At 68.0% G+C, this 55,271-nt stretch carries 58 protein-coding genes and 1 pseudogene (2 of these 59 running past the window's edge); 22 read left to right on the top strand and 37 right to left on the bottom strand.

Going from position 1 to position 55,271, the window contains the following annotated elements:
• Positions 1 to 62 carry the final stretch of an SDR family NAD(P)-dependent oxidoreductase gene (locus ACLJRL_RS11695; RefSeq protein ID WP_410656107.1) on the top strand. The gene continues 826 nt to the left of window position 1, outside the view, so only the last 62 of its 888 coding nucleotides appear in the window; its start codon lies off the left edge, out of view; it ends in the stop codon at positions 60 to 62.
• Here ACLJRL_RS11695 and ACLJRL_RS11690 read toward each other — a convergent pair.
• From ACLJRL_RS11690 to ACLJRL_RS11680, 3 genes are all read right to left on the bottom strand, one after another.
• The gene (locus ACLJRL_RS11690) at positions 52 to 687 is read right to left on the bottom strand and encodes an MBL fold metallo-hydrolase (protein WP_410656106.1); all 636 of its coding nucleotides are present in this window, start codon (positions 685 to 687) and stop codon (positions 52 to 54) included. The two genes, ACLJRL_RS11695 and ACLJRL_RS11690, sit on opposite strands and share 11 nt — an antisense overlap.
• 11 nt (positions 688 to 698) lie before the next feature.
• Positions 699 to 2,057, bottom strand: a complete 1,359-nt coding sequence (locus tag ACLJRL_RS11685; protein WP_410656105.1) for a WD40 repeat domain-containing protein — start codon at positions 2,055 to 2,057, stop codon at positions 699 to 701.
• A 72-nt stretch (positions 2,058 to 2,129) separates the two neighbouring features.
• Positions 2,130 to 3,074 carry a DUF5937 family protein gene (locus ACLJRL_RS11680; RefSeq protein ID WP_410656104.1) on the bottom strand — a complete coding sequence of 315 codons (945 nt, stop codon included), beginning with the start codon at positions 3,072 to 3,074 and terminating at the stop codon, positions 2,130 to 2,132.
• A gap of 60 nt (positions 3,075 to 3,134) precedes the next feature.
• Between ACLJRL_RS11680 and ACLJRL_RS11675 the strand changes: the two genes are divergently transcribed.
• Positions 3,135 to 4,313: an MFS transporter gene (locus ACLJRL_RS11675; RefSeq protein WP_410656103.1), complete on the top strand. Its 1,179-nt coding sequence runs from the start codon at positions 3,135 to 3,137 to the stop codon at positions 4,311 to 4,313.
• A gap of 153 nt (positions 4,314 to 4,466) precedes the next feature.
• A complete protein-coding gene (locus ACLJRL_RS11670; RefSeq protein WP_410656102.1) occupies positions 4,467 to 5,969 on the top strand; it encodes an aldehyde dehydrogenase family protein in 1,503 nt (500 codons plus the stop codon).
• A 90-nt stretch (positions 5,970 to 6,059) separates the two neighbouring features.
• Here ACLJRL_RS11670 and ACLJRL_RS11665 read toward each other — a convergent pair whose 3' ends face one another.
• Positions 6,060 to 7,640 (bottom strand): GMC family oxidoreductase, encoded by a 1,581-nt coding sequence (locus ACLJRL_RS11665; protein WP_410656101.1) that lies wholly within the window; start codon positions 7,638 to 7,640, stop codon positions 6,060 to 6,062.
• Between the two features lie 102 nt (positions 7,641 to 7,742).
• Positions 7,743 to 8,531 carry a hypothetical protein gene (locus ACLJRL_RS11660; RefSeq protein WP_410656100.1) on the bottom strand — a complete coding sequence of 263 codons (789 nt, stop codon included), beginning with the start codon at positions 8,529 to 8,531 and terminating at the stop codon, positions 7,743 to 7,745.
• Between the two features lie 66 nt (positions 8,532 to 8,597).
• On the opposite strand from ACLJRL_RS11660, the gene purS reads away from it, so the two are divergent.
• Both purS and purQ read left to right on the top strand, forming a co-directional pair.
• Entirely contained in the window at positions 8,598 to 8,837 is a 240-nt protein-coding gene (purS, locus tag ACLJRL_RS11655; protein ID WP_410656099.1) for a phosphoribosylformylglycinamidine synthase subunit PurS, read from the top strand.
• The gene (gene purQ / locus ACLJRL_RS11650) at positions 8,834 to 9,511 is read left to right on the top strand and encodes a phosphoribosylformylglycinamidine synthase subunit PurQ (RefSeq protein ID WP_410656098.1); all 678 of its coding nucleotides are present in this window, start codon (positions 8,834 to 8,836) and stop codon (positions 9,509 to 9,511) included. Before purS ends, purQ begins: the two co-directional genes overlap by 4 nt.
• A gap of 62 nt (positions 9,512 to 9,573) precedes the next feature.
• Here purQ and ACLJRL_RS11645 read toward each other — a convergent pair whose 3' ends face one another.
• Both ACLJRL_RS11645 and ACLJRL_RS11640 read right to left on the bottom strand, forming a co-directional pair.
• The gene (locus tag ACLJRL_RS11645; protein ID WP_410656097.1) at positions 9,574 to 11,301 is read right to left on the bottom strand and encodes an ABC transporter ATP-binding protein; all 1,728 of its coding nucleotides are present in this window, start codon (positions 11,299 to 11,301) and stop codon (positions 9,574 to 9,576) included.
• Complete coding sequence (locus ACLJRL_RS11640) at positions 11,298 to 12,923, bottom strand: ABC transporter ATP-binding protein (protein ID WP_410656096.1); 1,626 nt, start codon at positions 12,921 to 12,923, stop codon at positions 11,298 to 11,300. The genes ACLJRL_RS11645 and ACLJRL_RS11640 overlap by 4 nt, the downstream gene beginning before the upstream one ends.
• Positions 12,924 to 13,042: 119 nt before the next feature.
• Here ACLJRL_RS11640 and purL point away from each other — a divergent pair, with 119 nt between their 5' ends.
• Positions 13,043 to 15,337, top strand: coding sequence for a phosphoribosylformylglycinamidine synthase subunit PurL (purL, locus tag ACLJRL_RS11635; RefSeq protein ID WP_410656095.1), 2,295 nt, complete (start codon positions 13,043 to 13,045; stop codon positions 15,335 to 15,337).
• Between the two features lie 79 nt (positions 15,338 to 15,416).
• Here purL and ACLJRL_RS11630 read toward each other — a convergent pair whose 3' ends face one another.
• The 5 genes from ACLJRL_RS11630 to ACLJRL_RS11610 all read right to left on the bottom strand — a co-directional run bounded on the left by ACLJRL_RS11630 (position 15,417) and on the right by ACLJRL_RS11610 (position 20,124).
• The gene (locus ACLJRL_RS11630; protein ID WP_410656094.1) at positions 15,417 to 16,526 is read right to left on the bottom strand and encodes a pentapeptide repeat-containing protein; all 1,110 of its coding nucleotides are present in this window, start codon (positions 16,524 to 16,526) and stop codon (positions 15,417 to 15,419) included.
• Positions 16,527 to 16,530: 4 nt separating this feature from the next.
• Complete coding sequence (locus tag ACLJRL_RS11625) at positions 16,531 to 17,385, bottom strand: Twin-arginine translocation protein TatA (protein ID WP_410656093.1); 855 nt, start codon at positions 17,383 to 17,385, stop codon at positions 16,531 to 16,533.
• 175 nt (positions 17,386 to 17,560) lie between these two features.
• Positions 17,561 to 18,406 (bottom strand): lysozyme, encoded by an 846-nt coding sequence (locus ACLJRL_RS11620; RefSeq protein ID WP_410656092.1) that lies wholly within the window; start codon positions 18,404 to 18,406, stop codon positions 17,561 to 17,563.
• A gap of 179 nt (positions 18,407 to 18,585) precedes the next feature.
• Positions 18,586 to 19,347, bottom strand: coding sequence for a lysozyme (locus tag ACLJRL_RS11615; RefSeq protein WP_410656091.1), 762 nt, complete (start codon positions 19,345 to 19,347; stop codon positions 18,586 to 18,588).
• A 147-nt stretch (positions 19,348 to 19,494) separates the two neighbouring features.
• Entirely contained in the window at positions 19,495 to 20,124 is a 630-nt protein-coding gene (locus ACLJRL_RS11610) for a type VII secretion system-associated protein (protein WP_410656177.1), read from the bottom strand.
• 53 nt (positions 20,125 to 20,177) lie between these two features.
• On the opposite strand from ACLJRL_RS11610, the gene ACLJRL_RS11605 reads away from it, so the two are divergent.
• The gene (locus tag ACLJRL_RS11605; RefSeq protein WP_410656090.1) at positions 20,178 to 20,558 is read left to right on the top strand and encodes a sterol carrier family protein; all 381 of its coding nucleotides are present in this window, start codon (positions 20,178 to 20,180) and stop codon (positions 20,556 to 20,558) included.
• An 84-nt stretch (positions 20,559 to 20,642) separates the two neighbouring features.
• Here ACLJRL_RS11605 and ACLJRL_RS11600 read toward each other — a convergent pair whose 3' ends face one another.
• Positions 20,643 to 21,440, bottom strand: coding sequence for an SAM-dependent methyltransferase (locus tag ACLJRL_RS11600; protein ID WP_410656089.1), 798 nt, complete (start codon positions 21,438 to 21,440; stop codon positions 20,643 to 20,645).
• A 203-nt stretch (positions 21,441 to 21,643) separates the two neighbouring features.
• Here ACLJRL_RS11600 and ACLJRL_RS11595 point away from each other — a divergent pair, with 203 nt between their 5' ends.
• From ACLJRL_RS11595 to arfB, 6 genes are all read left to right on the top strand, one after another.
• Positions 21,644 to 22,522 (top strand): helix-turn-helix domain-containing protein, encoded by an 879-nt coding sequence (locus tag ACLJRL_RS11595; protein ID WP_410656088.1) that lies wholly within the window; start codon positions 21,644 to 21,646, stop codon positions 22,520 to 22,522.
• Positions 22,523 to 22,805: 283 nt separating this feature from the next.
• Positions 22,806 to 23,045 carry a DUF397 domain-containing protein gene (locus ACLJRL_RS11590; RefSeq protein ID WP_037320466.1) on the top strand — a complete coding sequence of 80 codons (240 nt, stop codon included), beginning with the start codon at positions 22,806 to 22,808 and terminating at the stop codon, positions 23,043 to 23,045.
• The gene (locus tag ACLJRL_RS11585; RefSeq protein ID WP_410656087.1) at positions 23,029 to 23,430 is read left to right on the top strand and encodes a hypothetical protein; all 402 of its coding nucleotides are present in this window, start codon (positions 23,029 to 23,031) and stop codon (positions 23,428 to 23,430) included. Before ACLJRL_RS11590 ends, ACLJRL_RS11585 begins: the two co-directional genes overlap by 17 nt.
• A gap of 214 nt (positions 23,431 to 23,644) precedes the next feature.
• Positions 23,645 to 25,183, top strand: a complete 1,539-nt coding sequence (purF, locus tag ACLJRL_RS11580; protein ID WP_410656086.1) for an amidophosphoribosyltransferase — start codon at positions 23,645 to 23,647, stop codon at positions 25,181 to 25,183.
• A 29-nt stretch (positions 25,184 to 25,212) separates the two neighbouring features.
• Positions 25,213 to 26,283, top strand: coding sequence for a phosphoribosylformylglycinamidine cyclo-ligase (gene purM, locus ACLJRL_RS11575; protein WP_410656085.1), 1,071 nt, complete (start codon positions 25,213 to 25,215; stop codon positions 26,281 to 26,283).
• Between the two features lie 47 nt (positions 26,284 to 26,330).
• Positions 26,331 to 26,762, top strand: coding sequence for an alternative ribosome rescue aminoacyl-tRNA hydrolase ArfB (gene arfB / locus ACLJRL_RS11570; protein ID WP_410656084.1), 432 nt, complete (start codon positions 26,331 to 26,333; stop codon positions 26,760 to 26,762).
• On the opposite strand, the gene ACLJRL_RS11565 is transcribed toward arfB, so the two are convergent.
• The 6 genes and pseudogenes from ACLJRL_RS11565 to ACLJRL_RS11540 all read right to left on the bottom strand — a co-directional run bounded on the left by ACLJRL_RS11565 (position 26,751) and on the right by ACLJRL_RS11540 (position 31,786).
• Complete coding sequence (locus ACLJRL_RS11565) at positions 26,751 to 27,506, bottom strand: GNAT family N-acetyltransferase (RefSeq protein WP_410656083.1); 756 nt, start codon at positions 27,504 to 27,506, stop codon at positions 26,751 to 26,753. The two genes, arfB and ACLJRL_RS11565, sit on opposite strands and share 12 nt — an antisense overlap.
• A gap of 181 nt (positions 27,507 to 27,687) precedes the next feature.
• Positions 27,688 to 28,350: a VanZ family protein gene (locus ACLJRL_RS11560; protein WP_410656082.1), complete on the bottom strand. Its 663-nt coding sequence runs from the start codon at positions 28,348 to 28,350 to the stop codon at positions 27,688 to 27,690.
• A gap of 234 nt (positions 28,351 to 28,584) precedes the next feature.
• Complete coding sequence (locus ACLJRL_RS11555) at positions 28,585 to 29,484, bottom strand: Gfo/Idh/MocA family protein (RefSeq protein ID WP_410656081.1); 900 nt, start codon at positions 29,482 to 29,484, stop codon at positions 28,585 to 28,587.
• A 145-nt stretch (positions 29,485 to 29,629) separates the two neighbouring features.
• Positions 29,630 to 30,574 carry an alpha/beta fold hydrolase gene (locus tag ACLJRL_RS11550; RefSeq protein WP_410656080.1) on the bottom strand — a complete coding sequence of 315 codons (945 nt, stop codon included), beginning with the start codon at positions 30,572 to 30,574 and terminating at the stop codon, positions 29,630 to 29,632.
• 76 nt (positions 30,575 to 30,650) lie between these two features.
• Positions 30,651 to 31,512: pseudogene (locus ACLJRL_RS11545) on the bottom strand (3-hydroxybutyryl-CoA dehydrogenase).
• 88 nt (positions 31,513 to 31,600) lie between these two features.
• Entirely contained in the window at positions 31,601 to 31,786 is a 186-nt protein-coding gene (locus ACLJRL_RS11540) for a DUF3073 domain-containing protein (RefSeq protein ID WP_020632289.1), read from the bottom strand.
• A gap of 207 nt (positions 31,787 to 31,993) precedes the next feature.
• Between ACLJRL_RS11540 and ACLJRL_RS11535 the strand changes: the two genes are divergently transcribed.
• Positions 31,994 to 32,893: a hypothetical protein gene (locus tag ACLJRL_RS11535; RefSeq protein ID WP_410656079.1), complete on the top strand. Its 900-nt coding sequence runs from the start codon at positions 31,994 to 31,996 to the stop codon at positions 32,891 to 32,893.
• Here the strand turns inward: ACLJRL_RS11535 and ACLJRL_RS11530 are convergent.
• The 3 genes from ACLJRL_RS11530 to ACLJRL_RS11520 form a co-directional block, all read right to left on the bottom strand.
• Positions 32,890 to 33,837 carry an asparaginase gene (locus tag ACLJRL_RS11530; RefSeq protein ID WP_410656078.1) on the bottom strand — a complete coding sequence of 316 codons (948 nt, stop codon included), beginning with the start codon at positions 33,835 to 33,837 and terminating at the stop codon, positions 32,890 to 32,892. The genes ACLJRL_RS11535 and ACLJRL_RS11530 overlap by 4 nt on opposite strands.
• On the bottom strand, positions 33,834 to 34,397 hold the full coding sequence (locus ACLJRL_RS11525; RefSeq protein WP_410656077.1) for an aerial mycelium formation protein: 564 nt from the start codon (positions 34,395 to 34,397) through the stop codon (positions 33,834 to 33,836). Before ACLJRL_RS11525 ends, ACLJRL_RS11530 begins: the two co-directional genes overlap by 4 nt.
• Before the next feature lie 358 nt (positions 34,398 to 34,755).
• Positions 34,756 to 35,883 (bottom strand): YgfZ/GcvT domain-containing protein, encoded by a 1,128-nt coding sequence (locus tag ACLJRL_RS11520; RefSeq protein WP_410656076.1) that lies wholly within the window; start codon positions 35,881 to 35,883, stop codon positions 34,756 to 34,758.
• A gap of 30 nt (positions 35,884 to 35,913) precedes the next feature.
• Here ACLJRL_RS11520 and ACLJRL_RS11515 point away from each other — a divergent pair, with 30 nt between their 5' ends.
• Positions 35,914 to 36,768: an aminodeoxychorismate lyase gene (locus tag ACLJRL_RS11515; protein ID WP_410656075.1), complete on the top strand. Its 855-nt coding sequence runs from the start codon at positions 35,914 to 35,916 to the stop codon at positions 36,766 to 36,768.
• Here ACLJRL_RS11515 and ACLJRL_RS11510 read toward each other — a convergent pair.
• The 9 genes from ACLJRL_RS11510 to ACLJRL_RS11470 form a co-directional block, all read right to left on the bottom strand.
• Positions 36,761 to 37,174, bottom strand: coding sequence for a hypothetical protein (locus ACLJRL_RS11510; RefSeq protein WP_410656074.1), 414 nt, complete (start codon positions 37,172 to 37,174; stop codon positions 36,761 to 36,763). The genes ACLJRL_RS11515 and ACLJRL_RS11510 overlap by 8 nt on opposite strands.
• Positions 37,162 to 38,037 carry a biotin-dependent carboxyltransferase family protein gene (locus tag ACLJRL_RS11505; RefSeq protein WP_410656073.1) on the bottom strand — a complete coding sequence of 292 codons (876 nt, stop codon included), beginning with the start codon at positions 38,035 to 38,037 and terminating at the stop codon, positions 37,162 to 37,164. Before ACLJRL_RS11505 ends, ACLJRL_RS11510 begins: the two co-directional genes overlap by 13 nt.
• The gene (gene pxpB, locus ACLJRL_RS11500) at positions 38,034 to 38,645 is read right to left on the bottom strand and encodes a 5-oxoprolinase subunit PxpB (RefSeq protein ID WP_410656072.1); all 612 of its coding nucleotides are present in this window, start codon (positions 38,643 to 38,645) and stop codon (positions 38,034 to 38,036) included. Before pxpB ends, ACLJRL_RS11505 begins: the two co-directional genes overlap by 4 nt.
• A 14-nt stretch (positions 38,646 to 38,659) precedes the next feature.
• The gene (locus tag ACLJRL_RS11495) at positions 38,660 to 39,295 is read right to left on the bottom strand and encodes an FABP family protein (protein ID WP_410656071.1); all 636 of its coding nucleotides are present in this window, start codon (positions 39,293 to 39,295) and stop codon (positions 38,660 to 38,662) included.
• A 228-nt stretch (positions 39,296 to 39,523) separates the two neighbouring features.
• A complete protein-coding gene (locus ACLJRL_RS11490; RefSeq protein WP_410656070.1) occupies positions 39,524 to 39,835 on the bottom strand; it encodes a DUF1416 domain-containing protein in 312 nt (103 codons plus the stop codon).
• The gene (locus ACLJRL_RS11485; RefSeq protein WP_410656069.1) at positions 39,835 to 40,671 is read right to left on the bottom strand and encodes a sulfurtransferase; all 837 of its coding nucleotides are present in this window, start codon (positions 40,669 to 40,671) and stop codon (positions 39,835 to 39,837) included. The genes ACLJRL_RS11490 and ACLJRL_RS11485 overlap by 1 nt, the downstream gene beginning before the upstream one ends.
• Before the next feature lie 21 nt (positions 40,672 to 40,692).
• Positions 40,693 to 41,127, bottom strand: a complete 435-nt coding sequence (locus tag ACLJRL_RS11480; RefSeq protein WP_410656068.1) for a DUF4395 domain-containing protein — start codon at positions 41,125 to 41,127, stop codon at positions 40,693 to 40,695.
• A 245-nt stretch (positions 41,128 to 41,372) separates the two neighbouring features.
• Positions 41,373 to 41,798, bottom strand: a complete 426-nt coding sequence (locus ACLJRL_RS11475; RefSeq protein WP_410656067.1) for a TlpA family protein disulfide reductase — start codon at positions 41,796 to 41,798, stop codon at positions 41,373 to 41,375.
• A gap of 6 nt (positions 41,799 to 41,804) precedes the next feature.
• Entirely contained in the window at positions 41,805 to 42,698 is an 894-nt protein-coding gene (locus tag ACLJRL_RS11470) for a DUF2993 domain-containing protein (RefSeq protein WP_410656066.1), read from the bottom strand.
• A gap of 143 nt (positions 42,699 to 42,841) precedes the next feature.
• On the opposite strand from ACLJRL_RS11470, the gene ACLJRL_RS11465 reads away from it, so the two are divergent.
• The 6 genes from ACLJRL_RS11465 to pstB all read left to right on the top strand — a co-directional run bounded on the left by ACLJRL_RS11465 (position 42,842) and on the right by pstB (position 48,725).
• Positions 42,842 to 43,591, top strand: coding sequence for a winged-helix domain-containing protein (locus ACLJRL_RS11465; protein WP_410656065.1), 750 nt, complete (start codon positions 42,842 to 42,844; stop codon positions 43,589 to 43,591).
• A gap of 65 nt (positions 43,592 to 43,656) precedes the next feature.
• Entirely contained in the window at positions 43,657 to 44,532 is an 876-nt protein-coding gene (gene mshD / locus ACLJRL_RS11460; protein WP_410656064.1) for a mycothiol synthase, read from the top strand.
• A gap of 229 nt (positions 44,533 to 44,761) precedes the next feature.
• Positions 44,762 to 45,889 carry a phosphate ABC transporter substrate-binding protein PstS gene (pstS, locus tag ACLJRL_RS11455; RefSeq protein WP_410656063.1) on the top strand — a complete coding sequence of 376 codons (1,128 nt, stop codon included), beginning with the start codon at positions 44,762 to 44,764 and terminating at the stop codon, positions 45,887 to 45,889.
• A gap of 211 nt (positions 45,890 to 46,100) precedes the next feature.
• Positions 46,101 to 47,018 (top strand): phosphate ABC transporter permease subunit PstC, encoded by a 918-nt coding sequence (pstC, locus tag ACLJRL_RS11450; RefSeq protein ID WP_410656176.1) that lies wholly within the window; start codon positions 46,101 to 46,103, stop codon positions 47,016 to 47,018.
• A gap of 2 nt (positions 47,019 to 47,020) precedes the next feature.
• A complete protein-coding gene (gene pstA / locus ACLJRL_RS11445) occupies positions 47,021 to 47,938 on the top strand; it encodes a phosphate ABC transporter permease PstA (protein WP_410656062.1) in 918 nt (305 codons plus the stop codon).
• A gap of 10 nt (positions 47,939 to 47,948) precedes the next feature.
• Positions 47,949 to 48,725, top strand: a complete 777-nt coding sequence (gene pstB, locus ACLJRL_RS11440) for a phosphate ABC transporter ATP-binding protein PstB (protein WP_410656061.1) — start codon at positions 47,949 to 47,951, stop codon at positions 48,723 to 48,725.
• Positions 48,726 to 49,321: 596 nt separating this feature from the next.
• Here the strand turns inward: pstB and phoU are convergent.
• The 5 genes from phoU to ACLJRL_RS11415 all read right to left on the bottom strand — a co-directional run bounded on the left by phoU (position 49,322) and on the right by ACLJRL_RS11415 (position 54,580).
• Positions 49,322 to 49,984, bottom strand: coding sequence for a phosphate signaling complex protein PhoU (phoU, locus tag ACLJRL_RS11435; RefSeq protein WP_410656060.1), 663 nt, complete (start codon positions 49,982 to 49,984; stop codon positions 49,322 to 49,324).
• A 92-nt stretch (positions 49,985 to 50,076) separates the two neighbouring features.
• Positions 50,077 to 51,486: an LCP family protein gene (locus ACLJRL_RS11430; RefSeq protein ID WP_410656175.1), complete on the bottom strand. Its 1,410-nt coding sequence runs from the start codon at positions 51,484 to 51,486 to the stop codon at positions 50,077 to 50,079.
• Positions 51,487 to 52,255: 769 nt separating this feature from the next.
• Positions 52,256 to 53,011: a GGDEF domain-containing protein gene (locus ACLJRL_RS11425; protein ID WP_410656059.1), complete on the bottom strand. Its 756-nt coding sequence runs from the start codon at positions 53,009 to 53,011 to the stop codon at positions 52,256 to 52,258.
• Between the two features lie 65 nt (positions 53,012 to 53,076).
• The gene (gene idi, locus ACLJRL_RS11420) at positions 53,077 to 53,688 is read right to left on the bottom strand and encodes an isopentenyl-diphosphate Delta-isomerase (RefSeq protein WP_410656058.1); all 612 of its coding nucleotides are present in this window, start codon (positions 53,686 to 53,688) and stop codon (positions 53,077 to 53,079) included.
• A gap of 58 nt (positions 53,689 to 53,746) precedes the next feature.
• On the bottom strand, positions 53,747 to 54,580 hold the full coding sequence (locus ACLJRL_RS11415; RefSeq protein WP_410656057.1) for an alpha/beta fold hydrolase: 834 nt from the start codon (positions 54,578 to 54,580) through the stop codon (positions 53,747 to 53,749).
• Positions 54,581 to 54,700: 120 nt separating this feature from the next.
• Between ACLJRL_RS11415 and ACLJRL_RS11410 the strand changes: the two genes are divergently transcribed.
• Entirely contained in the window at positions 54,701 to 54,985 is a 285-nt protein-coding gene (locus ACLJRL_RS11410) for a hypothetical protein (protein ID WP_410656056.1), read from the top strand.
• A 50-nt stretch (positions 54,986 to 55,035) separates the two neighbouring features.
• Here the strand turns inward: ACLJRL_RS11410 and ACLJRL_RS11405 are convergent, their stop codons facing one another.
• Positions 55,036 to 55,271, bottom strand: partial view of a DUF4232 domain-containing protein gene (locus ACLJRL_RS11405; protein WP_410656055.1) — the 3' portion only. 310 nt of this gene lie beyond the right edge of the window; 236 of the gene's 546 nt are visible here — the last part of the coding sequence; its start codon lies beyond the right edge, outside the window; its stop codon occupies positions 55,036 to 55,038.

The raw sequence follows: 55,271 nt of genomic DNA, 5'->3' as shown, positions 1-55,271 counted from the left end.
AAGCCCGCGAGGAGGCGCTGTGGCACGACGCGTCCCGGCTTTGCGGGCTGCTCAAAGCTTGACGGGGTCGCCGACGTCGAGAACCTTGACCTCGGTGCCTTCCGGGGCGAGGTTGGCGAACAGGCCGTAGTGCATCTGCGGCCGCGCGAGCACGGCTTCGTGGATCGGCACGGCGAGACGCGGGGAGACCGCGCGCAGGTAATCGACGGCCTCGCCGGCCTTGAGCCACGGGGCGCCTGTCGGCAGCCCGAGGATGTCGATCTGCTGCTCGGGCACGAAGAACGAGTCGCCCGGGTGGTAGAAGGCGCCGTGGTCGACGATGTAGCCGACGTTCGGGACCGCCGGGATGTCCTCGTGGATCACCGCGTGCTCGCCGCCGACGACGTTGATTCCGCTGGACCCGATACCGAAGGCGTCACCGGGGCTCGCGATCTGGAACTCGGCGCCGAGCTTCCGGACGGCCTCGGCGGAACCCGGGTCGACGATCAGTTGCGCGCCGGGGTTCGCCTCCAGCAGCGCGGGCAACCTTTCGACGTCGAGATGGTCGAAATGCTGGTGGGTGATCAGGACGGCGTTCAGTTCACGCTCGCCCTCGAAACCCACCGAGAAGGCACCGGGGTCGATCAGGATCCGCGCGCCCTCGGTCTCCAGCAGTACGCAAGCGTGTCCAAAATGGACAATACGCATCGGTTTCTCCTTCACCCGTGGTCGGTTTCCACCCTAGGCTCGGGAACTGTGGGGTGCCAAGCCGCGGCGGGCCGGGTGGGCATGCCGATCGGCATGATCCGGAGCTCTCCGCCGCCGCGCCGGTGTTCCAGGCAGACGGCGAGCCAGCGGTCGTCCGGTGACCAAGCGAGTCCGCCGACGAGCGCTCCCGGCCAGTGGTGGATCACGATCTCGCCGTCGCTGCCCCGTCGGACACAGATCTCCTCGCCCCTTTCGAGCCGCGGATTCGAGCCGGGCTCTCCCGCGGTGACCAGGTAATCACCGCCGGGGCTCACCGCCACCACGCCGACCCTCGGTGCGACATCGGGGATGGTGCCGACGACGGAGGCGCTCGCCGCGTCGATCACGAACACGTCCGACGTCATCCCACCCGCGAACAGCCGGGACTCGTCGCCGGTGAAGGCCACCGACTCGATGGCGATCTCCTCGATGCCGGGCACCTGAACCGCATCACCGCCTCGGACCAGGAAGCCGACCCCGGGGCGGTTCCCGAACTCGATCCGATGGCGACCGGTCCGCGATCGCCCGTGGCCCAGCTCCAGGTGGACGTCGACGGCGTCGCCCGTGTGCACGTCGTACGCCTCTTGTCGGAGCTGTCGCGTGTCCAGTTCGGTGAACACGATGATGTGCTGTCCGGGGACCCAGGCCATCCGCCAGGTGATGCGGCCTGCTCGCACCTCGATACGGGAGTGTTCCGACCAGCCGGAGCAGTCGTACACCACCAGTTCACCGTCGTAGCCGAAGGCGGCCAGGAACCTGCCGTCGTCGGAGAACACCATGCTGTTCGTCTCGGATTCGAACGGTTCGAGCACGATCGGGCGGTGCACGTACGGGAGCCGTGGGAGGTCCTCGGCTCGCGGGTTGTCGGCGTCCATCGGGTAGTAGGCGTCGCCCCAGTCCATACCCGGCTCAAGGTGCCGGATCCAGGCGGGATCGGTGACCCGGACGACGTAATCGGCTTGGACGAGCAGATCTTCGTCGGCCCAGCAGCCGGCGTGCGCGTGGGGGAAGTCCTTGGGCCGAGCCCAGATCTCGTCCGGCGGAGGGTCGTTCTCGACAGCGGTCCTTTCGACGTGGTCGACGAACCAGCGTGCATTTTCGGCGACCCAAGGCCGTTCGAGGATTTGATCGACGGTGATGGCCATGCCGATGGGGGCGTCCCGGCGCCCCGATCGCCAAAGCAGGCCGAGGAAGAAACCGGGGTCCCGCTCGGGCGGTGACAGGTAGGTCCGAGAGGCGAAGTCGTAGTAGACAACGAAAACTCGAAGCTCCACTTCGCGCCGAGCGAGGTCGACGCCGAGGACTCGGACGCCGAAGAGATCGGTAGACATGGTGGCGGACCGTAACGGCGTTCACTTTGTTCTCGACCGTTCGAGCCATCCTGCCGCTACTATGCGCCGCTCCTACGCCCGCAAGAGCGCGTCGCCGAGTTCAGTGCGCAGGTAGCGCACTTCGCGGCCGCGACGGCGTGTGTCGAGCAGGCCGGCCGCGCGCATCGCGGTCAGGTGCTGCGACACCGTCGGTGCCGAGAAGTCCAGCCGTCGCGCCAATTCGGTGGTGCTCGCGGGTTCGTTCAACGTCGTGAGCAGCGCGGCCTTCGTCCGCCCGAGCACGCCCGCGAGCGCGCCGGACGGGCGTTCCGGGTCCGACCACAGTTCGGCGACGCCGCGGGCCGGGTAGAGCAGCGACGGCTGCCACGGTGCCATCGTGATCACCCCGACCGACGGCCACGCGAAGACACCCGGGATCAGCAACAGCCCGCGCCGGTCGAGGTGGACGCGGCTGCGGTCCTTCATCTCGATCACCAGGACGTCGTCGACGAGCCGCACGCGCGGGTGGATGTCCTCCAGCACCAGCGCGATACCGCCCGCGGCCAGCCGTCGCGAGCGCTCCTCGATATCGGCGACGAGGAACCGGCGCATCCGCGGCCAGTGCGGTTCGACCAGTTCGGTCCAGGCGATCTCCATCTGGCCGGCCAGCAGGTCTCTGGCCTCGGCGGGGTCTTCGGGGAGTCCGCTCAGGTCAGCGTCCACTTTGGATAGTTCGTGGGCGACCTGCTCCGGTGGCGTGCGGCGGATTTCGGCGAACTGGGTGGCCGCGGTGGTCTCCGGTCCGCTCGGCGGCGGACTGAGGAAGTCGGTGATGTAGTGCCGCGCGCTCATCACTTTGGCGAAGCCGTCGACGGGCAGCGAAGGCAGCTTCGCCGCGGCCTCGCGCAGCCACGGCAGGTGGCTCGGGTGCCCGCGCCGCCCGAGGAGGGTCTGCATCGCGCCCATGGTCTCGTCGAGCGGCGAGATGCCGAAGCGGACGCGGTTGGCACTCTCGGCGGTCAGGACCAGCTCGATCACAGGATTAGGCTAGTCCCTAATCAATGTCGTTGCCAGGCTGCGCCCGGCAGTGTTCGGGACATGACCTTGCTTCGCAATTCCGGGTATTGGCGCTGGTCGGTGGGGGCACAGCTGAACCGCTTGCCCGCCACGATGGCTCCGCTGGCCTTCACCGTCCTGACCACCGCGACGACCGGTTCGTACCGGCTCGGCGGCGTGATGATGGCCGTCTTCGTCGCCGCCGAGATGGTCGGCGCCGTGCCCATCGGACGGCTGCTCGACCGCGTCGGGCCCGCACGCGGCCTGGTCGTGATGCTGACCCTGGTCGCCGCCGGCCTGTTCGCGCTCGCCGCGGTCGCCTCCGCCGGCGTCCCGGACCTGGTGCTGCTGGCCCTCGCGGTCCCGCCGGGCCTGGTCGCGGGCGGGCTGAGCGGCGGGTTCCGGTCGCTGCTCGCGGGGACGGTGACCGAGGACGACCTGCCGAGGGCGATTTCGGTCGACGCGATGATCCTCGAAGGCGTCATCGTCGGCGGGCCGCTGCTGGTCGCGCTGCTGGCCACGTCCGGCCCTGCCGTTCCCGTGCTCGCGATGGCCGTCGTCGCCCTGCTCGCGGCGCTGCTCGTGCCGCGACGTGCGGTCACGCCGAGTCCACAAAGGACGATTGAACATCAGTCGATCCCGGTCGCCGCGTGCGTCCCGTGGCTGATGGGGCTGTTCACCGTCGGTCTGCTGCTTTCGACCATCGAGGTCGGGCTGCTTCCCCTGGTCCAGAGGCTCGGCGCCGACGATTCCGCGACGGCGATCGTCATCGTCGTGCTGTGCGCGGCCAGCATCATCGGAAGCGGGCTGTACGCGGCGCGAGGCAAGGTCGGCGACCCGCGGCTGTTCCTGGCCGGATTCGTGCTCGGCGGGATCGTGGTGTCGGTGGACCTCGGCTGGGCCGGGCTGCTCGGCGGGGTCGCGCTGATCGGCGTCTGCACCGGCCCGCTGATGGCCGTTTCGTCGGTCAACCTGCAGAAACTGCTGCCGGAACGACGTCGGTCGGAGGGGTTCTCGCTGGCCTTCACGGTGCAGGCGTCGGGGTTCGGGCTGGGCTCGCTGGCGATCGGGGTGCTGCCGGTGTGGCTGGCGCCGCTTCTCGGTGTGGGGGCCGCGGTGGTGGCGGGAGCTCTGCAGGTGAGGCAGGCGTCGAAAGCCGTGAAGGACTCCTTGAGGGACTCAGAGTCCCCCAAGGTTCCCCTCATCAATCCGCAGGGCTGACGATGAAGGAACTAGGACACTCAACGTCCCAATTCCTTCATCGTCGCCTGGTGGCTCCTGTGGAATGCTGGTGGCACGCCCCAGGCGAGCTATTGGCACGCCGTCAGTAACGCCGTAGCCTGGGCTTTGAGCCGAGACACACGGGAGAAGTCGATGACCGCAGTCCAGCCGAAGCCGACCGCGCACAGCGTGGGGGAGACCTTCGATTCGCTCAGCCCGGCGACCGACGAGGTCGTCGGCACGTACCCGGTGCACACCAGGGAGGACGTCCTCGCCGCTGTCGCCCGCGCGAGGGACGCCGCCGAATGGTGGGTGGGGCTCGGCTTCGACGGTCGCGCGGAACGGCTGCGCCGTTGGAAGGGCGTCGTCACGCGGCGGCTGCCCCAGCTTTGCCAGGTGGTCCGCGACGAGACCGGCAAGCCGATCGCCGACGCGCAGCTGGAGAGCGTCCTCGCCATCGAGCACATCGCGTGGGCGGGCAAGCACGCGCGCAAGGTGCTCGGCAAGCAGCGCCGCGCGGCCGGGCTGATGATGTCGAACCAGGCGGCGACGGTCGAGTACCAGCCGCTCGGCGTCGTCGGCGTGATCGGCCCCTGGAACTACCCGGTGTTCACCCCGCTCGGCTCCATCGCCTACGCCCTCGCCGCCGGCAACACCGTCGTCTTCAAGCCCAGCGAGTACACGCCGGGCGTCGGAAAGTGGCTGGTCGACGCCTTCAACGAGGTCGTCCCGGAGTGGCCGGTGCTGCAGCTGATCACCGGTTTCGGGGAGACGGGCGCGTCGTTGGTCGGCGCGGGCGTCAACAAGATCGCGTTCACCGGCTCGACCGGCACGGGCAAGAAGATCATGGCCGCGGCCGCCGACACGCTGACGCCGGTGATCATCGAGGCCGGCGGCAAGGACGCCGTCCTGGTCGATGAGGACGCCGACCTCGAGGCCGCCGCCGACGCGACCGTCTGGGGCGCGTTCTCCAACTCGGGCCAGACCTGCATCGGCATCGAGCGCGTGTACGTCCACGAGCGCGTGCACGACGAGTTCGTCGCGAAGGTCGTCGAGAAGGCGAAGGACGTGCGGGCCGGTTCGGACGCGGCCGCTCAATACGGCCCGGTGACGATGCCTTCGCAGCTTTCGGTGATCAAGCGCCACATCACGGACGCGATCGAGCGCGGCGGCAAGGCGCTGGTCGGCGGCGTCGACGCGGTCGGTGACCGCTACGTGCAGCCGACGGTGCTGGTCGAGGTGCCGGAGGACTCGTCCGCGGTCCAGGAGGAGACGTTCGGCCCGACAGTCACCATCGCCAAGGTCCGCGACATGGACGAGGCCGTCGAGAAGGCCAACGACACCAGGTACGGCCTCGGGTCGACGGTGTTCTCGAAGTCACGCGGCCTGGAACTGGCCGCACGCCTGCGCACCGGCATGACGTCGATCAACGCGCCGCTTTCCTTCGCCGGTATCGCTTCGCTGCCGTTCGGTGGCGTCGGCGACTCGGGCTTCGGCCGGATCCACGGCCCCGAGGGACTGCGCGAATTCGCCCGGTCGAAGGCCATCGCGCGGCAGCGGTTCACCGCGCCGCTCGTGCTGACCACGTTCTCCCGCAAGGAAAAGACCGACGCCCTGGTGGCGAAGCTGATCACCGTGCTGCACGGGAAGCGTTAGTCGACCCCGAACGCTATGAACGACTCGTTCCTTGCAAAATTTGCAAGGAACGAGTCGTTCATAGCGTTCCGGGGGGCGTGAAAGGGAAGGTCAAGCGCCTCGGATGAGGTCCGCCGCCTTCTCCGCCACCATGATCGTCGGCGCGTTCGTGTTCCCGCGCGGCACCACGGGCATGACCGACGCGTCCACCACGCGCAGCCCTTCCACCCCGCGCACCTTCAGCGTGTGGTCGACGACGGCGTTCTCGCCCGTTCCCATCGCGCAGGTACCCACCGGGTGATAGAGCGTCTGCGTCTTCTCGCGGACGTAGTCGGCCAGTTCGGTGTCGGTCAGGTCGTGGCGCTCCGGCAGGAAAGGCTTGTCGAGGAACCGCGCCAGCGGACCGGACTTCCCGATCTCCACCAAAGATCGCAGCCCGGCCAGCATCTTGTCCATGTCGCGGGAATCGGCGTAGTAGGCCGGGTCGATTTCGGGCTTCCACAAGGGATTTCCCGACTTCAGCCGCAGCCGGCCGCGGCTCGCGACGTCGACCAGCGTCGCCGCCGACGTGAAGCCGGGTACCGTCGGCTCGCGCATCCCGTTGTCGTAGAACAACGTCGGCGCGACGTGGATCTGCATGTCCGGCGGGGAAACGCCGTCCGCGGCCGGGAAGAACGCGCCCGTCTCGCCGATGTTCGAGGCCAGCGGACCACGTTTGGTGAGCTGGTAGCGCATCAGCCCGGCCGGTGTCGCCGCGTCGACCAGGTCGGTGGTGTCGCGGGTCGACCAAATGATCCCGCAGGCCGGGTGGTCGTGCAGGTTCTCGCCGACGCCCGGAAGCGCGGCCACGACGTCGATTCCGTGTTCTCGCAGGTGTTCCGACGGTCCGACGCCGGAAAGCATCAGCAGTTGCGGCGAGTTCACCGCGCCGCCGCTGAGCAGGACCTCGGTGGTGGCCCGCGCCGTCGTCTCGACGCCTTTGTCCAAATAGGACACACCGACCGCGCGGGTGCCTTCGAAGACGATGCGCGTCGCCTGCGCGTGCGTTCGCACGGTGAGGTTGGGGCGCGTCAAAGCGGGCCGCAGGTACGCGTCGGCCGTCGACCAGCGGCGGCCCTTCTTGCACGTCACCTGGTAGACGCCGGCGCCTTCCTGCGTCTCGCCGTTGAAGTCCTCGGTGCGTTTGAGGCCCCAGGCGACCGCGGAATCCACCCAGGCGTGGGAAAGCTCGTGGGTGAAGCGGCGGTCCTCGACGTGCAGCGGCCCCTCGGTGCCGTGCAGCGGCCCACCGAGCCGCTGATTGCCCTCGGCCCGCTTGAAGTACGGCAGGACGTCGTCGAAACCCCAGCCCTCGGCGCCGTGCTCGTCACGCCAGCCGTCGTAGTCCGCGCGGTTGCCGCGGATGTAGATCATCGCGTTGATCGAGGAGCACCCGCCGAGCGTCTTGCCTCGCGGCCAGTACGTGGTCTTGCCGGTGTGCTTCTGCTCGACCGTCTCGTAGTTCCAGTCGAACTTCGTCTTGAACAGCCCGGGGAAGGCGGCCGGGATGTGGATCTCGTCGGCGTCGTCCTCCCCGCCCGCTTCCAGCAGGAGGACCCGCGCGGACGGATCCTCGGTCAGCCGGTTGGCGAGCACGCACCCCGCGCTGCCCGCTCCGACGATGACGTAGTCGAAGGAGTCCTGATCGGCCACGGTGCCTCCTGGTGCTCACCCGGTGTTGGCGTCCTGCCAATGGGCTCATCTTGGCCCAGCGTCGCGCTCCGAGCATCCCCCAGTCGAAGGATTGCGGCGAGCTCAGTCGGAGTCGGGTGAAAAAGAAGTCACGCAGGGGCCGCCCTCGGCGCTGTCGTCGGTCTCGACCCGGCCAGGCGCCTGTGTCCCGTCGAGGTCGCCCGCGAGGTGCAAGATCGTCTGCTCGGCGGTGGTCAGCACGTCGGCCTTCTCGACGGTGTACCTCGCTTCGCCGTTGATGATCTGCTGCACGCCGTCGCGGGTCGAGTCGGGCACCTTCTCGCAGAGCACGGACAACGCGGCGGGGATGTCGCGGGCGTTGATCGCGTCGACGAACTTGTTCCCCGCCTCTTCGCCGGTCTTGACGTCGGGCCGGGGCGCGGGCTTCGTGTCGATGCCCGGCAGCGGCTCGGGCTCGCCGCCGATCTTGGCGTCGCGCACGCACCAGCCGCCCGCGCCGGGGATCATCGCGATCCCGACGGTGAGGCCCGCGGACGTGAACGCGGCCGAGTACTCCTTCTCCGCACGCTGATGCGCGGGTGTGCTCAGCTGTGCGCCGTCCGAGACGGCCATGGTCTGTTCGAAGCTGTAAGTCCGCTTCGAGCGGATCTGGCACCAAAGCTGGCTCACGCGATCGTCGGTGACGCCGTTCACAAAGGACTGGCTCAGCTGCTCCGGCGTCGCGCGGGAATCGGCGTCGAGCTTGCTCTTGAAGAACCCCGGCGTCACGAAACCGGTGAACGCGACCCCGCCCGCGACCAGGACGAAGACCAGCACGAGCGTGACCCAGAGCCACGTCTTCGACTTCTTCGGCGGCGCGTACTGCCCGTACTGCGGTTGCCCGTAGGTCATGCGGCAACCCTAGTGAAGTAGGCTCGGGCGGTACCCACGACCTGCGTGAATAAGGAGCAGCCTGCCGTGGCCCGAGTCGTTGTCGACGTCATGCCCAAGCCCGAAATCCTCGACCCGCAGGGGCAGGCCGCGCTCGGCGCCGCCGGTCGTCTCGGCTTCTCCGGGATCGTTGAGATCCGCCAGGGCAAGCACTTCGAGATCGAGGTCGACGATTCCGTCGACGACGCGACTCTCGAAAAGATCGCGGAAGGCTTCCTCGCCAACCCGGTCATCGAGCAGTGGACCATCACCCGGGTCGGAGCGTGAGCGCCCGGATCGGGGTCATCACCTTCCCCGGCACGCTCGATGACGGCGACGCGGCCCGCGCGGTCCGCTACGCTGACGCCGAAGCCGTCCCGCTGTGGCACGCCGACGAGGACCTCAAGGGTGTCGACGCGGTCGTCATCCCGGGCGGCTTCTCCTACGGCGACTACCTGCGCGCCGGCGTCATCGCCCGGTTCGCGCCGGTGATGTCCTCGGTGATCGCGGCGGCCCACCAGGGCATGCCGGTGCTGGGCATCTGCAACGGCTTCCAGATCCTGTGCGAGGCCGGGCTGCTGCCGGGCGCGATGATCCGCAACGCGGGCCTGCACTTCATCTGCCGTGACCAGTGGCTGCGTGTCGAGAACAACGACACCGCGTGGACCACCCGGTACGACAAGGACGCCGAGATCCTCATCCCGATGAAGAACATCGACGGATGCTTCGTCGCCGAGCAGGCCACCCTCGACGAGCTGGAGGGAGAGGGTCGCGTGGTGTTCCGCTACGTCGGCGGCAACCCGAACGGCTCGCGCAACGACATCGCCGGGATCCGCAGCGAGAACGGCCGCGTGGTCGGTCTCATGCCGCACCCGGAGCACGCCATCGACGCCCTCACCGGGCCTTCCGATGACGGCCTCGGCATGTTCTACAGCGCCGTCGACGCTCTCGTTTCTGCTTAAGCGCGTGCTATGAACGGCCCGTTACTTGCAAAATTTGCAAGTAACGGGCCGTTCATAGCACTTCAGGAAGCTGCGGCCACCAGCGCCGCGTAAGGCCCACCGGCCGCCAGCAGTTCCGCGTGCGACCCCAGCTCGGTGACCAGGCCGCCCTCGATGACGGCGACCCGGTCCGCCGCGGCCGCGGTGTGCAGCCGGTGCGCGATCGCGATCACCGTCCGGCCCTCGAGCACCGCGCTCAACGACCGCTCCAGGTCCCGTGCCGAACCCGTGTCCAGCAGCGACGTCGCTTCGTCCAGCACCAGCGTGTGCGGGTCCGCGAGCACCACCCGGGCCAGTGCCAGCTGCTGGGCCATCGCCGCCGGGACGGCCGGCGCACCGGCGCCGACGCGCGTGTCCAGCCCCTCCGGCAGGCCGGCGATCCACTCCGAAGCGCCCACCGAGGCCAGCGCGTCCAACAGCCGGGCGTCGGCCCAGTCACCCGCGGGCAGCGTCAGGTTGTCCCGCAGGGTCCCCGCGAACACGTGGTGCTCCTGGGTCAGCAGCAGCACCTCGCCACGCAGGACGTCGTCCGGCAGTGTCGATACCTCGGCCCCGCCGATCCGCACCGAACCCGACGTCGGCGCGGACATCCCGGCCAGCAGCCTGCCCAGGGTCGACTTGCCGGCACCGGACGGGCCGACGATCGCCAGCCGCTCGCCGCGCGGCACCCGCAGGTCGATTCCGTGCAGCACTTCGCGGCCTTCGGTGTACCCGAACCGCACGCCGCTGACCTCGATGTCCTGGCCGCGAGGAGGCTCCGAGACCACGGCCGCGGACGACGCCGGGCGCACGCCCAGCAGCCGTCGCAGCGAAGCCCCGGCGACCTGGATGTCCGCGAGCCAGAACAGCGCCTCGTTCAGCGGGCCGGCCATGACCTGCGAATACAGCAGCATCGCGGTGATCGTGCCGAGCCCTTCCCAGCCGTTCGAGTAGGCGAGCAGGCCCAGCCCGAGCATCACCGGCACGGGCAGCACGTAGCTGATCTCCAGCGACGGGATCCACCGCATCTGCAGCGCGCGGATCTTGCGCTCGCCGAGCATCGACTGGTCGAGGCCGTCCTGGCCGGTCCGGATACGCCGCCCGGTCAGGCTCAACGCCTCGGCCGTCCGCGCGCCTTCGGCGGTCTCGTGGGTGGTGGACTGCATCTCGGACCACTTGTCCAGCATCCGCCGCATCACGTCGGGGATCCGCCGCTGGTACCAGATGTTCACCGGCACCAGCAGCGGCAGCGCGATCAGCAGGCCCAGTGAGAGGAACGGCGACGTGATCACCATCGCCACCACCGTGAACACCACCGTGACGGCGGCGATCAGGATCTCCGGCGCGCCGAACCGCACCGCGTGGTCGATCCGGCTGACGTCGGTGGTCGCCCGGCTGAGCAGATCACCGGTGCCCGCCGCTTCGACCGTGCCCAGCGGCAGGTTCAGCGCGTTGCCGACGAACTCCTCACGGTTCTGCGCCAGGATCCGCTCGCCGAACACCCGGGCCCGCAGCCGCGCCAGGCCCTTGAGCCAGGCCTGCGTGGCCAGGACGACCACGAAGGCGATCGCGAGCACGGTGATCGCGGTGGTCGTGGTTCCCCCGACGACCTCGTCCACCAGCGCGCCCAGCAGTTGCGGCCCGGCCAGCCCGATCGCGGTCGCGACGCAGAACAGGCCGAGCATCACGGAGAACTCGCGCTTGTTGTCCCGCGCGGTCTCCTTGATCCATCTCCGTACGTCCCTGGTATCCGCCAAGGGCAACTTTTTCATGCCGGCACTTTCAAGCTCACGACCTCGTCGGCCACGTGAGTCCACAGTGGACTCTGGCTGAACACGACGGTGGTCTTGCCGCGCCGCAGTTTCGCGACGCGTTCGGTTATGCGTGCTTCGGTGTGCGCGTCGACGGCCGAAGTCGGCTCGTCGAGCAGCAGGACGTCGGCGCCGGTGGCCAGGGCGCGGGCCAGGTTCAGCCGCTGCCGCTGTCCGCCGGAAACCTCACGTCCGCGTTCGCCGATCACTTCGTCGACGCCGTCGGGCAGCGCGTCCACGATGTCATCGGCGTCCGCCGCGTACAGGGCCTCGGTGATGCTGACATCGCTCGGTTCCGCGGGGCTGACCTGTTCGCTCAGCACTCCGGAGAACCAGATGTCCTGGTTGTGCGCGAACACGATCCGCCGTCGCAGCTCGCCGAGGGCGACCCGGTTCACCGGGACACCGCCCGCCAGGGCAGGTTCATCCGGATCGGTGAACCGCGCCATCCGCGAAGCCACCGCATCGGCGTCGGGGCCGACGTCGATGACGGTCAGTTTCCCGGCTTCGGCCTTGATCCCGGACGTCTCGTCGTACAGCTCCAGAGCGCCTTCCGGTAGCGGCACCGGGTTCTCCGGCTCGGCGAGCGTGCGTTCGGTGGACAGCAGTTTGCACACCTTCCTCGCCGAGACCAGCGCGGCGCTCAGCACGCCCGCGAACTCGGTCGCCGTCGTCACCGGCACCACCAGGAACACCGAGACGCCGTAGAACGTGATCAGCTCGCCAACGCCGATGGTGCCGTTGATCGCCAGCTGCGCGCCCAGCCAGGTGATGACCACCGTGACCAGGCCCGGCAGCGCGATCTCCGCCGCCGAAAGCCACGCCTCGCTGCGCCCGACCTGCACGCCGGCCATCCGGACCCGCTGGCTGGAGCGGCGGAACCGGTCGAGGAACTGCTTCTCGCCGCCGACACCGCGAAGGATCCGCAGGCCGGAGACGATGTCCGCGGCGAGCGAGTTGACCTCGGTCTTCTCCTCGCGCTGTTTCGTCTGGCGCTTCTCCAGCGGTTTCAGCATCGGGCCGATCCCCAGCACCGCCAGCGGCACACCGACCAGCGCGACCACGCCGAGCAGCGGCGACGTCGTCAGCAACGCCGTCGCGCACACGATGAACGCGATCAGCGAGCCGAAGGCCCGGCCGAGTACCTCGAAGGAATCACCGATCGGGTTGATGTCGCTGGTGGTGATGGCCACGACGTCACCCGTGGTGGTCGTGTCCCGCAGGTTCGCGCCCAGCTTCGCCGCGTGTTCCGTGGCGAGTCTCTGCGTCACCCCGGCGCCGTGGATCCAGCACCCGTACGACGCGAAGTGATGGACGGTGCCCGCGAGCGTCTGCGCGATCCCCAGCCCGGCCGCGGCCAGGCCCCACAGCCATACGGAGTCGCCGTCGCCGCGCCCGATCGCGTCGATGCCCTGGCCGATCGCGACCGGCAGGAGCGCGATCGGCAGCGACCACAGCGCACCGCTGATCGCCGAGACGGCCAGGAGACCCGGGCGCGCCAAGATCATCGCGAGCAGGTAGCGCCAGGCCGTCGGCTTCGCGGGCAGCCGCAGTCGCGGAAAGGGATATGTGGCGGAAAGCACGATTATCGACGGTAAGCGGATCACCACCGTCGGCGCGACCGATTTATGGCCGGGCGACCGCGAGGTGAACAACCCTCTCCCTTATTCTGGCGGCCGTGGCGAACCCTGATGTGGACACCGTGACCAGCACCGTTGACATCCCAGTCGACACCACCGCACTTGCCGAAGCGACCCCTGGGCAGACCCAGCCGTACGTCGAACTCGGCCTCGCCGAAGACGAGTACGCCCGGATCCGGGAGATCCTCGGCCGTCGTCCCACCGACGCCGAACTGGCGATGTACTCGGTGATGTGGAGCGAGCATTGCTCGTACAAGTCCTCGAAGAAGCACCTGCGCTACTTCGGTGAGACCGCCACTCCCGAGATGAAGGAGAAGATGCTCGCCGGCATCGGCGAGAACGCCGGCGTCGTCGACATCGGCGAGGGCTGGGCCGTCACCTTCAAGGTCGAGAGCCACAACCACCCGTCCTATGTGGAGCCGTACCAGGGCGCCGCGACCGGCGTCGGCGGCATCGTGCGCGACATCATGGCGATGGGCGCGCGCCCGCTGGCCGTGGCCGACGCGCTGCGGTTCGGCCCGGCCGACGCCCCCGACACCCGCCGCGTGCTGCCCGGTGTGGTCGCCGGCGTCGGCGGCTACGGCAACTGCCTCGGCCTGCCGAATATCGGCGGCGAGCTGGTGTTCGACCCCAGCTACTCCGGTAACCCGCTGGTCAACGCCCTGTGCGTCGGCGCGATGCGCGTCGAGGACCTGCACCTGGCGTTCGCCTCCGGCAAGGGCAACAAGATCATCCTGTTCGGCGCGCGGACCGGCCTCGACGGCATCGGCGGCGTCTCCGTGCTGGCGAGCGACACGTTCTCCGGGGACGAATCTTCGGGGGGCCGCAAGAAGCTCCCCAGCGTCCAGGTCGGCGACCCGTTCACCGAGAAGGTGCTCATCGAGTGCTGCCTCGAACTGTTCGCGCAGAAGCTCGTCGTCGGCATCCAGGACCTCGGCGGCGCCGGACTGTCCTGCGCGACGTCGGAACTCGCGGCGGCCGGTGACGGCGGCATGCAGATCTACCTCGACCGGGTTCCGTTGCGCGCCAAGGGAATGACTCCGGCGGAGGTGCTCTCCAGCGAGTCGCAGGAGCGGATGTGCGCGGTCGTCTCGCCCGATAACGTCGAGGCCTTCATGAAGGTCTGCGAGAAGTGGGACGTCATCGCCACCGACATCGGCGAGGTCACCGACGGCGAGCACCTGGTGATCACCTGGAACGACGAGATCGTCGTCGACGTCCCGGCGCACACCGTGGCGCACCAGGGACCGGTGTACGACCGGCCGATCCAGCGACCGTCCACTCAGGATGCTCTGCAGGCCGACACCTCCGCCTCGCTCCCGCGACCGTCCACTTCGGACGAACTCCGTGCCGACGTCCTCAAGCTGATCGCTTCGCCGAACCAGGCGTCGAAGGAATGGGTGACCTCCCAGTACGACCGTTACGTGCGCGGCAACACCGTGCTCTCGCAGCCGTCGGACTCCGGCGTCATCCGGATCGACGAGTCGTCCGGCCTCGGTGTCGCCGTGTCGACCGACTGCAATAGCAAGTTCGTCTTCCTCGACCCGTACGAGGGCGCGAAGCTCGCGCTGGCCGAGGCGTACCGCAACGTCGCCACCAGTGGCGCGAAGCCGGTCGCCGTGTCGGACTGCCTGAACTTCGGCGCCCCGACCGACCCGGGTGTGATGTGGCAGTTCGAGCAGGCCGTGCACGGTCTCGCGGACGGCTGTGTCGAACTCGGCATCCCGGTCACCGGCGGCAACGTCAGCTTCTTCAACCAGACCGGTGACACGGCCATCCTGCCGACCCCGGTGGTCGGCGTGCTCGGCGTGATCGACGACGTCACCCGCCGCATCCCGACCGGCGTCGGCGCGGAGGCCGGGGAAACCCTGCTGCTGCTGGGCGAGACCCACGACGAGCTGGACGGCTCCGCGTGGGCGCGCGAACTGCACGGCCACCTCGGCGGCCGTCCGCCGAAGGTCGACCTCGCCCGCGAGAAGCTGCTCGCCGACGTCCTCATCGCCGGTTCGCGCGACGGCATGATCTCCGCCGCGCACGACCTCTCCGACGGCGGCCTCATCCAGACGCTCGTCGAGACCGTCCTCATCGGACAGTGCGGCGCCCGGGTCTTCCTCGACGCGGACCAGGACCCGTTCGTGCAGCTGTTCTCGGAGTCCTCGGGCCGGGTGCTGGTCGCCGTGCCGCGCACCGAAGAACTCCGGTTCACCGAGATGCTCACCGCGCGCGGCCTGCCCTGGCGCAAGACCGGTGTGGTGGACCCGGAGTCGGGCACGCTCGAACTCCAGGACATCACCGAGTTCACCCTCGACGAGCTTCGGGAGCCTTGGGAGCGCACGCTTCCCGCGCTGTTCGACTGATCCTCACGTGCAATGAACGGGCCTTTCCTTGCAAATTTTGCAAGGAAAGGCCCGTTCATTGCGTGCGAGAAGGTGTCCTTCAGGTCCGTGAGACCTTGAGCCGAGCCCGGCCGTCGGGCATGGTCTCGGCGACCCAGCCTGCCGGGAGTTCGTTCTCCTTGGCCGGTTCGACCGTCGTGTTGTACAGGTCCACCCTGTCTGGCAACTTTCGGAAACGCAGGTCGCTGGAGCCCTCGAACCGGGCGCGCCGCAGGTCCAGTGAATCCTCGAACTCGGTTTCGGCGAAGTCCGCGTCCTTCGCGAAGAAGCTGTCCTTGAAGGATGTCTCGCCCGCGAAAACGGTGCCGTGGAGGTCGGCGTCCTCGGCGAACCGCACCCCGCTGAACCACGCGCGCCGCTCGAATTTGGCGCCGGTGCAACGGAAGTAGCCGATCAGCTTCTTCTCGATCGTGCCCGCTCCGGTCAGGTAGACCGGTCCGAGGAACACACAGCCGGACAGATTCGTGCTGCTGTACAAACCGGCGTAGCGCAGCAGGAGTTTGCCGATCTTCCGGTCCGAAAGGTCGAAATACTCCAGTACCGCCCCGGTCAGGTCGAGGTCGTACCCGGTCGTGTCCTCGGAATCCGCGGCGGGCAACAGCTCCCCGATGAGCCGCTGCGCGGTCTGCCGCACCTGGAGTTCCCGATCCTGCTCCGCCGACCCCTCTTGGGGATGGGTGTTCCCCTGCCGTTTCGCGGTGTCCTTATAACGTGGATGCGTGAACGGCCGCCGCAGGTACGAACACAAGATGTCCAGCACGGTCTGCGTGTAGGCCTCACGCCCGCGAGCCAGGCCGGCCAGTGCGTGCAGGGCCCCCACCCGCACCTGGTCGGCGTCGTGCCCGAGCAGCTCGATGGCCTTCGCGAACCGTTCGTCCGAGATCCGCTCCCGGTCGAAATCCGTTCGCTGGGATTCGAGTTCCTGCCGCTGGCGCTCGGTCTCCTGCCGTCGTTCCTCGACGCGCCGCCGCCGGTCGTTGAGCCACAGCGCGTACAGCGCGACGACGGCGCCGGCGGCGAGGCCGCCGGTCTTCAACGCGTCGCTGCGGCTGGTCGCCGGATCACTCAGCAACCAGCCGCCGACGGCGATCAACAGCACGACCGCCGTCACGAACGTCCACAGCAGCGGCGACCGGATCAACCGCTTCACCGGATCAGAAGACGAAGAAGTTGCGGACGCAGAAGGACTTGTCCGGGTTGTCGTCGGAAGAGATCCCCGAGCCGCTGACCTTCTTGCCCTTGACCGTGCCCTCGATGTCGCCGGTGACGAAGCCGTCGCCGATGCCGGAGGTCGTGGTGATCTTCAGGTCCGCCGGCGCCGGGGCCATGATGTCGATCGAGTCGCCCATGGTCGCCTTCATGTCCTCGCAGACCAGCGACAACGCGCCCGCCTTGTCACCGGCGCTCACCTTGGCCATGAAGTCCTTGAGGGACTGGACGCCCTTCGGGTTGCCTTCGGAACCGGAGCCACCGCTTTCGGTGCTCCTCGGGCTGCTCCTGGATGTGCTCGACTTCGGGCTGCTCTTGGGCGCGGAGCTCGGGGCCTTGCTGGACGACGACGACGCCGGCGGCGGCGCGGCCGTGCTCCCGTCGTCCTTGCCGAGCAGGAAGCCCGGCGCGACGAAACCGGTGACACCGAAGGCGATCAGCACGACGACGCCGATCACGATCCCGATGATCAGGCCGGTCTTGCTCTTCGACGGCGGCGCGGGCGGGCCCCCGTATCCCTGCTGGTAGCCGGGGTTGTTCGGGTCCCAGCCCTGCTGCTGGGCGTTCGGGTCCCAGGCGCCCTGCTGCGGTTGCTGCGGATACTGCTGGGTCTGGTCCCACCCCTGCTGCGGCTGCTGCTGGTACTGCTGGGTCTGGTCCCAGCCCTGCTGTTGTCCGTACTGCTGCGGCTGTCCGTACTGCTGGGTCTGGTCCCATCCACCCTGCTGCGGGTTTCCGCCGGGCTGCTGTCCCTGGGGATCCTGGCCGTAGGGCTGGCCTGGCTGGGGTGGGTAGGTCATCGGTTTCGCCTTCCGTACTGGGGCCTGAGGCTCCGATCAGACGGCCGCCGGTCAGCGGTGGTTCCGGATCCGCCCGTACCAGGAGTTTCAGGGGGCATTCTGCTCGGAAGGTACCTCGCGCGCGAAAGCGGCTCCCGGCCGAGGCCGGGAGCCGCTTTCTCACGAAATGCGCAGCTCAGCCGTTGGCCAGTGCCTGCAAACGGTCATAAGCACCGTTGAAGGTGTTCTGGTCGAGCGGGCTCGAGGTGTACTGCCACACGGTGTAGAAGCCCCAGCCGTTCGGGAGCGCGCCCACCGACGACGAGTAGCGCGCGATCCACAGCGGGACCGTGCCACCGAAGTTCTGCGACGTTCCGACGCAGGTGTTCCACCAGCTCGTCGAGGTGTAGATGACGGGCCAGCGGCCGGTGCGTGCCTGGTAGCGGTCGTGGAACGCCCGGATCCACGCGCCCATGGACGCCTGGCTCAAGCCGTAACACGTGGCGCCGTAGGGGTTGTACTCCATGTCGAGCGCGCCCGGCAGCGTCTTGCCGTCCTTCGACCAGCCTCCACCGTTGTTGACCATGAAGTCGGCCTGCGCCGCGCCGCCCGAGACGTTCGGCAGGGCGAAGTGATAGGCGCCGCGGATGAAGCCCTGGCTGTAGGAACCGTTGTACTGCTGGGCGAAGTACGGGTTCTTGTAGCTCGTGCCTTCGGTGGTCTTCGTCCACACGAAGCGTTTGCCCTGTCCCCACCAATGGGCCCAGTCGACGTTTCCCTGGTAGCTGGCGACATCCATCCCCGCCACGGTGGCGAGCACGCCGGCCTCAGGCTGCGGCTTCGACGCCTTGTCCCTGGACTCGGGGGTGGAGGTCTCCCCTTCCACCCGCTGGATCTGCGATCCGATCGTGTGGTTGTTCTGCTGGAGATCCTGGTCGATCGACATGATCTCCGGGGACGGCGCTGCCGACGCCTGGACCGTGCTGCTGAGCAGGAGCAGCGCGGAACCGACGGCGATGGCGACTCTTCGGGAAGTGCGCATACGACAATCCCTTCACGGATAACCCTCGCTTAGGACGACTAACTGCAGGTAGCCGTCCGGCCACGATTGTTGACGACCGTGTCGGGTTTGTCACTAACTTCCGTGAAATTGATACTTCGCGTGGGTGATTTTCATCTGCAAGTCGACGATGCTCTGTGATCTTGTAACACCCACAAGTGTCATCCCAAGGACAGCGCGTGCACCCGATCCTGCGTCCCGTTGAACCAGTTCTGATCACCGGGCAGAGAGCCCTTGTTGGAGAACTGCCAGATCGTCTGGGTCTTCCAGCTGGCGGGCAGCTCACCGATTTCCGTGTGGTAGCGCGCGATCCACAGCGGGTTCTGCCAGAACACGGAACTGTTGCCGGTGCAGCGCTTCCACCAGCTCGTCGACGTGTAGATCGCCGGATGCCGCCCGGTCCGCCACAGATAGGTCTCGGCGAAGGACGCCATCCACGCCACCATCTGCGCGGGTGTCTTGCCGTAACAGGTTTCGCCGTACGGGTTGTACTCGACGTCCAGCGCACCGGGCAGCGTTTTGCCGTCCTTGGACCAGCCGCCGCCGTGGTCGACGAAGTAGTGCGCCTGCGCGGCGCCGTCGGAGATGTCGGGCCGCGCGAAGTGGTACGACCCGCGGATCATGCCGACACCGTAGGAACCGTTGTACTGCTGGGGGAACCGGGGATTGACGAAACCGGTGCCCTCGGTGGCCTTCACGTAGACGAAGCGCGCACCGGTTCTGGCGGCGGCGGGCCAGTCGACGTCGCCCTGATGTCCGCTGACGTCGTGGCCGAGGGTCTGGGCTTCGCCCCCGTAAAGCGGGCCCACCGACACGTCGACGCCTTCGTGCAACGCGATCTGTGAGCCGGCGTAATGCTCCTCGGCCCCGTCGTATCTGGGCCCGGCTTCCTGTGCGACGGCGGGGGTCTGCGCGATCAGCATGACCCCCGCCGCGAGGACGGCCCCCCAGCCTTTCCAACACGCTCTGCGACTCTTCACGTCGCCACGATCCCCCGCGAAAAGAGAATCAGCGACTTGGAGATCACTCGAAAGAGTTGGTTTTGGCCGAAAAAAATTGGGCCGAGTGGGTTACCGCTGCTCCTCTAGAAGGGCTTTTTCGAGGTGCTCCGAAGGGACGATCGCGGTGAGCCGATCGTGCGGATTGATCGTCACCGGGTGGCCGGCGAGCAGCGGGACCATGTCCCGGCCCAGCACCGCGCGGGCATGCGGCCATTCGCTCGGAACCAGCGCTTTCGCCGTGTACGCCGGCACGAGCACCTGGCCGTCGGTGTTGTGGAAACCGATGACCGTGCGCTGCACGGGGGACAGGGCGTAGACGAACAGCGTCGAGTCGAGGAACACCCGAGGCAGGTCGGCGACCGGACGATGATTGGTCCGGACAAGCTGGAGCAACTGCTCGAGTTCGTTGCGCGGATCCGGGAAGCCGAGGGCCTTGGGCGAGGGGCGGTAGCGGTCGTTCGGGTGGAAGTCCTCGACGATGTCGCCCGCGCCGTTCACCGGGTACGCGCCGACGACCGCCCAGGACGGCACCGGGCCATTGGGGTCGAAGGCCTCGTCGATGACGTACAGCCAGCTGTTCGGGTTGGCCTTGGCGTTGGCCCGCATCTCTTCGGTGATCTTCGGCTTGTGCGGTTTTCCGCGCTTGCCCGCAGGGCTCGACGCCAACCGATCCGCCTCGTCCCGCTGCGCCATCGCCATCCCCACGTTCCGGGTGCCTGAAGGTTTGTTCGCGCTCACTCTACTGTTCTCCCATGGCCTCTTCGCGTTCGGTCGACCCCGCTGAGTTACGTGCCGCGATCACGGCGATTTCCCCCTGGTTGAGCGGATCCGGAGCGGAACCGGCCCGTCCGGAGCTGGCCGCGGCGGTCCGGCTGAGCCTGCGGACACTGGCCTCGGACGCGCCAGGGAAGAGTGTCGAAGTGCGGGTGCCGCCGTTCGCGGCGGTGCAGTGCGTCGAAGGATTGCGGCACACGCGCGGGACGCCGCCGAACATCGTCGAAACGGATCCGCGCACGTGGCTTGAACTGGCGACCGGACGGCTGGCCTGGGCCGATGCCGTCGAGTCGGGGCGGGTCACCGCCTCCGGGACACGGGCCGACCTGGACCACTGGCTGCCACTGGTCCGCCTCTGATCTCGGTCCCGGATGTCATGAAAGGGTCTTTCAGGACCGTTTTTGTCTTGAAAGACCCTTTCATGACACGCGAGTGACCAGGGATTAGGCCTTGCGGCCGACGCCGCCCGAGATCGTCCGCTGCGCGGTGTTCAGCGCCTTGATCCGCGGGCCGTCCGGCCACCAGTCGGCGCACAGGGTGACGCCGGGGTCGACCATCTCGAGGTCGTGGAACAGCTCCTCGACCTCGGCCTTGGTGCGGAAGGTGCCCGAACCCATCGGGCTGTGGAGGAAGAAGTCCTCCATCTTGCGGGCGGTGTCGGACAGCTCGTCCTGCGGGTCGGAGAAGTGCGAGATCGCCACGTACGAACCCGAGGGCAGCGCGTCGATGTACTTCTTCATGATCTGGGCCGGCGCTTCCTTCGGCCCGTTGAAGTGGTGCAGGGTCCCGAGCTGCAGGAACGCGAGCGGCTGCGTGAAGTCGATGTGCTTGCGGATGTCCTCGTTGGCGAGGATCCGCTCCGGCTCGAAGATGTCGGCCGAGACGAAGTGGGTGTTCTCGTTCTCTTCGAGCAGGGCGCGCCCGTGGGCGAGCACCACCGGGTCGTTGTCGACGTAGACGACCTTGATCTCGGGGTTGATCCGCTGCACGACCTGGTGCGTGTTCTCCGCGGTCGGGAGACCGGAGCCGCAGTCGAGGAACTGGGTGATGCCCGTCTGGCTGGCGAGGAACCGGCACGCCCGGATGAGGAAGCCGCGGTTCTCGGTCGCCAGGTCCTGCGCCTCGGGAGCGGCCTGCTGGACCTTGCGCAGCACCTCCCGGTCGATCTCGTAGTTGTCCTTGCCGAGAAGGAAGGCGTCGTAAACCCGGGCGATGCTGGCCCGGTTCGGGTCGACACCCACGGGCACTCGTTCCGTCCGGGGCGGGGCGTCGGGCATCTTGAACCTCACAAAACTGTGTCGGAAGTCTCGGGCTCTACGTAGAGTAGAACGACGTACGCGACCGGTAAACCGAGCCATCCCTGTGATGTCGAGGCCCAAACGTGTACTTTGAGTAATCGGGCTTGTTCCCCTGGTGAGTAGCGGCGTACGGAAGGTCCCGGTCAATGAACGCGGTCAACCCGCCCGGTGGTGAGCAGAACCTGGGTCCCACCGCGCGTCGGATGATCCTCGGCTCACAGCTTCGCCGGATGCGTGAAGACGCCGGTATCACCCGCCAAGAGGCCGGTTACAGCATCCGCGGGTCCGAATCGAAGATCAGCCGTCTCGAGCTGGGCCGCGTCGGTTTCAAGGAACGCGACGTCGCCGACCTGCTGACGATGTACGGGATGACCGACGGCGACGCCCGGCAGCAGTTCCTCGACATGGTCAAGGAGTCGAACGAGCCGGGTTGGTGGCGCCGCTACGGCGACCTGATGCCGAGCTGGTTCAACGACCTGGTCGGCCTGGAAGAGGCCGCGGCCCGGATCCAGATCTGGGAGCCGCTGTACGTCACCGGCCTGCTGCAGACCGAGTCGTACGCGCGGTCCATCGCGAGCCACGGTCGTCCGGACATGGTCAACGAGCAGGTGGATCGCCGCGTCGCGCTGCGGATGCGGCGGCAGAAGATGCTCTCGCGGCCGGACGCGCCGCGCCTGTGGCTGGTCCTCGACGAGTCGGTGCTGCACCGGCCGATCGGCGGCCGTGAGGTCCTGCGCGACCAGATCGACTACCTCCTCGAGATGATCCAGCAGCCGAACATCTCGGTGCAGATCCTCCCGTTCGACCGGAGCGGTTACTCCGCGGACAGCGCGTTCTCGCTGCTCAGGTTCGCGGAAGAAGAACTGCCGAACATCGCGTACACCGAATACCTGACCGGCGCGCACTACATCGACAAGCGCGACGAGATCGAAAAATACAGCCGGGCGCTCGACATGCTCGCGGTCGACGCGGATACGCCGGACCGAAGCCGCCAGACGCTCATGAAGCGCCGCGCGGAACTCTGACCCGTCACCGTTGTGGGGTTCCCGGCCGTTTCTCGTGCCGGCCGGGGTTTCCTTGCGGGCGTCCAAAAAGTCGATGACGACCGGTAGTTGTTCACCCGATAGGGGCAGCCACCCTCACGCTTTGGTGGCCCACTGAGGGACTTAAGTCATCACGGCAAGCGAATTCTGCAGAAACTTCTGCACGTGCATTTACCGCTGCAGGCACACGTGCTAACTTCAGATCACAGGCAAATGCACATGCAGATGCATCACCTAAAGTCTTCTGTCGGGGAAGGTGGGGACCATGGCTGAACAGTTCGACAACGGCATTCCGGCCGATCGTCTTACCGGTGCGCATTGGCGCAAGGCGAGCTACAGCAACGCCATCGGCAACTGTGTCGAGGTCGCTCCGCTCGCTTCCGGAGAGATCGCGATGCGCAACTCGCGCTTCCCGACGGGACCCGCCCTCATTTACACCCAGGCCGAGATGGCCGCGTTCCTCGCGGGTGCCAAGGACGGCGAATTCGATGATGTTCTCGGGTGACACCATCACCGCGGAAATCACCGACATCGAAAGCGGCCTGCAGGAACTGATCCACCGCGGGTACCAGTTCGTGCACCCGTGCGACGCGAACGGCGAGGTCATGGCCGTGGTCGGCGTGCGAGTCCACGACAACGTGGTCGACGTGGTCCGGCTCAACGCCGAGGACGACGTCGTGGCGACCCGTATGCCCGGTACCGAGGAGGACATCCTCGAGCCGGAAGTGTGGCTGTGGCGATCCGCCGGCGACGCGGCGACGGTGCTGACGGCACTGCTCGCGCTCCCAGACGAGCGGACACCCGGCTCGCTGTACCTCCCGGAGACCAGCTCCAAGGGCTGCTGGGTCTCGGGTGGCGGCGGCACTTCCAAGTGGCTCGCCGCGAGCTGACTTTCGCCATCATCACCACCAAGCACAGTCGACCGCCTCTGTCGAGGGGGAGCGGTCGGCTGGTCGGGGGTCGTGAGTGCCGGGTCTTGACACCCGCCCGTCACTCACGGTCATCGTCCGAAGCGTGTCCAGTGCCACGTCGCTCAACGCGTTGATCGATAGCCCACCGTTTACACTGGTGGTGGCCTGCCCTCTTCTCCCTGGGAGCACCTCGGTGGTTTCCGACCCGTCCTTCACCGGACAGCCCGTGACCGACCAGCCCGATCCGGAACCCCGCGAGGAATGCGGTGTCTTCGGCGTATGGGCACCCGGAGAAGAGGTCGCGAAGCTGACCTACTACGGGCTCTACGCACTTCAGCACCGCGGCCAGGAAGCGGCCGGCATCTCGGTCTCCGACGGCTCGCAGATCGTCGTCTTCAAGGACCTCGGCCTGGTCAGCCAGGTGTTCGACGAGCAGGTCCTGCAGTCGCTGCAGGGACATATCGCCGTCGGCCACTGCCGCTACTCGACCACCGGCGCGACCATCTGGGAGAACGCTCAGCCGATCTTCCGCACCACCGCCACCGGCAGCGGTCTGTCGTTCGCGCACAACGGAAACCTCGTCAACACCTCCGAACTGCGCGACCGCACGGTCGCGGCCGGGCTCAAGCCGCACCTCGGCCTGACCGGTTCTTCGAGCGACTCCGACCTGGTGTGCGGGCTGCTCGCGGCCAACGCCGCCGACAAGGGCATCGAAGCCGCCGCCCTGGAACTGCTGCCCACCCTCAAGGGCGCGTTCTGCCTGGTCTTCGCCGACGAGTCCACCCTCTACGCCGCCCGCGACCCGCACGGCGTGCACCCGCTGGTGCTCGGCAGGCTCGAACGCGGCTGGGTGGTCGCGAGCGAGACGGCCGCGCTGGACATCTGCGGCGCGTCGTTCGTCCGTGAGGTCGAGCCCGGTGAGCTCATCGCGATCAACGCCGAGGGCCTGCGCTCCTCGCGGTTCGCCAACCCCGAGCCCAAGGGCTGCGTCTTCGAGTACGTCTACCTCGCGCGCCCGGACACCTCCATCGCCGGCCGCAGCGTGCACGCCACCCGCGTCGAGATCGGCCGCAAACTGGCCGGCGAGCACCCGGCCGAAGCCGACCTGGTCATGCCGGTGCCCGAATCCGGCACCCCGGCCGCGATCGGCTACGCCCAGGGCTCCGGCATTCCCTACGGCACCGGCCTGGTGAAGAACGCCTACGTCGGCCGCACCTTCATCCAGCCGTCGCAGACCATCCGCCAGCTGGGCATCCGGCTCAAGCTGAACCCGCTGCGCGACGTCATCCGCGGCAAACGGCTCGTCGTGGTGGACGACTCCATCGTCCGCGGCAACACCCAGCGCGCGCTCGTCCGCATGCTGCGGGAGGCCGGCGCGCTCGAGGTACACGTACGGATCGCTTCGCCGCCGGTCCGCTGGCCGTGTTTCTACGGCATCGACTTCGCCTCTCGCGCCGAACTGGTGGCCAACGGCGTCGACCTCGACGGCATCCGCCGCTCGATCGGGGCCGACACCCTGGGGTACATCTCCCTGGACGGGCTGGTCGCGGCGTCGGAGCAGCCCAAGTCGCGGCTGTGCACGGCCTGCTTCTCCGGCGAGTACCCGATCGCGCTCCCCGAGGACGCGCTGATCGGCAAGCACCTGCTGGAGAGCCTGGACTCGGTCAATGGCGCGGCGAAGCCCGTCACCCCTGCCGGGTACGGTGCTGAAGACGCCGTCCGGCGTCCTTAGTCTTGAACCCAGATGGGGAGTCCGCTTCCGTGAGCGAGTCCACGAGCGCCACGTACGCCGCCGCCGGAGTCAGTATCGACGCCGGTGACAAAGCCGTTGAGCTGCTCAAACCGCACGCCGCGAGGGCCAGCAGGCCCGAGGTGCTGGGCGGGGTCGGCGGTTTCGCCGGACTCTTCTCCCTGAAACTGGACAAGTGGAAAGAGCCGGTACTGGCCTCGTCCACCGACGGCGTCGGCACCAAGATCGCCATCGCGCAGGCACTCGACAAGCACGACACCGTCGGCATCGACCTGGTCGCGATGGTCGTCGACGACCTGGTCGTCACCGGTGCCGAGCCGCTGTTCATGCAGGACTACATCGCCATCGGCAAGGTCGTGCCGGAGAAGATCGCCGCGCTGGTCGGCGGCATCGCCGAAGGCTGCGTCCGCGCGGGCTGCGCGCTGCTCGGCGGCGAGACGGCCGAGCACCCCGGCCTGATGGGCGAGCACGACTACGACATCTCGGGCACCGGCATCGGCGTGGTCGAAGCGTCGAAGGTGCTCGGCCCGGAGCGGGTCCGCCCCGGCGACGTCGTGCTGGCGCTCGGCTCGTCCGGCCTGCACTCCAACGGCTACTCGCTCGCCCGGCACGTGCTGCTGGACATCGCGCGCATGCCGCTCGACGGGCACGTCGAAGAGTTCGGCCGTTCGCTCGGCGAGGAGATGCTCGAGCCGACCAAGATCTACGCGAAGGACTGCCTGGCGCTGGTCGCCGAGGCCGACGTCCGCACGTTCGCGCACATCACCGGTGGCGGTCTCGAAGCGAACCTCGCCCGCGTCATGCCGCGCGGCCTGGTCGCGAAGCTCGAACGCGGTACCTGGACCCCGGCGCCGGTGTTCGCGCTGATCGGGCACCGCGGCAAGGTCGAGCGCGCCGAACTGGAGAAGACGTTCAACATGGGCATCGGCATGGTCGCGATCGTCGGTCCCGACGACGTCGACCGCGCGCTCGCGATGCTGACCGCGCGGCACGTGCCGGCGTGGATCCTCGGCGACGTGCAGCCCGCGGAAGACCCGGACGGCCCGCGCGCCGTGCTCTCCGGTGACCACCCGCGCTTCTGAACTCCGCGCATTCACAAACAGTTTGGCGCGGATGGAACACTGGGTTCGTGGCTGATGACGTGGTGATCGGCACCCGGTTCGTGATCCCGGGTGCCGAATTGAGCGAACGGTTCTCCCGGTCGTCGGGTCCGGGTGGGCAGGGTGTGAACACCACGGACTCGCGGGTGGAACTGTCCTTCGACGTCGCCGGATCGCCTTCGATCCCGGACCATCTCCGGGCCAGGATGCTGGAGCGGCTCGTGTCGCGCATGGTCGACGGCGTCGTCACGATCGCCGCTTCCGAACATCGCTCGCAGCTGATGAACCGGGAAGCCGCCCGGGCGAGGCTGGTGATGCTGCTGACGGACGCGTCGGCGCCGCCGTCCGCCAAACGGCGTCCCACCAAACCCTCGAGGGGTTCGAAGGAACGCCGCCTGGCCTCGAAGAAGCGCCGCGGCGAGGTCAAACGAACTCGCCGCGGTGGTTACTCAGACGACTGACAGGTGCACGCACTCGGCCGCGGTCTTGAAGCCGACCCGGCCGTAGACGCGTTCGGCCTGCCCGGCGCCCGGTGTCAGGAACACCGAGTGCCCGCCACGGGCATGGGCCTCACGAGTCAGGTATTCCGTCATCGCCGCGGCGATCCCGCGGCTCCGGTACTCCTCGATCACGCCGATCCCGGCGACCTCGGTCGCACCGTCGAGGATCGGGGTCGCGACCCCGCCGCCGACCGGTTTCCCGTCGTCGAGCGCCAGCACCGAGATGGTCTCGCCGCTCAGCTGGTCGGGTGACGGGTCGAGGTGCTGGTCGGGATCGGTCTCCCCGAACGCCAGGTTCTGCACGCGGATCATCATCCGGAGCTCATCGACGGTTTTCGGGGTGACCAAGGTGATCCCGGCGAGTTTCGGCTGCTCGACGATCTGCTCCGGAGTGCAGATCATCAACGGAACCCGCCGTTCCAGCGTGTAGCCGCCCTCGACGAGCACGGCCTCGGCGGCCGGAACCGCCTCGGTCAGGAACTCCAGCCGCGGCGTGAGCCCGCGCTTGCGGAACGCTTCGGTGAGGGCGGCGACGTCATCCGAGGTGGGGACGACGCCGTCGTCGGGGATGGCGTAGTTGAGGAAGGGGCTGCTGGCCTCGAGGTAATAGGTGGCCAGGAACGGCCCGATCCGCTCGGTTTCGCGGAACTTCGCCGCGGTGGTGCGGATGTAGGACTGCAGAGAACGAATCGTCTCGGAAAGCACTGTTCGGGTTTGCCTTTCGGGCAAGAGGAAGAGACGCACGGGAGGACCCCGCGTGCGCTGTGGAGCTGGCGTAGGCGCCGGCTAGCTCGTGCCGACGCCGCTGAAGGCGTCAGGCATGAGGCATCCCTCTTTCCCGTTCATCAAAGCTTTCGTGACCACTATCGCAGGGCGGGCAAGTGCTTTACCGCCGTTGCGGGTGCACGACGCCCGAGTACCGCTCGTCCCACACCGACCTCGGCACCCGCAGCCGGACGGGCGCGCTGCACACCCGCCTGACCTGCGCCGGGATCGGCGCCGGGACCCGTTGCGGTGGCCGGACGTCGAGGCGATGCCACAGACGTCTGCTCAACGCCGCGCCGATCACGGCGCCCAGCGTGTTCAGCAGGATGTCGTCGGCGGAGGTCACCCGGCCCGCTTGGATCAGATACTGAGTGCCCTCCACCAGCACCGATACGGTCAGCGCGCCGAGCGCGATCCGGCCCAGCGAGCGCAGCCGCCGGGTACGCAAAGGGAGCAGGGCGCCGAGCGGGCTCAGGATGAGGACGTTGCCCAGTACCTGCCACAGGTTGGCGCTGTCGCTCAGGGCGAGCCGCAGGTCGGTGCCCGGTTCGAGGCTCAGCCTGCTGCCGTGTGCGCCGGTCACCGGCATCGTGACCAGGCAGAACACCAGGACGCAGGCCAGGACCAGCGTGATGTCGACGGCCGCCGTCGCCGACGCGGTGAAGCGGTCGGCTTGTCTTCGCCGCCGGTGTGCCGCGAGCAGCGGCCAGCCGAGTAAGGCATACGGAATCGCGGTGATCGTCAAAGGGATCATCGCGCCGAAAGCGCGGAGCAGCTCTCCCATTGGCCTTCCTTTCCGGAGCGCTCAAGATCACCTTCGCATTACAAGATCGACTCGGCATGACAGAGCGACCGCTCTAAAAGGTGATCTTTTCCGGTGGCGGAAAGGGCTTTCCCATGCTTGGGTTCAGCTGGCGTCTGTCCACAATGGAGCCTGTGGACAACCCTGTGGATGACCGCGAAAGGATCTGAAGAAGGCCTTATCGCACAAGGAAAAGCCTTGTGGGTGACCTGTGTACTACTTGCCGTGTCCGGCGAGTTCGCGCGCGCGTTCGATCAGCTTTTGCAGGTGCAGTCCGCGACGTACGTCACAGGGATGCGTTGTCGTTCCGCACGCGGCCATCGCGGCGAAATCGTCCAATAGCGCGGTGAACGATTCATTCGCGGAACCCGGTTTCCGGCCCAGAGTCCGGTAACCGTGCTCGCCGTAAACGGCCACTTCGACGACCGTCGGCTGGATCGGCAACCGCAAGGACAGCGTCGCCGTACTGGTCGCACCACCCGCGTGGGCGAACAGGACCTGCCACAGATCGTCATCGGTCCGGTTCGCGGCGAGCACCTCGGTGATCTCGCCGAGCGCGGCGTCCAGCAGATCGAAGGCGTGCGGCCCGATGTCGAAGAGCGCGCCGGAGTCGTGCCGCCACGCCGACGCCTGGTACTGCCCGCCGAGCAACGCGCCCGAAAGCCAGCGCGCGCCGCCGCCACGCCAGTCGCCCACCTCTTTGATCCCGTCGAGCCAGTCGCGGGTCAACGGCGAGAAACGCAAGGTCAGGACCACCAGAGCGGCCACGCCGGCCGCGTCGACGGCGTCCACGAGCCGCTGCGCGCCGTCGAGGTCCGCGGCGATCGGCTTCTCCAGGATCAGGTGCTTGCCCGCCTCGGCGGCCTTGACCGCCAGCTCGGCCTGGATGGCGGGCGGGACGGCGAACGCGACGGCGTCCACTTGGTCGAGCAGCTCCTCGAAGCTGCCGACGGCCTCGGCGCCGTGCGCCTCGGCCAGCTCCTTCGCGGCTTCGGGACGCCTGGCCCAGACGGCGCTCAACGTCGTCCCGGGATGGTCGGCGAGTCCCGGCGCGTGCACCGTTTTCGCCCACGGACCGGCACCGATCAGGCCTGCGCGAAGCTGTCCCTGTCCCACGACACCGAGTCTAGGTGTGGCGTCGATCGCTCTGGCGCTGGCCCATCCCGCAATTAGTCCTCTAGTTGCGGTAGTTGCACGTGCAAGGACCGCAACTAGAGGACTAATTGCGGAGGGTGGGGCGACCGACGCGACGCGTCAGTGGTCAGAGAGAGCGGGCCAAGCGGTCGTAGAGGGCGAGGAGTTCGCTCATCTTGGCCGCGGCCGGGACATGCGCGGCGTCCAGGTCGAAGACCCGGAACCGGTTGCGCGGGGTGCGCTTGTCCGCCTCCCGGATCATCCGGTCCTGCAGTCCGATCGGATTGATGTTGTCGCGCAGGTGCCGGATGTAGACACGCGGGATGCGGCCCCAGGTGCCCCGGTCACCCCGGGAATCGACGGCACCCTTCCCGGGTAGCTCGTCCGGCATCATCGAGTTCAGGAACAGGTGGAACTCGGCGTCGGTGCTGTCGCCCATGAAGGCCTCTTTCGCCTTCGCCAGCCGGACCGGGTCGGCGACGCGCCAGTTCGAGCGGTACGCCCCGATCACCCGCGGGTCCCCGGCCATGAACTCCAGCAGCACCGCCGCGTGCGTCGCCTTTCCCTCTTCGGTGGTCAGGTACTGGTCAGGAGTGGGGAGTTCGCTGCAGCAGAACGCGGTGTCGTAGATCAGCAGGTCGATCAGCCGCGGCACCTGGTTCGCGACCAGGCTGATCGCCGCGCCGCCGATGCTGGCGCCGACGAGGACGACCGGGCCGTGCGCGGCGGCCCGGCGGACTGTGTCCACGGTCGCGGCGATGTGGTCGGCCACGGTCACCCCGGCCAGCGGGGACTCCTCGGTGGCGAACGCTTCGAGGTTCTGCGGTGCCTGGTACGACAGCCGGAACTGGGCATCGGTCGTCCGCTGGCCCGGCAGGTCGACGCCGACGCAGCGATAGCCACGCAGGACGAGTTCGTTCGGGACGCCGGAGACGCCATTGGCGCCCGCCGCGAACACGAACGTCGGCACGCCACGGCGTTCACCCGCGGACGCCGAACCCGCGGTGGCGAGTCCGGTGAGGCCGGTCAGCCCGGCGACAGTGATTGCCTTGCGACGCGTGTGCTTGTTCATACCGTCCATGCAACCGGGCACGCCGGTTGCATGGACAGCCGAAGAAGTGGTCGCCCGCCGCTACGAAAGTTGCGGGTCAGGAGTAGCTGTAGAAACCGCGGCCGGTCTTCTTGCCGAGCAGGCCGGCGTCGACCATGCGCAGCAAAAGCGGCGGCGAGGAGTACAGCGGCTCCTTGAACTCCGCGTACATCGAGTCCGCGATCGCCTTGATGGTGTCCAGGCCGATCAGGTCCGAAAGCCGCAGCGGGCCCATCGGGTGCGCGGTGCCCAGCTCCATACCGCGGTCGATGTCCTCCGCCGAGGCGAAGCCCGACTCGATCATCCGGATCGCCGAAAGCAGGTACGGCACGAGCAGCGAGTTCACGATGAACCCGGCGCGGTCCTGCGACCGGATCACCGTCTTGTTCAGCGCCGACGTCGCGTGCTCCTCCGCACGGCGAGCGGTGTCGTCGCTGGTCAGCAGCGAAGGCACCAGTTCGACCAGCGGAAGCACCGGAACCGGGTTGAAGAAGTGGATGCCGACCACCTGCTGCGGACGGCCGGTGGCCATGCCGAGCTTCATGATCGGGATCGACGACGTGTTGGACGCGAACACCGCGTCCTCACGCTCGACGATCTTGTCCAGCGACCGGAACACCTCGACCTTGGCCTGCTCCTGCTCAAGGATGGCCTCGATGACGAGGTCGCGGTCGGCGAACTCGCCCATCTCGGTGGTGAAGCGGATCCGCCCGAGCGCCGCGTCGGCGTCTTCCTGCGAGAGCTTCCCGTTCTTGACGCCGCGTTGCAGCGACTTCATCGATCCGCGCCCGCCCGGAGTCCAGCGCCGGCTGGTTCACCTCGGTGATGATCACGTCCAGACCGGCACGTGCGTGCACCTCGGCGATACCCGAACCCATGAGCCCGGCTCCGATGACACCTACCCGCGTTACGTCCGACACGGCACCCTCCTCGTATTTTGGGCAGCACGCGACACGCGAGGGTGGACCACGGGGTTCAACCCGTGCCACCCTCGCGTGTCACGCCTGCTCAGCGGCGGTATTCGTCGTACCCGTCGTACGGGTCGTCGTCGTCCCGCTTGTCGTCCTCGTGCCCGTAATCCGAGGAACTACTGGACAGCTCGCGCTGCAAAGCATCGAAGTCGGTTTCGTGCGAGCTGTACTTGAGCTCGCGCGCCACCTTCGTCTGCTTGGCCTTAGCCCGGCCGCGCCCCATGGCTCGACCCCCTCGCACAGGGGCGGGGCGGCCGGGGGAATCGGCGGCCCCGCATCGTCTCGACAATTCTTTCCTGGTCACACCGTACCGTGTCCGGGGGGTTGGATGCGACGTGGCACGGTGTGCCGGTGGCGACAGTGTTCCCCCGACGCCGGTTACCGGCCGGTCGGTGGCGATAGTTGCAGGTCGGCGTGCCACGATGCTCTTGTGCCCCGTCCGTTCGCGGCTTATCTCCGCGTCTATGAGCCCTTGCTCGCGCTGGGCGATCCACCGGACGAACGCCTGCTGGAAGCCGTCGAAGCGGCCCGGCTCGATCGTTCGGCCGCAGGGACGCGCGAGCAGGCGTTGTGGCTCAAGTCACAACACGTCGGACGTCTGCTGCCCGCCGAGCTCGCCGACGGCCGCGCGGCTCCCAGCCTCGTCACCGACGTCCTCGTGCTGGACCCCGAAGATGTACCGGAGGGTGAGCACGGTGACGCCGGACCGGGGCCGCTGATCTGCCCGATGGAGATCCGCGCGCGCTCGGCCGCGGCGTTGGTGACTTTCCTCGCCGACGCGCATCCGGCACTGCAGAACGCGGTGCTCGACGCGGGCGGAGCCCCGATGGACGTCATCCGTTCGCGGGCGAAGTCCGCCATCGACGATCTGTCCGCTTCGGCCTCGCACACGCTTTCGACGACGTGGACGATCCCGCTTCCCTGGTTCGTGTTGTTCGACCCCGGGATGCGCCGGATCAAACTGGGCAAGGGCCGCGCCGACCCGGAGCGCGAGGTGTCGTGGCGGGTCTCGATCGCCGACGCGCGCCATCGCGCTCGCGACATCGGCGATCTGCTCGAAGCGACCTTCGGCGATTCAGGGCCTGGGCGGGTTCTTCGCGAAACGCGGCGTTGGCTCGACAGCTTCCACTCCGGCTCCGCCGTCGAACTCGACTACGGCGGTCTCGTCCAGCTCTTCGACGACGCGATCCTGCAAGCCGACACGACCGCGGAAGAGGTGCACGACATCCTCGACGCGCTCCGCACCGGCAACGTCGACGAGCTGGCCGAGCTGTTCGCCGACCTGCGGGATTTCTGGGGCGAGCTGGCCTCGCGGGAACGCGCGAACTAGCCGAAGAGACCGGCGGTCACGCGAAGCTCGCCGACCGGCTTCCCGCCGCCGAGGACTGCTCCTCTGGAGAGTTGTTCGGCGTCGATGCCCGCATCGATGCCGAGGTGGCGCAGGGTCGCGAGCAGCAGCGGGATCCGCGCCCGCGCCGCTCCGTCGTCGATCTTCAGCGCCAACGAGGTGCCGTCCGGTAGGGCGAACGCGTGCACGCCCTCGGCGCCGCCCTTCGAGAGCAGGCCGTCGACACCCTTCATCAGCACGGTGTCCTCACGGCCGGTGCCCGCGACCAGCCACGGATACGTGCGGACGGCGACGGCGACCCGGTGCTCCGGCCCGCCCATGGCGGTGGCCAGCCTGCCGAAGGACCGCGCGAGACCGGTGAGGGAGAACGCGAACAGCGGCGCGCCGCAGCCGTCGACGCCGACGGTCTCGATCGTCTCGCTGGTGAGGTCGGCGATGGTGCTCTGGATGATCTTCTGCAGCGGATGCGTCGCGGCCACGTAGTCCGAGGTGGGCCAGCCGAGCTGGGCGCAGGTGGTGAGCATCGCGGCGTGCTTGCCCGAACAGTTCATGGCGGCGCGGCGTTTTCCGGCCGCGGCCACGGCGAGCATGCTCGGCTCGTGCAGCGGGAACGCGGGCGGGCAGGCCAGCGCGTCCTCGGTCAGGCCGGCGCGGGAAAGCATCGAGAGGGCGCCTTCGACGTGGCCGGGTTCGCCGTTGTGCGATCCGCAGCCCAGGGCGAGCTCTTCGTCGCCGATGGTGAGGCCGGCGCGCAGCATCCCGACCGCTTGGAGCGGTTTGTTCGACGAGCGTGGGTAGACCGGCCGCCCGATGTCGCCCGCGGAGAACCGCACCGACCCGTCCGGGGCCGTGATCACCAGTGCGCCGCGGTGCACGCTTTCCACGAAACCGGACCGGACGACCTCGACCAGGACGGGATTCGTCACGTGGGGCCGCCGCGTTCGGTGTCCAGCAGATCGTCGACCGACGCCGTGCCCTTGCGGTAGCGCGTCGCGATCTCGGCGTTGATCGTGTCCATCACGCCCTGCACCTCGCGGCGGTACGACGAGACGGAGACCTCTTCGTCGGCGTAGTTGTTGAGGGCCTTGGCCAGCTTCTCGTCCGAGAGGGTGCTGACGTCGGAAAGGTCCGTGTCGCCGATGAGCGCCTCGGCGAACCGGCGGTGCTCACCCGCCCGCGACGGCTCCAGCCGCTGGTGCCTGCCCGAACCCGTGGCCGGGCCGATCGCGTTGTCCGCCAGGATCGCGGCCAGCTGATCGACGACGCTGTGCTCCCCGCCCGAACTGCGACGCCCCTGCTCGGCACGCACGATGTCGATCCGCGCGTGCAGCAGCCGCCGCAGGTACGACAGGTCGGTCTCCTCCTGCGCGGCCTCGTCACGGCGCTCGCGCAGCACGGAAAGGGGCAGCTCGCCGAGGTCGCTGAGATACCCAGGGCCGAGCACGCGGTCGATACGACGGCGACCACCGGGCCGGACTTCGATCACCCCGCTAGCTTATCGCGCGCCGGGGCAAAAGTTCCGCAGGGCGCGATACCACAGAGATCTTCGCCCCACCCGAACGGCCTTCCATGACCTGCCGCTCCTTCGGTCCAGTCCAGAGCACACCCCCCACCCGTCCCGGGGGCGGCCCCTGGTCCAGTCTACCGGGGTGGGTGGGGGAAAAGGGCTGGTCAGTGGAGTTGTCCACAGGGGACGGACATTGTGGATAACTCGGCTGCGGCGCGCGAAGCGGGCTGGGGCGGACCGGGGTGGACCGGGGTGGGGTGGGGTGTGTCAGGAAAGGGGCTTTCAGGACGAAAATTGTCCTGAAAGCCCCTTTCATGACACTCGAAGAACAGGAAAATCAGCCCCGAAGCCGCTGCGCCGCTTCCCGTCCGGGAGCGGGAGCCTCGACGGGAACGGAATCCGGATCGATCGAGGCCTGCACGACGCGGTCCTCGGCACCCGCCAGCAGCTCGGCGCCGGGCTGCGTCGAGCGCTTCACCAGCGCCAGCGCGATCGGGCCCAGCTCGTGGTGCTGCACCACGCTGCCCACGCGCCCCACCTTCCGCTCGCCCAGCATCACCGGGTCGCCGGTCTCCGGGGTGATCGCCGGCGAACCGTCCAGGTGAAGCAACACCATGTACCGCGGCGGCCGCCCGACGTTGTGGACCTTCGAGACGGTCTCCTGCCCGCGGTAACAGCCCTTCGCCACGTGCGCGGCGGAGTCGACCCAGTTCACCTCGTGCGGGATCGTGCGCTCATCGGTGTCGAGGCCCAGCCGCGGCCGCAGCGACTCGACCCGCAGCGCGTCGAACGCCCAGCTGCCCGCCGGTCGTGCGCCCGCGTCGGTGAGACGGCGCCACCAGACGGCCAGCTCCGCGCGAGGCACGGCGAGGTCGACACTGTTCCGTCCAGGCCACGGCATCCGCCGCGCGAAACCGCCGGGGATCTGCACCACGGAGTACGCGTCCGAGCTCAGTGAGACGCCGGCGGTGGCCAGCACACGGTCCGCGTCCGGGCCGAGCACGGTCAGCAGTGCCAGCTCGTCGCTCACGTCGCGGATGTCCACTTTGGACCAGAACTTCATCGCTTCGAAGTACTCGTGCAGCGTCTGTTTCCCGCCCGAAGGAAACGCGCTGGTGGCCATCGCGCCCCTGTCGCTGTCCAGCCACACCGTGCCGTCCGCGTGCGCGACGACCATATGGGTCTCCACCCGGCCGTGGGTGTCCAGGACGAGCGCTTCGGTGCCGGTGCCTTCGGCGAGCCCGGTCACATGCTGCGAGATCACCAAATGCAGCCAGGACAGCCGTTCTTCCCCGGTCACGGCCAGGATTTCGCGGTGCGAACGGTCGATCACGACCGCGCCGCGGGTCGCCGTCCGCTGCTCGGCGAACGGGTCGCCCCAGTGCCACGGGACACCCTCTTCAGGATGCCCGTCGGGTGCCGCGATCGGTCCGGGAAGGTCGAGCAAGGGGGAGCGGTAGGGCATAAAACCCATGGTAGTGAGTACCGTGTCGGTATGCGCGTGCTTGCCTTTCTCGACGGGACCCTGGCCGACCCCGAAGCCGCTCACCTGCGAGTCGACGATCTCGGACTGCTCCGCGGTGACGGCGTGTTCGAGACGATCCTCGTGGTCGACGGGCGACCTCGTGAGCTGCACCCTCACCTCGACAGGCTGGCCCGCTCGGCCGCCATGCTCGACCTGCCGGCGCTGGACCTGAAGGCCTGGGAACGAGCCGCGCGGGTCGTCATCGAGAACTGGTCCGGCAGCACCGAGATCGCCCTGAAACTGGTCTACACCAGGGGAATCGACGGCGACCCGGAAGCGAAGCCGTTCGGTTTCGCGCTCGGGGTGGAGATCGACGAGAAGGTCCTCCGCGCCCGTGTCGACGGTGTCGCGGCGGTCACCCTGGAACGCGGGATCGAGCCCGAACTCGCCGACCGCGCACCGTGGCTGCTGCTGGGCGCGAAGTCCATTTCCTACGGCGTCAACATGGCCGCGCTGCGGGAGGCCGCCCGCCGTGGAGCGAGCGATGTGATTTTCACCGCCGCCGACGGCGCGGTCTTCGAAGGACCGACTTCGACGGTCGTCCTGGCGAAGGACAAGACGCTCTACACGCCGCCGGCGAGCATCGGCATCCTGCCGGGGACGACGCAGGCGGCGCTGTTCCGCGGCGCCGAGAGCGCGGGCTGGTCGGTCAAGGTCGAGCCGCTTCGCGTGCCGGATCTCAGCGAGGGCGACGGCCTGTTCCTGGCCTCATCGGTACGGAAGCTGACCAGGGTGCACACCCTCGACGGCGCCGCGCTGAACGATTCCAGCGCGATCCACGCCGAGCTGATCGCCGCCTACGAACGCGAATATCTGGTCAGCTGAGCGAACTGATGATCAGCAGGTGCGGCAGGATCGCTTCTTCGCGATAGGCCGCGATCTTGTGGTGCCCGTCGAGGATCACCGCCGCGTCCCCTGTTTCCAGCACGATCGCCACCGGCCGGTGCCCGCTCTTGATCGCCGTCCGGTAGTAGCCGACCCGCGAGACGTCGGCGGGCGGCCAGTCGGCGCTCGGGGTCAGAAAGCGATCCTCGGCCAGCCGTTCCGGTCCGGAGACCTGGTACTTGCCGTCGGCGAAGAGATCGAGAAGCGGGCGGAGCGTGTCACCGAGAGGACGTCGCATCTGCCCGGTGGCGAGCGCGATCCGTAAGGACTGAGGTAGTTCCGGCTGGGCTGGTACCGAATTCGTGTCGATGACACCTGTGCCACCGTCGACCTTTACCTGTTCCACACCCTCGTGGACGAGTGGAAGCGGAGAAGGGTTCCGGGACGGGCCTGCGCGAGGGCCTGGAGTGACGCCTGTCTCACCACGGCCGCCACAGGATAACCACCGGTAGTTGGATGATCCGCCAAGAACACGACCGGCAGGCCGTTCGGCGGCACCTGTACGGCACCGGTCAGCAGGCCTTCGCTCGGCAGTTCCTGCTCGGCGTATTCACGCTCGCGCGCCAGCGGGGTCCCGTCGAGCCGGAGGCCGACGCGGTTCGACTCCGCCGTCACCGTCCAGGTCTTCGCGAGCCCGGATTCCAGACCGTCGAACCAGTGCGCCCGCGGACCTGGCTCGATCGGCACGACCAGTTCCGCCGGGGCCACCGAAGGCAGCACGACGTCGGCGCCGCCCGGGACTCCGGACGGTGTGCCGATCGGGAGGACGTCGCCCGCTCGCAACGGCGCGGGCCCGATCTCGGAGAGGACGTCCCGAGAGCGGCTGCCGAGTTCGGAGTCGGCCGCGATCCCGCCGGAAACGGCCAGGTAGCACCGCAATCCGGTGGCCGGCATGCCCATCGTCACGAGCTGACCCGCGGCCAGGTGGATCGGCGCGTGCGAGCCGACGCCGCGGCCGTCGACGCCGACAGCGACGGCCGGGCCGGTCACGGCGACCGTGCACGACGTCTTCGCGCGCAGCTTCAGCCCGCCGAACAGGCTCTCGATCCCCGCGGCGGCTTCGTCGTTGCCCACGAGCCGGTTGGCCAGCTTCAGCGCGGGGACGTCCAGCGCGCCGGACGGCGGGACACCGAGATGCGCGTACCCGGGCCTGCCGAGGTCCTGGATCAGTGCGAGCGGACCGGTCTCGACGACTTCGAAGGCCCTCATCCGGCACTCCGGAACCGGACCCGGTCGCCGGGCGCGAACAACGCCGGCGGATCGGCGCGCGGGTCGAACAGGACGGTCCGGGTATGGCCGATCAACCGCCAGCCGCCGGGCGAGACGCGCGGGTAGACGCCGGTGAATTCCCCTGCGATACCCACGGATCCTGGCGGGACGCGGGTGCGGGGCGTCGCCAGCCGCGGTTGGCGGAGCGGCTCGGGAAGTCCTGTCAGGTAACCGAAACCGGGCGCGAACCCGGTGAACGCGACGGTGTAGACGGCTTCGGTGTGCAGCCGCACGATGTCCTCAATGGACACTCCGGCGTCCTGCGCGACGAGTTCGAGGTCTTCACCGTCGTAAGTGACGTCCAGGGTGATCTCGCTGGGTTCGCCTTCGGGCGGGTGTTCGAGATCGGCGTCCGCCAGCAGGTCGCGGACGGCCGCGAGCGCGCCCGAACCCGGCGTCTCCACCACGAGCAGGCTGCGGGCGCCGGGGACGAGTTCGGTGATCCCGGCCGGGCGTGCCGCCGCGACCGTGGCGTGCGCCGCGATCGTCTGGGCGAGGGAATCGCAGTCGAGCAGGGCGGCGTGCTCGCCGTAGGCACGCCACCGCACGGGATACGTTCCGGTCAGCCCACCACGCGACGCAGCAGCGCCGACGTGTGCGGCTGCAGTTCCTGGCCCATCATGGCGCGTTCCTCGACGAAGCCGAGATCGCCGTTGTTGACGATGCCGTACAGCCGCTGCGAGGCCGTGACGTCCTTGGCCGTCGACGTGCGGACGACCGCGTCGGTGCCCAGCTCCCAGGCCGGGACCGCGGCCTTGCCGCGCGGCTTGCCGTAGAAGAGTTCGATGATGCCGGTGTTGTGGGCCAGCAGCAGTTCGATCGTGTCGTCCGCCTGCGGGCGCCAGAACCCGGATTCGCGCGCCGCCGGACGGATGACGTTGCCGTCTTCGTCGAGCAGCCAGGCGCGGGACTCGTGGGTGAGGAACGGGCGGCCGTCGTGCGCGATGGTCAGCTGCATGGCGAACCGGCGCGGGCCCTCGATGGTCGGGTAGTCGACCTCGCCTTCACCACGCCAGACGCCGACGAGCGGCAGCAGCGCGAGACAGGCGTCGTTGAGGTTCGGCCCTTCGCGGAGGTTCGCGGTGTCGGCCGGGATGGGCAGGTCAGGAAGGGTGCCGTATGGAGGGAGGTTGCGCTCGCGGGTGTCTTCCGCGCGCTTCTCCGCTGCCTGGATGGCCTCGTCGCCACTAGCCGTCATGGGTCAGCGCTGGTCCGCGTAAAGCCGGTAGACGACGTACACGGCGAACCACGTGATCGCGACGCCGGCGAGCACCAGCAAAGTCGTAAACAGGATCTCCACGCCACGCACTTTAGTCGCTGCTCGCCGAGACGGCCCTGTTGAGGGTGCGTGGCCGTGCCCACAAGTACGTGAAGGCCCCCTTCCCTCGGCTGAGTCGAGGGAAGGGGGCCTTCACGCGCGTTCTTGTCAGGCGACCGAGATGGCGAGGTTGTGGAGTCCGGGTCCCTGAGCGGTCACGGTGGCTTCGCCGTTCCCGCTCTTGTGGAGCGCGCGCACCGTCCAGTCGCCCGGAGCCGCGTAGAAGCGGAAGTCACCGTCGGCCGACGAGACGACCTCGCCGGTGAAGTCGCCGCCGCCGTCCAGCAACCGCACGAAGGCGCCGCCGATGGGCCCTTCGGTACCGGTCACCTTGCCGGCCAGCACGACCTGGCCGCGGGTGTCGTAATCGGCGGGCGTGGCCTCTTGGACCGGCGCGCCGCAGCTGTCGTCTGCCGCCATTACTTCGCTCCCAACTCGACCGGCACGCCGACGAGCGAGCCGTATTCCGTCCACGAACCGTCGTAGTTCTTCACCTGGTCGTAGCCGAGGAGTTCGTGCAGCGCGAACCACGCGATGGACGAACGCTCACCGATCCGGCAGTACGCGATCGTGGACTTCGACTCGTCGAGGCCCTCGTCGGAGTACAGCTCCTTGATCTCGTCCTCGGTCTTGAAGGTGCCGTCCTCGTTGGCGACCTTCGCCCACGGAACGTTCAGGGCGCCCGGGATGTGACCCGGCACCTGGGACTGCTCCTGCGGGAGGTGCGCCGGGGCGAGCAGCTTGCCGGAGAACTCGTCGGGCGAGCGCACGTCGACGAAGTTGCTGCCGCCGATGGCCTGGACGACCTCGTCGCGGAACGCGCGGATCGAGAGGTCCTGCTCATTGGCCTTGTAGCTGGTGGCTTCGCGCTTGACGTCCTCGGAGTTCAGCTCGCGGCCGTCGAGCTCCCACTTCTTACGGCCGCCGTCGAGCAGCTGTACGTTGTCGTGGCCGTAAAGCTTGAAGTACCAGTAGGCGTACGCCGCGAACCAGTTGTTGTTGCCGCCGTAGAGGACCACGCGGTCGTCGTTCGAGACGCCCTTCTCGGACAGGAGCTTCTCGAAGCCTTCCTTGTCGACGAAGTCGCGGCGAACCCCGTCCTGCAGGTCCTTGCGCCAGTCGAACTTCACCGCACCACGGATGTGGCCGTTGTCGTACGCGGTCGTGTCCTCGTCGACCTCGATGAAAACGACACCGGGGGTGTCCAGGTTCTCCTCGGCCCACTGGGTGGTGACCAGGACGTCTTCACGGCTCATGGAGCTGACTCTCTTTCTGGGTTAGGACGCGCGCGGGCTGGGGCTGAAACGCTTGATGAGCAGGAACATCTCGCAACCGAGACAGAAGTTGAACGCCGCGTTGAGGAAGGCCGCGAACAGCGCGAACGCCGTCGCCACGAGCCCGAGCACGGTCAGGCCGGCGGCGAAGCCGATGGTGCCGGCGACGGCGAACACGAAGCCGACGGCCTGGGCGAACCGCAGCGGCGCGGCGTCTTCGCGTTCGGTCGTCGGACCGAGGCGAGGAGCGACCAGGTAGCGGTAGACCAGCGAGTACGGCGCCGGTTTGAGGCCGACGAAGGCCCCGATCGCGAACACCACCGCCTGCGCCGCGAGCAGTGGCCACCACTGGGTGATGAGCACGATCGCGAGCACGATCGTCGTCAGGATGGCGGCGAAACGCGGACCTCGGGGGTCTACGGCCGGTCCTGCGGACATGGATCCTCCTGCAGATGCGAAGGGAAGAAAGGTGCGTGCCGGACGGGCACGCGCAGGCATGAAGGCGTGGTTCAGCGAACGCCGGGCCGAGCCGGACACAGGCTGCTGCGAACGCGGCACAGATCCACTGCGCGGCGCTGGGTCAGCAAGGTTCGGGGCAGCCTGTTCACGGGTGCGAGGGTACGCAGAGCTCCCTCAGGTTGGGAACCGTGTTCACACCTTGGGACGCGTCTCAAATTTCGGGATCAGACGTTCGTCAGGTGGGGCTTGAGCGCTTCGAGAAGCTCCTGACCTCGGGGAACGCCACCGACCCGGAGCAGCTCCCGGCCGTCCGCGGCCAAGGCCAGCGTCGTCGGAGTACGCAAGACGGACAGCGCCTGGGCGACTTCCGGAGTCTCGGTGACGTCGAGATCGACGTGGGTGAGCCCGTCGGTCTTCTCGGCGAGGGCGGACAGGATCGCGCGGGTATGGCGGCACGGCGCGCAGAACGTCGTGGAGATCTGGACCAGGGTGACGCCTTCGGGCGCGAGCGCGGCCGAGACGCGGGCGGGCAAGGTGGGCCGGGCCGCGCTGGACCTGGCGGCCCGGATGCGGCCGTTGCGCGCCTGAAGCAGCGCGCCGGCCACCCCGCCGAGGACCAAGACGCCCAGCAGCACCCACACCCCGGTCAAATCAGATCACCCCTGTGGCGTCATTCCGCTGAAGGCGACGTTCTTGCCTTCGCCCTTGATGGTCACGGTGCCGCTGTTCACCCGCACCGCCGTCGGCGTCACCGCGAACGGCAATGCGCCGGTGTCGATGCTCGCGTTGAAGTTCGGCAGCAGCGCGTTCTGCACTGCCTGGGGAACGACGGTGGTCTCCTTGTCATTCCCGAACTGCAGCCGCTTCGGCTCGATGCTGATCTTCTGGCCGCTCAGTTCGATCATCGCGAAGCAGAAGATCTCCACCTTCTGACCGGCGATCTGCACGTTGCCCGAAAGCCGGATCCCCGCGCTGGAGCTGTCGATCGTCTCGCCCTGGGCGTTGGTCGTCGGCGGGGCCGTCTCGCCCTGGCCGCTTTCGCCGTTGCGGACGTAGTCCTCGGTGACGGGCTCGATCTTCAGGTTCTCGATCTTGTCCAGCGGCGCCTGGCGCGCGATGTCCGCGGCCTTGATGGTCACCTCGCCCTTGAGCGTGCCGATGATGATCGACTTCGTGTTGCCGGAAGTCAGGTCCGAAAGCGGCGCCGTGACGTCACTCATGTCGGCGTTGAAGTCGACATCGCGCAGTTTCGGCGGAACGGCGACGCCCTGGGCGTTCACGGTGATGTGACCGTAGTCACCGGAAAGGGCCTGGGTCAGGAACGGGAAACCGTGCACCGTGACCGACGGATCGTTGGTCAGGCTCAGCTGTTCACGGGCCTTCTGGGAGATCGTGTGCTCGGCGAACGCCGCCGCCCCGAAATCGGCCCCGACCAGCAGCACCAGCAGCACAACGAGGGCGATGAGCCAACCCCGGCCACGCCGCTTCGGTCGCTTGGCGGACCGGCCGGGGGACGGTCGGTCGTCACGCGCCACGGGCCTGCTCACCATTGCGTCAAATCTCCTTCGCGTACCTCTTTGGCCAGGTGTGATCGATCCAGCACGGGGTAGGTGTCCGGCTGTTCACCCGCTATTCTCACTAAGCACCGGCTGTAGCCACGATCGAGGCGACTACAAGTGAGGGCGGTGCGGCGATGAGCCTGGACCTTTTGGTGTTGACGGCGGAGGCCGATGCGACCGCTGTGTTGCCCGCCCTGGAACTGCTGCCCCACACCGTACGCGTACGTGCTCCCGAGGTGACGGCACTGCTCGACGCCGGCCACCGCGACGTGATCGTGCTCGACGCGCGCAGCGATCTGGCCTCCGCGAAGAGCCTCTGCCGTCTGCTCAAGGGCACCGGTGAGGACGAGGGCAGCACTCCGATCATCGCCGTCGTCGGCGAAGGCGGCCTGGTCGCGGTCAGCGCGGAATGGCGCACCGACGACATCCTGCTCCCGACGGCCGGACCCGCCGAGGTCGATGCCCGGCTGCGGCTGGTCACCACCCGCGACGGCGGTTCCTCGCAGGTCGAGGCCGAGCTGCGGGTCGGTGAACTCGTCATCGACGAAGCGACGTACACCGCCAAGCTCCGCAAGCGCACCCTCGAACTCACCTACAAGGAGTTCGAGCTCCTCAAGTATCTCGCCCAGCACGCCGGCCGGGTGTTCACCCGCGCGCAGCTGCTGCAGGAGGTCTGGGGTTACGACTTCTTCGGTGGCACCCGCACGGTCGACGTCCACGTGCGGCGCCTGCGCGCCAAGCTGGGCCCCGAGCACGAGCAGATGATCGGGACCGTGCGCAACGTCGGCTACAAGTTCGAGCGGCCTGCCAAGGGGACTGCCAAGCACCACGTCATCGCCCCGGACGCGAGCGTCTACGAGCCGACCGAGCTTTCCGCGCACTGAGTCCCTTCCCTTCTGCCTGACAAGACGTCCAGGCGGGTACGGGGTTCCCCGGTAGGGTCGATTTCATGCTCGATCTGCTGTGGACCGGTGAACCGGAAACGGAAGAGATCCGCGCCTTTCTGCTCGCCGTGCGCGAGGCTGACGGCCGTCCCGAGGACACCGGTTTCGCCGGTGGGCAACACCTCCTGGGTCACGTCGACGGCGAACTGGTCGCGTACGCGCACCTGGACACCGGCGGCGATTCGCACGGCAACCAGGTCGCCGAACTGTTCGTCCATCCCGATCACCGGAGGTCCGGTCACGGCAGAGCGCTGGTCAAGGCGCTCGCCGAGCGCGTCGCCGGGAAGCAGTTGCGCGCCTGGGCGCACGGCGATCACCCCGCCGCCGTCCATCTCGCCGAGACCGAAGGCTTCGAGCGGGCGAGGGAACTGCTGATCCTGCATGCCGACGTCTCCGCCGCGGACTGGCCGGAACCCGAGCCGCGCGAAGGGGTCACGCTGCGCACGTTCGTCCCCGGTCAGGACGAAGAGGCGATGGTCCGCGTCAACGCGCGCGCCTTCGACTGGCATCCCGAACAGGGCGCGCTGACCGCCGACGAGGTCCGTGCGACCGAGGCCGACTCCTGGTTCGACCCCGAAGGCTTCTTCCTCGCGGAAAAGGACGGCGAGGTCATCGGCTTCCACTGGACGAAGATCCACGAAGCCGTCCCAGGCCGCTTCGGCGGTGAGCCCACCGGCGAGGTCTACGTCGTCGGCATCGACCCGGACGCCCAGGGCGGCGGACTCGGGAAGGCACTCACGCTCGCCGGCCTGCGGTATCTCCGCGACCGCGGACTGGGCCAGGTGATCTTGTACGTCGAGGGCGACAACGCCCCCGCGCTGGCGGTTTATTCGAAGCTCGGCTTCACCCGCTACGAGGTCGACGTCCAATACTCTCGGTAACCGCATTCCCACGTGCGGCACTTGACCGGTCACGGAGAGCAGACGCGCAGGTCACGGCTGGGACACGGACCCCGATCGGGCTAGTCGCGCTGCTCACATCGGGCGCCTTGTTCACTTTTCGTTCATCCTCTGAGGGCCGCCCGTCCACTGTCGGTGCCTAGTGTCCGGATCCGGCAGGAACGTTCCCGTTCCACCGATCCGGCGAAAGTCTCCCAGTGGAGGAAATGCAGTGAAGATCATGCGGACCGCGGGCGCGATCGGCATCGTGGCTAGCGCCGCCCTCGTGCTCAGTGCCTGTGGATCCGACCCGGCGGCGACCAAGCCTGCGAGCTCGGGCGGCGTCGCCGCACCCAGTGGCACGGCCGGCGTCGACTGCGGCGGCAAGAGCCCTCTTTCGGCCGAGGGTTCGTCCGCGCAGAAGACCGCGATCGACATCTTCGTGCAGGCCTACGCCGCCAAGTGCGCCGGCCAGAAGGTGAACTACAACCCCAGCGGTTCCGGTGCCGGCGTCAAGCAGTTCAACGGCAACCAGGTCGACTTCGCCGGTTCGGACTCGCCGCTCAAGTCCGGCGAGGAGGCCGACAAGGCCAAGGCTCGCTGCGCTTCGGACGCTTGGAACCTCCCGCTCGTCATCGGCCCGGTCGCCGTCGCCTACAAGGTTTCCGGTGTCGACAAGCTGACCCTGACCCCCGAGGTCACCGCCAAGATCTTCAACGGCGGCATCACCAAGTGGAACGACCCGGCCATCAAGGCCCTCAAGGGCAACGAGAGCGTCACCCTGCCCGACAAGGCCATCCAGGTCATCTCGCGCACCGACGAGTCGGGCACCACCGACAACTTCCAGAAGTACCTGAAGGTCGCGTCCAAGGGCGCCTGGACCCAGGGTGACGGCAAGAAGTTCAACGGCGGTGTCGGCAACGGCGCGGAGAAGTCCAACGGTGTCGCCAACGCGGTGAAGTCCACCGACGGTGCCATCACCTACGTCGAGTCCGCCTTCGCGAAGGACGGCCTCAACGCCGCCCTCATCGACAGCGGCTCCGGTGGTGTCGAGCTGACCGCGGCGAATGTCGCCAAGTCCCTCGACGCGGCGAAGTTCAAGAAGGAGGGCACGAACGACCTGGCCCTCGACCTGGACTCGATCTACTCCAGCAACGTCGCCGGTGCCTACCCGGTCATCCTCGCCACCTACGAGATCGTCTGCTCGAAGTACGCCGACGCCGAGGTCGCCAAGGCCGTCAAGGCCTTCCTGACCGTCGCCGCCACCGATGGCCAGAAGCCGCTGTCGGACAAGGGCTACGTGCCGATCCCGCAGAGCCTGCAGGACAAGGTCCTGACCGCCGTCAAGGCCATCGCCTGACCCTGTTGCCAACCCCCAGGTTGACTAGTAAAGACAGGCTGGACAGAAGTAGTCGATGAGCGATTCATCTTCGACCAGAACGCCCACCGGCGACCCCGGTGGGCGTTCTGCCGTCCGCGAGACCTTCCCGGAGGACCAGATTTCGGAGCAATCTGCCGCGTCACCGCCCGAGAAGTCCTCGGTGCAACTCGCGAGCCCCAAGTCCAGGAAGGTGCGGCCCGGTGACCGCATCTTCCAGCTCTTGACCACCGGAGCCGGCGTCTTCGTCGTCTCGCTGATCGGCCTCATCGGACTGTTCCTGCTGGTGCAGGCCATTCCGGCACTCCAGGCCGACAATGTGAACTTCCTGACCAGCCAGGTCTGGCAGACCGAGCCGGGCGACATGCGGTTCGGCATCATGGGCCTGCTGCTGGTCACGGTCTATTCCGCGGTGCTGGCGCTGGTCATCGCGATGCCGATCTCCCTCGGTATCGCCCTCTTCCTCACGAACTACGCGCCGAAACGGCTGGCGCGGCCGTTCGCCTACGTGATCGACCTGCTCGCCGCAGTCCCCTCGATCATCTACGGCCTGTGGGGCCTGATGGTCTTCGCGCCGACGATCGAGCCCTTCTCCCAGTGGATCAACGAAACCTTCTCGTGGATCCCGATCTTCGCGGCGGGCAACGTCTCGCCGGACATGCGCGGCACGATCTTCACCGCGGGCGTCGTGCTCGCCGTGATGATCCTGCCGATCATCACCTCCCTCTCGCGCGAGGTGTTCGAGCGGACCCCGATCCCGCATATCGAAGGCGCGCTGGCGCTGGGCGCAACGCGCTGGGAGGTCATCCGCACCACGGTGCTGCCGTTCGGCAAGGCGGGCTACATCGGCGCCTCGATGCTGGGTCTCGGCCGCGCGCTCGGCGAGACGATCGCCCTCGCGATCATCCTGACCGGCACCGTCGGCCGCGAGTTCACTTTCAGCCTCTTCGACGGCGGCGCCACGTTCGCCTCGAAGATCGCGGCCGACTACGCGGAACTCAACAACGAGATCTCGGCGGGCGCCTACATCGCGGCCGGCCTGGTGCTGTTCCTGCTGACGTTCATCGTCAACTTCGTCGCGCGATCCATCATCGCCAAGAAGGGGGACTGAGCATGTCCACCACGCTCGAGAAGACCCCCGCCATCACCCCGGCCTTCCAGCAGGTCAGCCTGGCCAGGAAGAGCAAGAACGGGCTCGCGACCGTCCTGATCTGGCTGTCGTTCCTGATCGCCGTCGTGCCGCTCGTGTGGCTGCTCGCGACGGTGGTCATCAACGGCGTCAAGCGGATCCCGTTCAGCAACTGGTGGACCGAGGACTTCGGGTCGGTGCTGTCCGACGAGGTCGGTGGCGGCGTGCTGCACGCGGTCATCGGTTCGGTCCTGCAGGGCCTGGTGTGCGCGATCATCGCGGTACCGATCGGCCTGCTGGTCGCGATCTACCTGGTCGAGTACGGCCGCGGCAAGCTCGCGAAGACCACGACGTTCATGGTGGACATCCTTTCCGGTGTCCCCTCGATCGTCGCGGCGTTGTTCATCTACGCGCTGTGGATCACCACCCTCGGCCTGCCGCGCAGCGGTTTCGCCGTGTCGCTGGCCCTGGTGCTGCTGATGATCCCGGTGGTCGTCCGCTCGTCGGAGGAGATGCTGCGGATCGTCCCGGACGACCTGCGCGAGGCCTCCTACGCGCTGGGCGTGCCCAAGTGGAAGACGATCATGAAGATCGTCCTGCCGACCGCGCTGTCCGGCATCGTCGGCGGCGTGATGATGGCGCTCGCCCGGGTCATGGGCGAGACCGCGCCGCTGCTGGTCCTGGTGGGTTACTCGGCCTACGTGAACTGGGACATCTTCGGTGGCGAGCAGGCCGCTCTGCCGCTCCTGATGAACAACGAACGGGTCAGCAACCCGTTCACCGAAGGGACCGTCGCGTTCGACCGGATCTGGGGAGCCGCGCTCACCCTGGTGCTGATCATCGCGATCGTGAACCTCCTCGCCATGCTCTTCGCCCGTCTTGTCGCCCCGAAGAAGAAGTGAGCTGTTCGAAATGGCCAAACGAATCGACGTCAAGGACGTGGACATCTACTACGGCAAGTTCCATGCCGTGGACGGCGCCACCCTCTCGGTGCCGCCGCGTAACGTCACCGCGTTCATCGGTCCTTCCGGTTGCGGCAAGTCGACGGTGCTTCGCACGCTGAACCGCATGCACGAGGTCATCCCCGGCGCCCGCGTCGAGGGCGAGGTGCTGCTCGACGGCGAGGACATCTACGGCGCCGGGGTCGACCCGGTGCAGGTCCGCCGCACCATCGGCATGGTGTTCCAGCGGCCCAACCCGTTCCCGACGATGTCCATCAAGGACAACGTCGTCGCCGGACTGCGGCTCGGCGGGGCGAAGGGCAAGAAGGAACTCGACGAGGTCGCCGAGCGCGCGCTGCGCGGCGCGAACCTGTGGAACGAGGTCAAGGACCGGCTGAACAAGCCCGGCGGCAGCCTCTCCGGTGGTCAGCAGCAGCGGCTCTGCATCGCGCGGGCCATCGCCGTGCGGCCGGACGTGCTCCTGATGGACGAGCCGTGCTCCGCGCTCGACCCGATCTCGACCCTCGCCATCGAGGACCTGATCGGTGAGCTCAAGAAGGAGTACACGATCGTCATCGTGACTCACAACATGCAGCAGGCCGCGCGGGTCTCGGACCAGACCGCGTTCTTCAACCTGGCGGGCGTCGGGCAGCCGGGTCGCCTGGTGGAGCTCAACGACACCGAGAAGATCTTCTCGAACCCGGACGAGAAGGCGACCGAGGACTACATCTCAGGCCGCTTCGGATAGTCGCGCGCTGACGGACGAGCGCTCGGTGGGGTCGTGGTCGTGAGTGATTTGGGTTGTTAGGGCCAAGAGTGTTTGAGGTACCTACGTCGGGTGGCGGTTCTGCCGGCCGGTGCGCAGGCGGCGGTTTCGCGTGATTGGAGAGACGACACGCGTGTTCAGAGGGACGACACCCCAGCCGCGGACGTGTCGTCCATCCAGTCACAGGTGTCGTCCGCTCAGTCACACATGTCGTCCGTCCGGTCACGTCCGGGGAGGCTGCGGTATCGCATGGCACGGGACTCGTGAGTGATTTGGGTTGTTAGAACGACCCAAATCACTCACAACCCCTCTCGCGTGTCCCGCATCGTCGAGCGGCCGAGGTTCGTGTGCCGGTACGGCATGAGGCGAGCGGCACCCGGCCCGGCAAGCGCCACACGCACCGCCCAGTGGGTCCACAAATCAAGGTCCACCAGAACCCGAATCGCCCTCACGACCAGCCCCCGACCCCAGCGCACGGAAGGGCCGCTTCGGATAGTCCCTACTGCGCGTGAAGGCCCCCTTCCCTCGGCTGAGCCGAGGGAAGGGGGCCTTCACGCGCTTAGGACTACTTGCGGAGTTTAGAGTTCGTCCGGGCCGTAGCCGGGCATTTTGCCGGTCACGACGAAGATCATCCGGCGGGCGACCGACACGGCGTGGTCGGCGAAGCGCTCGTAGAAGCGGCCCAGCAGGGTGACGTCGACGGCCGCGGCGACGCCGTGGTCCCAGTCACGGTCCATGATGACCGTGAACAGGTGCTTGTGGATCTCGTCGACCTCGTCGTCGTCGGCCTCGATGTTGCGGGCCGCCTGGACGTCCTTCGACTTGATGACCTCTTCGGCCTGCCGGGCCAGCTTCACCGCGACCTCGCCCATCTTGGCGAAGTACGGCCGCACGGCCTCGGGCAGCACCGGCTCGGGGTGCCGTCGCCGCGCGGCCTTGGCCACGTGCAGGGCCAGATCGCCCATCCGTTCCAGGCTTTCCGCCGCGTGGATCGCGGCGAGGACGGTCCGGAGGTCGGTGGCGACGGGTGCCTGCAGGGCGAGCAGCGCGTACGCCTGCTCTTCGCACTCAGCGCGCGCGTCGTCGACCTTCGCGTCGTCGCTGATCACCTGCTCGGCGAGTCCGAGATCGACCTCGAGCAGCGCCCGGGTCGCCCGCTCCATCGCGTCGGCGACCTGGAGCGACATGCCCGCTAGGTTCTCGGCGAGCTGTTCGAGTTCGACATGGTAAGCCTCACGCATGGCCCAACCCTACGGGGAACAAGGACCAAAAGCCGCATCCCAGGGTGAACCCGACGTGAACCCGGACTAACGAATGATCCTCGGCCCGATTTTCAGCCTGAGCTGCTGCTCTTCTTGCTGTTCGACGACTTGCTCGAGCTCGTCGGAGCGGACGCCGTGCTGTTCGCCGGCGCCTCCGCGGCCTTCTCGTCCGGCAGCGGGGTGTTGTTGATCAGCGCCTCGAAAACGGATTTCGACCTGCTCTGCAGCAGCACCTCGTTGCCGCGCCCGTTCGCCTCGCCGGTGGTGGGCACGGTGAGGAACTTGACCTTGCCCGAGTCCGTCCCGCGCATCGACTTCGCCAGCGTCATCATCTGGTTGAGGCCGAGGTTCTCGCCGAAGGTGGCCTTGGCGAACGCGTCGATGAAGCCGCTCAGCTTGCCGGTGTCGAGGACGACGTCCTTGGACATCACCGTCTTCAGCAGCGCGCCGAGGAAGGCCTGCTGCCGCTTGATCCGGCCGTAGTCCGAGGTCGGGTCGCCCTTGACGTGCCGCGCCCTGACGAAGTTCAGCGCCTGGTCGCCGGAGATCCGGACGTCGCCCGCCTGCGGGATGATCATGCCGAGGACGCCGTCGTCGACCGGCTTCTCGGTGTGCACGGTGACGCCTTGGACGGCGTCCACCATGGACTTGAACCCGTTGAAGTCGATGCCGACGAAGTGGTTCATCTTCATGCCGGTGATCTGCTGGATCACCTTCGTGACGCACTGCGGGCCGCCGACCGCGTAGGCGGTGTTCAGCTTCGCGATCTTCTGCGCGGGAGACGACTGGTCGGTGTACGACGACGTCGCAGGGTCCCAGCGCTTGCACTCCGGCCGGTTGACCTCGAGGTCGCGGGGGAAGGACACCATCACGACGCGCTGCCGGTCGGCGGGCACGTGCGCGATCATGATCGTGTCGGACCGGGCGCCCGGCGTGCCGTCCGCGTCACCGACGCCGTCTTCGGCGGCCGCGCCGTCCCGGGTGTCGGAACCGACCATCAGGAAGTTCTCGTCGCCGGTCTGGCCCGCCGCGTCCTGGATGTCGGCGGAGTCCTCGTCGAGGGCGGCGACGGTGTTGAACTTCGCGTCGAACCAGGTCTGCGCGCCCCATACGGTGCCGGTGGAGAGGAAGACGAGCGCGGCGACCACGGCGGCGGCGATCCGGCCGGCCTTGACGGCCTGCCTGGTCTTGCGTTCCTTCTTCTCCTGCAAGCGGGTCTGCGGTGACTGCTCGGCCTCGGTGGTGGCAGCGGCCTCGGCTTCGTTGTTCGTGACCACGCGCTGCAGAGCGGTGCGGGTCTGCTCCAGCAGCGCCGCCGGGCGGGCGGCCCGCCGTTCGCGGCGCTCGCGCTTCTTGGCCTCTTCGGCCGCCAGCTCGTCGTGCGCGGCGGAGAACCGGGCGAGGGTGTGGTCGATCTTGCGCTTGGTGATCGTCGCGTCGTCGATCGCTTCGAGCTCGTCGGTCATCGTCATCCGGTCCATCTCGGACCGGGGCGGGACGGCGGACGGCGCCTGCTGGGCGGGCCGCTGCGCGGGGCGGCGGGGACGACGCGGGAGCGCCGGTACCGCGGGCTGCTGCTGCGCGCCCGGGTTCACCACCGGCGGACGGCGCTGCGTGGGCGCCTCGGGGCTCGGAGCGGCCTGAGTGGTGCGGCGCGGCTGGCGCGCCCGAGGCGGCCGCTGCGGCAGAGGCGCCTGCGCGGACGGAGCAGGGTGGGCCGCGCGAGGCTCTTCGGCGGGTGCGGCCGGTGCCGGCGGGCGAGGACGGCGAGGTGCGGGCGGTTCCGAGCGGGCGGCGCGGGCCCCGGGTCTCGGAGGTTCCGGCGACGGCTCGGCCTGCCGGAGACGGCGGGGCGGCGGTGCCGGGGACTCGGCGTTCGGGTCGAAGACGGGGCGTTCGCCGGTGTGACGTGCGACGACGTCGGAGACGCTGATCCCGCCGTGGGTCTCCATCGACCGGCGGCGGCCACTGCGGCCTCGCTCGCCGTCGCCCCTGTTCGGCTGGCTGTGGCGACCGGTCCCCGGGTTGTGGTGCTCGTCGGGCACTCGGTCTCCTCTCGCGATTGTTCGAAGCTTTTTCGTTATCGTACGGACACCTGTGGTTCGTGACGACAACCATCCCGGACTTTTCTTCACCCAAGGTACCGAGAAGCGCCGAGCGGTCCATGCGATCGGGTGAGCGGTCCCGGTTAAAGGGGCGTTAAAAAGAGTGAACCCGCTACACAGAGTGTGTCGTTAACCGATCGGGTGCCTAAGCCTCCGCGGGCTCCGCGTAGTCAGTGCGGCCGGTGTTCTCGGTGCGATCATCGGAACCGGGAATTACCTGCGACGATTCCTTTTCGTCATAGGCCACTTTGTTCCGGCCGGCCCGTTTCGCGGCATACAGCAAAGTGTCGGCGCGCCGCAACTGCCGTTCCGGTTCCCCCGCCCGATCCGGCCCCTCGCCGCTTTCGTGCGCGAGCCCCACGCTGATCGTCACCGCCAGGCCGGGCCGGATCCGCTCCCACGGATGCCGGGAAACCCGGACGCGGGCGGTGTCGGCGATCCGCACCGCCCGGGCGGCGTCGACGTCCGGGATGACGAGCGCGAACTCCTCGCCGCCGTAGCGGGCACAGAACGCCTCGGGCGGGAGACCCTGTTGCAGCAGTTCAGCGACCTCGCGCAACACCCTGTCGCCGACCAGATGGCCGAAGGTGTCGTTGACCTCTTTGAACAGGTCGAGGTCGACCAGCGCGATCGCGATCCCCGGCGGGCGGCGGTGTTCGGTGGCCGGGCCGTGCAGCCACTGGTCGAGATAGCGGCGGTTGTAGCTGGACGTCAGCGTGTCCCGCAGGCTGCCGGCACGGGCGAGGTCGAAGGCGGACTTGAGGTGGTGGTAGGCGCGGCGCCAGTCGCCCTGGGTGGCGAGCACCAAGGCGATCGACTCGTGAAGACCGAGCAGATCGGTGCTCGGCGGGCCCGCCGGGAGCGCGGCCTCGTCGTCGGCAGCCACGCTCACCTCCGTCACGAATTGGTTTTCGTCGTAAAGGAGGGATCTCTTGAGGTATCGGTACGGGCCGAAGTGAATATCGCTCAAGTGGACGACGGTTCGGCGCCATTGTCACGCACCGAAGTGCCGCTCAGTAAGCCCGAAAACGGCTCTACGTCTTTGAGCTGCGAAAACTGATCCTTGGCCCAGTAACTCACGTCAGTCACATCGTCTTTCAGCAACTGCGCGTAATCGTGCCAGCTCAGCCAGCGCCACTCGCCGACCTCGTCCGGATGCGGTTCCGGGTCGTCGTCGACCCACGCGACGAACACCGGGCAGAACTCGTTCTCGACCACGCCCTCGAACGGCGGCGTCCGGTAGCGGTACGCCGGAAGGACGCAGCGGAGACCGTTCAAGCGGGGCAGTCCGAGTTCGAAGGCGGCCCGACGGCGGACGGCCTCCTCGATGGGTTCACCCGGTGCGGGGTGCCCGCAGACACTGTTGGTCCATACCCCCGGCCAGACCTTTTTGGCCGCGGCACGGCTGGTGATCAGCAGTGCCTGGTCGCTGCTGCGCAGCAGGTAACAGGAGAACGCCAGGTGCAGCCTGGTGTTCTCATGGTGGCCGGCCAGTTTGGGCGCGGTCTCGCCGGTCGGCACACCGTCCTCGGTGACATAGACGATGCGTTCCGTGTCCACTTCGGTCGTGTTGTTCACCGGACCCACTGAACTACACGGCTCGCTGTAACCGGTACCGCGTTCAGGGTTACCCCTGTTAGTGGGATGAAAGGTGCTCCACGAGCAAAGAAGTGACGGCCTCGGGAGCCTCCTCCACCACCCAGTGGGAGGCGTCCTCGATCATCTCGAAGCGATACGGGCCGGTGACCCGGTTCCCGGTGTCGAGCGCGGCAGTCGAACCGAAGGCGGCGTCCTCGGTGCTCCAGATGTAGAGCGTCGGCACCTCGATCGGGCCGATCTTCCCGCCCGGCCGGCCGGCGCGGTACCAGTTGAGCGCGGCGGTCAGCGCGCCCGGTTCGGACAGCCGCCGAACGTACTCATCGATCTTGCTGGGCGGCACTTTCCAGTCGAATATGCGGCGCAGCGCGTCGGCGTTGTCGTCGAGCATCCGCCGTTCGGTGACGCGGGTCTGCCGCCATTCGGTCATGTAGCCCGAACGGAGATGCTGGTCCTCGTCGGTCTTCATGGCTTCCGCCAGCGCCGCCGGATGCGGTGTCGAAACGACGGCGAGACTGCGGAGCCTGCCGGGGTGCGCGTCGGCCGTCCACCACGCCACCGCGCCGCCCCAGTCGTGCCCGACGAGGTCGAATTCGTTCCACCCCAGGCGATCCGCGATCGCGATGACGTCACCGACGAGGTTGTCGATACCGTATTCGGATGCCTGTTCCGGCCGGGCTCCGGGCGAGTAGCCACGCTGATCCGGTGCCACCGCGCGATAACCGAGCACGCCGAGCGTCGCGACCTGGTGCTCCCATTCCACCGCGGCTTCGGGAAACCCGTGCAGCAGAAGAACAGGGCGGCCGTCCTCGGGTCCGGCCGCGATGGCGTCGAAGGCCCCGGCTTCGGTGGTAATGCTCAGCTGCTCGATCACGACGCCGACTCTACGGGGCTCCCGTTTCGGTCGGCGGCAAGGGATTGACGGCGGGTGTCCGATTCCCTTCTAATGATCACCGCAACCGATAGCCGGTTGACTGGGGAACTGGGGTAATACATGTCGAAGAGTTGGAAGCGCCGGCTGTCCGCCGTCGCTGTTTCCGTCGCGCTCGCGGGCGGAATCGCCGTCACGGCGGCGAATGTCGCGGTGGCCGAAGACGCGCCGGTTTCGGTCGCCGGAGTCTGTGACGGAAATCCGGGCTGTCAGCTCGGGCCGTATTCGAGCCTGAGCAGTTGTCAGATCGAGCAGAGCAACATGGCCCGGTACTACACGATCACCATGCGGTGCTTCGAGGTCGACCACGGCCAGTGGAAGTTCGCCTACAAGACCAGGGGCACCTGAGTCCCGGATCGGAACGCTCCCGCCGGGTTTCCGGCGGGAGCGTTTTTCGATCAGGCCAGGGCCGGTTTCACCGCGGAGAACCGGAGAACGTTGCCGATCAGTTCGTCCTCCGGCCAGTCGACCACGCTGCTTTCGGAGAGCCCCGGCAGTTTCAGCGAAACCGCCGACGGGACGACCCCGCCTTCCCAGCCGTGTTCCACGGTCCAATGCAGTGCGATGACGGCGGGCTGCTCCGCGGTCAAGACCGTGTACGGCGTTTCGGTGCCTTCGTAGCGTGGTTCCGTGC

The sequence above is a fragment of the Amycolatopsis sp. lyj-112 genome, from assembly GCF_046549055.1.
In the GTDB taxonomy this organism is placed as follows: Bacteria; Actinomycetota; Actinomycetes; order Mycobacteriales; family Pseudonocardiaceae; genus Amycolatopsis.
Note: the sequence above shows the minus strand (reverse complement) of the source record. Positions and strands in the feature narration are given on the sequence as shown.

Bases quoted from the DNA above. Each gene is read 5' to 3' on its own strand.
- ACLJRL_RS11690 (WP_410656106.1), bottom strand. From the start codon at position 687: ATGCGTATTGTCCATTTTGGACACGCTTGCGTACTGCTGGAGACCGAG.
- ACLJRL_RS11685 (WP_410656105.1), bottom strand. From the start codon at position 2,057: ATGTCTACCGATCTCTTCGGCGTCCGAGTCCTCGGCGTCGACCTCGCT.
- ACLJRL_RS11675 (WP_410656103.1), top strand. From the start codon at position 3,135: ATGACCTTGCTTCGCAATTCCGGGTATTGGCGCTGGTCGGTGGGGGCA.
- ACLJRL_RS11670 (WP_410656102.1), top strand. From the start codon at position 4,467: ATGACCGCAGTCCAGCCGAAGCCGACCGCGCACAGCGTGGGGGAGACC.
- ACLJRL_RS11660 (WP_410656100.1), bottom strand. From the start codon at position 8,531: ATGACCTACGGGCAACCGCAGTACGGGCAGTACGCGCCGCCGAAGAAG.
- ACLJRL_RS11645 (WP_410656097.1), bottom strand. From the start codon at position 11,301: ATGAAAAAGTTGCCCTTGGCGGATACCAGGGACGTACGGAGATGGATC.
- ACLJRL_RS11625 (WP_410656093.1), bottom strand. From the start codon at position 17,385: ATGACCTACCCACCCCAGCCAGGCCAGCCCTACGGCCAGGATCCCCAG.
- ACLJRL_RS11620 (WP_410656092.1), bottom strand. From the start codon at position 18,406: ATGCGCACTTCCCGAAGAGTCGCCATCGCCGTCGGTTCCGCGCTGCTC.
- ACLJRL_RS11615 (WP_410656091.1), bottom strand. From the start codon at position 19,347: ATGCTGATCGCGCAGACCCCCGCCGTCGCACAGGAAGCCGGGCCCAGA.
- ACLJRL_RS11610 (WP_410656177.1), bottom strand. From the start codon at position 20,124: ATGGCGATGGCGCAGCGGGACGAGGCGGATCGGTTGGCGTCGAGCCCT.
- ACLJRL_RS11605 (WP_410656090.1), top strand. From the start codon at position 20,178: ATGGCCTCTTCGCGTTCGGTCGACCCCGCTGAGTTACGTGCCGCGATC.
- ACLJRL_RS11595 (WP_410656088.1), top strand. From the start codon at position 21,644: ATGAACGCGGTCAACCCGCCCGGTGGTGAGCAGAACCTGGGTCCCACC.
- ACLJRL_RS11590 (WP_037320466.1), top strand. From the start codon at position 22,806: ATGGCTGAACAGTTCGACAACGGCATTCCGGCCGATCGTCTTACCGGT.
- ACLJRL_RS11585 (WP_410656087.1), top strand. From the start codon at position 23,029: ATGATGTTCTCGGGTGACACCATCACCGCGGAAATCACCGACATCGAA.
- ACLJRL_RS11560 (WP_410656082.1), bottom strand. From the start codon at position 28,350: ATGGGAGAGCTGCTCCGCGCTTTCGGCGCGATGATCCCTTTGACGATC.
- ACLJRL_RS11550 (WP_410656080.1), bottom strand. From the start codon at position 30,574: ATGAACAAGCACACGCGTCGCAAGGCAATCACTGTCGCCGGGCTGACC.
- ACLJRL_RS11540 (WP_020632289.1), bottom strand. From the start codon at position 31,786: ATGGGGCGCGGCCGGGCTAAGGCCAAGCAGACGAAGGTGGCGCGCGAG.
- ACLJRL_RS11520 (WP_410656076.1), bottom strand. From the start codon at position 35,883: ATGCCCTACCGCTCCCCCTTGCTCGACCTTCCCGGACCGATCGCGGCA.
- ACLJRL_RS11515 (WP_410656075.1), top strand. From the start codon at position 35,914: ATGCGCGTGCTTGCCTTTCTCGACGGGACCCTGGCCGACCCCGAAGCC.
- ACLJRL_RS11505 (WP_410656073.1), bottom strand. From the start codon at position 38,037: ATGAGGGCCTTCGAAGTCGTCGAGACCGGTCCGCTCGCACTGATCCAG.
- ACLJRL_RS11495 (WP_410656071.1), bottom strand. From the start codon at position 39,295: ATGACGGCTAGTGGCGACGAGGCCATCCAGGCAGCGGAGAAGCGCGCG.
- ACLJRL_RS11490 (WP_410656070.1), bottom strand. From the start codon at position 39,835: ATGGCGGCAGACGACAGCTGCGGCGCGCCGGTCCAAGAGGCCACGCCC.
- ACLJRL_RS11485 (WP_410656069.1), bottom strand. From the start codon at position 40,671: ATGAGCCGTGAAGACGTCCTGGTCACCACCCAGTGGGCCGAGGAGAAC.
- ACLJRL_RS11480 (WP_410656068.1), bottom strand. From the start codon at position 41,127: ATGTCCGCAGGACCGGCCGTAGACCCCCGAGGTCCGCGTTTCGCCGCC.
- ACLJRL_RS11470 (WP_410656066.1), bottom strand. From the start codon at position 42,698: ATGGTGAGCAGGCCCGTGGCGCGTGACGACCGACCGTCCCCCGGCCGG.
- ACLJRL_RS11465 (WP_410656065.1), top strand. From the start codon at position 42,842: ATGAGCCTGGACCTTTTGGTGTTGACGGCGGAGGCCGATGCGACCGCT.
- mshD (WP_410656064.1), top strand. From the start codon at position 43,657: ATGCTCGATCTGCTGTGGACCGGTGAACCGGAAACGGAAGAGATCCGC.
- pstA (WP_410656062.1), top strand. From the start codon at position 47,021: ATGTCCACCACGCTCGAGAAGACCCCCGCCATCACCCCGGCCTTCCAG.
- pstB (WP_410656061.1), top strand. From the start codon at position 47,949: ATGGCCAAACGAATCGACGTCAAGGACGTGGACATCTACTACGGCAAG.
- phoU (WP_410656060.1), bottom strand. From the start codon at position 49,984: ATGCGTGAGGCTTACCATGTCGAACTCGAACAGCTCGCCGAGAACCTA.
- ACLJRL_RS11430 (WP_410656175.1), bottom strand. From the start codon at position 51,486: ATGGACCGGATGACGATGACCGACGAGCTCGAAGCGATCGACGACGCG.
- ACLJRL_RS11410 (WP_410656056.1), top strand. From the start codon at position 54,701: ATGTCGAAGAGTTGGAAGCGCCGGCTGTCCGCCGTCGCTGTTTCCGTC.